55 protein-coding genes, 3 tRNA genes and 1 other RNA gene (2 of these 59 running past the window's edge) are annotated in these 57671 nt (G+C 45.1%); 34 read left to right on the forward strand and 25 right to left on the reverse strand.

The features are described 5' to 3' along the window. On the forward strand, positions 1–1254 hold the end of the coding sequence (locus SYK_RS02580) for a PEP/pyruvate-binding domain-containing protein (RefSeq protein ID WP_281762059.1). Its footprint begins 2328 nt before the window's first position; the window shows 1254 of its 3582 coding nt (coding positions 2329–3582); its start codon lies beyond the left edge, outside the window; its stop codon occupies positions 1252–1254. A 79-nt stretch (positions 1255–1333) separates the two neighbouring features. Here SYK_RS02580 and SYK_RS02585 read toward each other — a convergent pair whose 3' ends face one another. Both SYK_RS02585 and SYK_RS02590 read right to left on the reverse strand, forming a co-directional pair. Continuing rightward, on the reverse strand, positions 1334–1627 hold the full coding sequence (locus SYK_RS02585) for a hypothetical protein (RefSeq protein WP_281762060.1): 294 nt from the start codon (positions 1625–1627) through the stop codon (positions 1334–1336). Positions 1628–1769: 142 nt separating this feature from the next. Next, the gene (locus SYK_RS02590) at positions 1770–2162 is read right to left on the reverse strand and encodes a flagellar protein FlaG (protein WP_281762061.1); all 393 of its coding nucleotides are present in this window, start codon (positions 2160–2162) and stop codon (positions 1770–1772) included. 277 nt (positions 2163–2439) lie between these two features. On the opposite strand from SYK_RS02590, the gene SYK_RS02595 reads away from it, so the two are divergent. From SYK_RS02595 to SYK_RS02610, 4 genes are read left to right on the forward strand one after another with little or no spacing between them, the layout of a single operon-like run. Next, entirely contained in the window at positions 2440–3555 is a 1116-nt protein-coding gene (locus tag SYK_RS02595) for a flagellar assembly protein A (protein WP_281762062.1), read from the forward strand. Between the two features lie 3 nt (positions 3556–3558). Continuing rightward, entirely contained in the window at positions 3559–4314 is a 756-nt protein-coding gene (locus tag SYK_RS02600; RefSeq protein ID WP_281762063.1) for a motility protein A, read from the forward strand. A gap of 24 nt (positions 4315–4338) precedes the next feature. Next, complete coding sequence (locus SYK_RS02605; RefSeq protein WP_281762064.1) at positions 4339–5103, forward strand: OmpA/MotB family protein; 765 nt, start codon at positions 4339–4341, stop codon at positions 5101–5103. A gap of 3 nt (positions 5104–5106) precedes the next feature. After that, positions 5107–5856, forward strand: coding sequence for a flagellar motor protein MotB (locus SYK_RS02610; protein ID WP_281762065.1), 750 nt, complete (start codon positions 5107–5109; stop codon positions 5854–5856). A gap of 60 nt (positions 5857–5916) precedes the next feature. Here the strand turns inward: SYK_RS02610 and ssrA are convergent. From ssrA to SYK_RS02630, 4 genes are all read right to left on the reverse strand, one after another. Beyond that, positions 5917–6301: a transfer-messenger RNA gene (gene ssrA, locus SYK_RS02615) on the reverse strand. Positions 6302–6543: 242 nt separating this feature from the next. Further along, the gene (locus tag SYK_RS02620) at positions 6544–7677 is read right to left on the reverse strand and encodes an ABC transporter permease (RefSeq protein WP_281762066.1); all 1134 of its coding nucleotides are present in this window, start codon (positions 7675–7677) and stop codon (positions 6544–6546) included. Next, a complete protein-coding gene (locus tag SYK_RS02625) occupies positions 7674–8609 on the reverse strand; it encodes an ABC transporter ATP-binding protein (RefSeq protein ID WP_281762067.1) in 936 nt (311 codons plus the stop codon). Before SYK_RS02625 ends, SYK_RS02620 begins: the two co-directional genes overlap by 4 nt. A gap of 17 nt (positions 8610–8626) precedes the next feature. After that, positions 8627–9592, reverse strand: a complete 966-nt coding sequence (locus SYK_RS02630; RefSeq protein ID WP_281762068.1) for an HlyD family secretion protein — start codon at positions 9590–9592, stop codon at positions 8627–8629. A gap of 604 nt (positions 9593–10196) precedes the next feature. Here SYK_RS02630 and SYK_RS02635 point away from each other — a divergent pair. The 11 genes from SYK_RS02635 (at position 10197) to SYK_RS02685 (ending at position 17836) form a co-directional block, all read left to right on the forward strand. Beyond that, positions 10197–10805 carry a KilA-N domain-containing protein gene (locus tag SYK_RS02635; RefSeq protein WP_281762069.1) on the forward strand — a complete coding sequence of 203 codons (609 nt, stop codon included), beginning with the start codon at positions 10197–10199 and terminating at the stop codon, positions 10803–10805. A 279-nt stretch (positions 10806–11084) separates the two neighbouring features. Then, positions 11085–11432 (forward strand): KilA-N domain-containing protein, encoded by a 348-nt coding sequence (locus tag SYK_RS02640; protein WP_281762070.1) that lies wholly within the window; start codon positions 11085–11087, stop codon positions 11430–11432. 446 nt (positions 11433–11878) lie between these two features. Beyond that, positions 11879–12097, forward strand: a complete 219-nt coding sequence (locus SYK_RS02645; RefSeq protein WP_281762071.1) for a hypothetical protein — start codon at positions 11879–11881, stop codon at positions 12095–12097. Beyond that, entirely contained in the window at positions 12097–12414 is a 318-nt protein-coding gene (locus SYK_RS02650; protein WP_281762072.1) for a hypothetical protein, read from the forward strand. The genes SYK_RS02645 and SYK_RS02650 overlap by 1 nt, the downstream gene beginning before the upstream one ends. A 26-nt stretch (positions 12415–12440) precedes the next feature. Then, positions 12441–12707: a hypothetical protein gene (locus SYK_RS02655; RefSeq protein WP_281762073.1), complete on the forward strand. Its 267-nt coding sequence runs from the start codon at positions 12441–12443 to the stop codon at positions 12705–12707. 593 nt (positions 12708–13300) lie between these two features. Next, positions 13301–14140 carry a hypothetical protein gene (locus tag SYK_RS02660; protein ID WP_281762074.1) on the forward strand — a complete coding sequence of 280 codons (840 nt, stop codon included), beginning with the start codon at positions 13301–13303 and terminating at the stop codon, positions 14138–14140. Between the two features lie 108 nt (positions 14141–14248). Continuing rightward, a complete protein-coding gene (locus SYK_RS02665) occupies positions 14249–14464 on the forward strand; it encodes a hypothetical protein (protein ID WP_281762075.1) in 216 nt (71 codons plus the stop codon). Positions 14465–14521: 57 nt separating this feature from the next. Beyond that, entirely contained in the window at positions 14522–14746 is a 225-nt protein-coding gene (locus SYK_RS02670) for a hypothetical protein (protein WP_281762076.1), read from the forward strand. A 269-nt stretch (positions 14747–15015) separates the two neighbouring features. Continuing rightward, positions 15016–15870, forward strand: coding sequence for a hypothetical protein (locus tag SYK_RS02675; protein ID WP_281762077.1), 855 nt, complete (start codon positions 15016–15018; stop codon positions 15868–15870). Between the two features lie 182 nt (positions 15871–16052). Continuing rightward, positions 16053–16664, forward strand: coding sequence for a recombinase family protein (locus tag SYK_RS02680; RefSeq protein WP_281762078.1), 612 nt, complete (start codon positions 16053–16055; stop codon positions 16662–16664). A 314-nt stretch (positions 16665–16978) separates the two neighbouring features. Further along, complete coding sequence (locus SYK_RS02685; protein WP_281762079.1) at positions 16979–17836, forward strand: hypothetical protein; 858 nt, start codon at positions 16979–16981, stop codon at positions 17834–17836. Here the strand turns inward: SYK_RS02685 and SYK_RS02690 are convergent, their stop codons facing one another. From SYK_RS02690 to SYK_RS02715, 6 genes are all read right to left on the reverse strand, one after another. Next, positions 17837–20314 carry a DEAD/DEAH box helicase gene (locus SYK_RS02690; protein WP_281762080.1) on the reverse strand — a complete coding sequence of 826 codons (2478 nt, stop codon included), beginning with the start codon at positions 20312–20314 and terminating at the stop codon, positions 17837–17839. Continuing rightward, positions 20311–21198: a HamA C-terminal domain-containing protein gene (locus SYK_RS02695; protein ID WP_281762081.1), complete on the reverse strand. Its 888-nt coding sequence runs from the start codon at positions 21196–21198 to the stop codon at positions 20311–20313. The genes SYK_RS02690 and SYK_RS02695 overlap by 4 nt, the downstream gene beginning before the upstream one ends. A 615-nt stretch (positions 21199–21813) precedes the next feature. Further along, a complete protein-coding gene (locus SYK_RS02700; RefSeq protein WP_281762082.1) occupies positions 21814–22176 on the reverse strand; it encodes a hypothetical protein in 363 nt (120 codons plus the stop codon). Between the two features lie 138 nt (positions 22177–22314). Next, on the reverse strand, positions 22315–24039 hold the full coding sequence (locus SYK_RS02705) for a DUF6538 domain-containing protein (protein ID WP_281762083.1): 1725 nt from the start codon (positions 24037–24039) through the stop codon (positions 22315–22317). 133 nt (positions 24040–24172) lie between these two features. Continuing rightward, positions 24173–24249: transfer RNA gene (locus SYK_RS02710), tRNA-Met, on the reverse strand. Between the two features lie 92 nt (positions 24250–24341). After that, the gene (locus SYK_RS02715; RefSeq protein WP_281762084.1) at positions 24342–25133 is read right to left on the reverse strand and encodes an undecaprenyl-diphosphate phosphatase; all 792 of its coding nucleotides are present in this window, start codon (positions 25131–25133) and stop codon (positions 24342–24344) included. Positions 25134–25270: 137 nt separating this feature from the next. On the opposite strand from SYK_RS02715, the gene SYK_RS02720 reads away from it, so the two are divergent. From SYK_RS02720 to SYK_RS02730, 3 genes are read left to right on the forward strand one after another with little or no spacing between them, the layout of a single operon-like run. Continuing rightward, the gene (locus SYK_RS02720) at positions 25271–25453 is read left to right on the forward strand and encodes a hypothetical protein (RefSeq protein ID WP_281762085.1); all 183 of its coding nucleotides are present in this window, start codon (positions 25271–25273) and stop codon (positions 25451–25453) included. Positions 25454–25462: 9 nt separating this feature from the next. After that, positions 25463–26629, forward strand: coding sequence for an LPS export ABC transporter permease LptF (lptF, locus tag SYK_RS02725; RefSeq protein WP_281762086.1), 1167 nt, complete (start codon positions 25463–25465; stop codon positions 26627–26629). Beyond that, complete coding sequence (locus tag SYK_RS02730; protein ID WP_281762087.1) at positions 26626–27774, forward strand: LptF/LptG family permease; 1149 nt, start codon at positions 26626–26628, stop codon at positions 27772–27774. The genes lptF and SYK_RS02730 overlap by 4 nt, the downstream gene beginning before the upstream one ends. On the opposite strand, the gene yihA is transcribed toward SYK_RS02730, so the two are convergent. Then, complete coding sequence (yihA, locus tag SYK_RS02735; protein WP_281762088.1) at positions 27769–28350, reverse strand: ribosome biogenesis GTP-binding protein YihA/YsxC; 582 nt, start codon at positions 28348–28350, stop codon at positions 27769–27771. The genes SYK_RS02730 and yihA overlap by 6 nt on opposite strands. Positions 28351–28460: 110 nt before the next feature. Here yihA and SYK_RS02740 point away from each other — a divergent pair, with 110 nt between their 5' ends. The 4 genes from SYK_RS02740 (at position 28461) to lolA (ending at position 32533) form a co-directional block, all read left to right on the forward strand. After that, the gene (locus tag SYK_RS02740; protein ID WP_281762089.1) at positions 28461–28919 is read left to right on the forward strand and encodes a type II 3-dehydroquinate dehydratase; all 459 of its coding nucleotides are present in this window, start codon (positions 28461–28463) and stop codon (positions 28917–28919) included. 48 nt (positions 28920–28967) lie between these two features. Next, the gene (efp, locus tag SYK_RS02745; RefSeq protein ID WP_281762090.1) at positions 28968–29525 is read left to right on the forward strand and encodes an elongation factor P; all 558 of its coding nucleotides are present in this window, start codon (positions 28968–28970) and stop codon (positions 29523–29525) included. 88 nt (positions 29526–29613) lie between these two features. Further along, the gene (locus SYK_RS02750; protein WP_281762091.1) at positions 29614–31827 is read left to right on the forward strand and encodes a DNA translocase FtsK; all 2214 of its coding nucleotides are present in this window, start codon (positions 29614–29616) and stop codon (positions 31825–31827) included. 13 nt (positions 31828–31840) lie between these two features. Further along, positions 31841–32533, forward strand: coding sequence for an outer membrane lipoprotein periplasmic chaperone LolA (gene lolA, locus SYK_RS02755; RefSeq protein ID WP_281762092.1), 693 nt, complete (start codon positions 31841–31843; stop codon positions 32531–32533). Here the strand turns inward: lolA and SYK_RS02760 are convergent. Further along, the gene (locus tag SYK_RS02760; RefSeq protein WP_281762093.1) at positions 32530–33285 is read right to left on the reverse strand and encodes a pseudouridine synthase; all 756 of its coding nucleotides are present in this window, start codon (positions 33283–33285) and stop codon (positions 32530–32532) included. The two genes, lolA and SYK_RS02760, sit on opposite strands and share 4 nt — an antisense overlap. Before the next feature lie 9 nt (positions 33286–33294). Next, the gene (yedF, locus tag SYK_RS02765) at positions 33295–33909 is read right to left on the reverse strand and encodes a sulfurtransferase-like selenium metabolism protein YedF (RefSeq protein ID WP_281762094.1); all 615 of its coding nucleotides are present in this window, start codon (positions 33907–33909) and stop codon (positions 33295–33297) included. A gap of 163 nt (positions 33910–34072) precedes the next feature. On the opposite strand from yedF, the gene SYK_RS02770 reads away from it, so the two are divergent. Then, positions 34073–34717, forward strand: a complete 645-nt coding sequence (locus tag SYK_RS02770; protein ID WP_281762095.1) for a lysophospholipid acyltransferase family protein — start codon at positions 34073–34075, stop codon at positions 34715–34717. 34 nt (positions 34718–34751) lie between these two features. Here SYK_RS02770 and gcvT read toward each other — a convergent pair whose 3' ends face one another. Beyond that, positions 34752–35837, reverse strand: coding sequence for a glycine cleavage system aminomethyltransferase GcvT (gene gcvT, locus SYK_RS02775; RefSeq protein WP_281762096.1), 1086 nt, complete (start codon positions 35835–35837; stop codon positions 34752–34754). 18 nt (positions 35838–35855) lie between these two features. Then, the gene (locus SYK_RS02780) at positions 35856–37601 is read right to left on the reverse strand and encodes a hypothetical protein (protein ID WP_281762097.1); all 1746 of its coding nucleotides are present in this window, start codon (positions 37599–37601) and stop codon (positions 35856–35858) included. 280 nt (positions 37602–37881) lie between these two features. On the opposite strand from SYK_RS02780, the gene SYK_RS02785 reads away from it, so the two are divergent. Further along, complete coding sequence (locus SYK_RS02785) at positions 37882–38085, forward strand: DUF6485 family protein (protein WP_281762098.1); 204 nt, start codon at positions 37882–37884, stop codon at positions 38083–38085. Positions 38086–38215: 130 nt separating this feature from the next. Here SYK_RS02785 and SYK_RS02790 read toward each other — a convergent pair whose 3' ends face one another. After that, on the reverse strand, positions 38216–38755 hold the full coding sequence (locus SYK_RS02790; RefSeq protein ID WP_281762099.1) for an NUDIX hydrolase: 540 nt from the start codon (positions 38753–38755) through the stop codon (positions 38216–38218). A 97-nt stretch (positions 38756–38852) separates the two neighbouring features. Between SYK_RS02790 and rimI the strand changes: the two genes are divergently transcribed. The 8 genes from rimI to SYK_RS02830 all read left to right on the forward strand — a co-directional run bounded on the left by rimI (position 38853) and on the right by SYK_RS02830 (position 43795). Then, positions 38853–39305 (forward strand): ribosomal protein S18-alanine N-acetyltransferase, encoded by a 453-nt coding sequence (rimI, locus tag SYK_RS02795; RefSeq protein WP_281762100.1) that lies wholly within the window; start codon positions 38853–38855, stop codon positions 39303–39305. A 20-nt stretch (positions 39306–39325) separates the two neighbouring features. Beyond that, positions 39326–40528, forward strand: a complete 1203-nt coding sequence (locus tag SYK_RS02800) for a phosphoglycerate kinase (RefSeq protein ID WP_281762101.1) — start codon at positions 39326–39328, stop codon at positions 40526–40528. Beyond that, positions 40525–41280 (forward strand): triose-phosphate isomerase, encoded by a 756-nt coding sequence (gene tpiA / locus SYK_RS02805; RefSeq protein ID WP_281762102.1) that lies wholly within the window; start codon positions 40525–40527, stop codon positions 41278–41280. The genes SYK_RS02800 and tpiA overlap by 4 nt, the downstream gene beginning before the upstream one ends. A 40-nt stretch (positions 41281–41320) precedes the next feature. After that, entirely contained in the window at positions 41321–41662 is a 342-nt protein-coding gene (gene secG / locus SYK_RS02810; RefSeq protein ID WP_281762103.1) for a preprotein translocase subunit SecG, read from the forward strand. Positions 41663–41679: 17 nt separating this feature from the next. Beyond that, positions 41680–41766: transfer RNA gene (locus SYK_RS02815), tRNA-Leu, on the forward strand. 245 nt (positions 41767–42011) lie between these two features. Then, positions 42012–42587, forward strand: coding sequence for a pentapeptide repeat-containing protein (locus tag SYK_RS02820; protein WP_281762104.1), 576 nt, complete (start codon positions 42012–42014; stop codon positions 42585–42587). A gap of 116 nt (positions 42588–42703) precedes the next feature. Then, a complete protein-coding gene (locus SYK_RS02825; protein WP_281762105.1) occupies positions 42704–43540 on the forward strand; it encodes a type 2 periplasmic-binding domain-containing protein in 837 nt (278 codons plus the stop codon). A 168-nt stretch (positions 43541–43708) separates the two neighbouring features. Next, positions 43709–43795, forward strand: a tRNA-Leu gene (locus SYK_RS02830). 68 nt (positions 43796–43863) lie between these two features. Here SYK_RS02830 and SYK_RS02835 read toward each other — a convergent pair. Then, entirely contained in the window at positions 43864–46269 is a 2406-nt protein-coding gene (locus tag SYK_RS02835; protein ID WP_281762106.1) for an ATP-binding protein, read from the reverse strand. A gap of 488 nt (positions 46270–46757) precedes the next feature. Between SYK_RS02835 and SYK_RS02840 the strand changes: the two genes are divergently transcribed. Continuing rightward, positions 46758–47096 carry a NirD/YgiW/YdeI family stress tolerance protein gene (locus tag SYK_RS02840; protein WP_281762107.1) on the forward strand — a complete coding sequence of 113 codons (339 nt, stop codon included), beginning with the start codon at positions 46758–46760 and terminating at the stop codon, positions 47094–47096. 216 nt (positions 47097–47312) lie between these two features. Here SYK_RS02840 and nifJ read toward each other — a convergent pair whose 3' ends face one another. The 6 genes from nifJ to rsxE all read right to left on the reverse strand — a co-directional run. Further along, positions 47313–50912, reverse strand: a complete 3600-nt coding sequence (gene nifJ, locus SYK_RS02845; RefSeq protein WP_281762108.1) for a pyruvate:ferredoxin (flavodoxin) oxidoreductase — start codon at positions 50910–50912, stop codon at positions 47313–47315. A gap of 3 nt (positions 50913–50915) precedes the next feature. Then, positions 50916–52175 (reverse strand): acetate/propionate family kinase, encoded by a 1260-nt coding sequence (locus SYK_RS02850; protein WP_281762109.1) that lies wholly within the window; start codon positions 52173–52175, stop codon positions 50916–50918. Then, a complete protein-coding gene (gene pta, locus SYK_RS02855) occupies positions 52176–54296 on the reverse strand; it encodes a phosphate acetyltransferase (protein WP_281762110.1) in 2121 nt (706 codons plus the stop codon). A 136-nt stretch (positions 54297–54432) separates the two neighbouring features. Next, on the reverse strand, positions 54433–56541 hold the full coding sequence (locus SYK_RS02860) for an FAD-dependent oxidoreductase (protein WP_281762111.1): 2109 nt from the start codon (positions 56539–56541) through the stop codon (positions 54433–54435). A 35-nt stretch (positions 56542–56576) separates the two neighbouring features. After that, entirely contained in the window at positions 56577–57152 is a 576-nt protein-coding gene (locus SYK_RS02865) for an electron transport complex protein RnfA (protein WP_281762112.1), read from the reverse strand. Between the two features lie 14 nt (positions 57153–57166). Continuing rightward, on the reverse strand, positions 57167–57671 hold the 3' portion of the coding sequence (gene rsxE / locus SYK_RS02870) for an electron transport complex subunit RsxE (RefSeq protein WP_281762113.1). Its footprint extends 176 nt past the window's final position; only the last 505 of its 681 coding nucleotides appear in the window; the start codon falls outside the window, past its right edge; it ends in the stop codon at positions 57167–57169.

Raw genomic sequence — 57671 nt, forward strand, 5'->3', positions numbered from 1 at the left:
GTGGCTGAATATGTTGAACGGCTGAAAGATGAACCTGAATTTTGTGCTTATCTCGACAAGATTATTAGTCTGCGAGAGGAAGTAGCCCTCAAGATGGGACTTAAGTCGGAGATGGATGAAGTGGCAACTTTGCCTGATCGCATTCGTCGTCTTCTCGAAACCCGAGGCTATACCACTGGTAAGGAAAATTACATTCAGACTTTGTCTCAGGGCTTGGCTCTTTTTGCCATGGCCTTTTACGGCAGCAATATCGTTTACCGAACCACTGATTTCAAATCTAATGAATACCGGAACCTGCTTGGTGGGTTGTTGTTTGAAGCTCATGAAGACAACCCCATGATCGGATATCGTGGTGTATCACGTAATATTCATGATTGGGAACTGGAAGCCTTCAAACTTGCACGTGGCATTTATGGCAGTAAAAATCTGTCTATCATGTTCCCGTTTGTTCGTACTTTGGAAGAAGCCCGCTCCATGAAACGGTATCTCAAGCAGGTGCATAATCTGGAATCCGGTAAGGATGATCTTAAAGTTATTCTTATGGCGGAAATTCCGAGTAACGCGATATTGTGCAAGGAATTCCTCAAGGAAGTTGACGGGTTCTCCATCGGGTCAAATGATATGACACAGATGGTGCTGGCCACTGATCGTGACAATGCGAGTTTGCAGCATATCTACGACGAGGAAGATCCTGCCGTTGTCTGGGCCATCCTGTCTGCCATTTTTGCTGGACAGAAAGTTGGCAAAAAGGTCGGTTTCTGCGGTCAGGGTGTATCTAACAGCGTCATCCTGCGCGGATTGGTTGCCATTGCCGGTATTGTTTCCGCTTCGGTGGTTCCTGATACCTATCATCAAACCAAGGTTGAAATGGCCGCTATCGAGTCTGAAAATATTAAGACTCGTGACTTGGGTGCTTGGCTTAAGATGCAGCATATGAATAATCTTCAGGATTTGCTTGAAGCGAATAGCTACGGGCACATCTTGAAGAAGTATAAGTCTCCCGAAGACTTCATGGAATGGTATGAGGGCGAACTTGACCGTTTCGGTGAGCAGCTTCGAGACCACATTGAAACCCCCAAGGAAGAATTCTATCGTCAGGAGATGGAGCAATTCCGGGCCGTGTTCCATAAGCCAGTTATCTATGCCAGTTGGGATTGGCATAATACTGTCACGGATGCTATGCGTCACGCTGGTTTTGAGTCCTTTGATGAACAAGAGGCTGCTCTTGAAGAGCAGCGTAAAAAGCAGTGGTAACAGACTGTATTAAATAAAAACAGAAAAGGCCCCTGTCCGAAGACGGGGGCCTTTTTTTATCAAGTAAATTTGGTAATTGTCAGGCTATTTTGTCAGTAATGCTTCCGATCCCCGTATCCAGGGTAGAACTGATGGCTTGTTGAATATCGACATCTGTCCCGGTTGAGCTAAAATCTGTTCCGGCTCCAAAGAATTCTTCCGTTCTGGAGGCGACTTCTAATCCGGCGACGGCTTGTTCCATGGAATCCACGCCTCTCGCGTTCATGCCGGAAGCGATTATACTGCTTTCTTCGCCGACGGATTCTGGGCCTGATAGCATGTTGTCCATGGCAATGGACTGTACTGTGTCGGTTGAAATACTGATATCGGACATGGAAGCCTCCGTTGTAATGGAATTCCTTGTCCTGAGTATGCCCCAGTCATTTGGGGGTTGCAAGTTCGTTAGAAAAAGAAAACGCCATAGGCGCCCCGACCTTTCGGTGGGGCGCGAAATATTGGCTTCAGCGTTTGAAAAATTACGACACCGTGTCGAGGAATCCCTGTCCAAAATTCTTGAGCGACTGATTTAATTTAACTAAATCGTCGTCCGGGATTTTACGGATAGTTTTGCCGTCGGAATCAATGATTTCGACTTGTACAGTGTCATTCTCTTCAAGGATGTTGAATTTCAATTTGACGTCATTCGTTTCGAGATGTTTTTCAGCTTCGGCAATGAGTGCTTTGAGTTCATCCCTGGAGTGGGTGTTGGACTGCTTGTCCGCTTCGGAACTGTCGGTTCCATTAACCGCATCAATACGTACTTCAGTTTTTTCATCCTGTGCCGGCGGCTTATCCACTGCCTTCGCTGAAGTTGCGTTCTCCGAACGTAACTCCTGCTTCACATCAATACTGATTTCGGGGATATTCATGGTCTCCCTCCCTGGTGTTACACGAATCATCCCAACCTAACTTGCCTCTTACGTATGTTATCGGCAGAAACTGCGTTATCTTTAGAGAGAAAATTTCATGTCGTCCGTAAAGCGTTGTGTAGCAACAGTAAGGCAATAGCCGTTGACGCTGATACAAATTTTGAATATGGTTCCTATAAATCAAAAACCATGAAATATCAGACGGTTTGTTTAACAAATTTGTTCGTCGACTTGGTTATTTCATGAGATAACCCAAAAGTGTTACTCCAGAGTATTCATGCCGTTTTTATTGAAACACCATTTTGATCCAGATTGGGATCCCTCAAAACTTAGACCAGAAGAACAGGCTGACGGAAGCGTGGACCACCATGAATTGAACTTCGTCAACAATGTTTCGAAGGGTGATGTCATCGCCGAATGGGTTGACATAGAAGAAGGGGAGGATGTTGATCGTCGGTTTGTTTTTGATGATAAAGAGTTTCCGGCCGGGCGTGGAACCGGCCTTAGACAGAAATTCCCCGACACGTTGTTTGCAGCTGTTGATGGGTATGTCTGTTATAAAGAAGGGAAAATTCTTGTTAGAGAGACTCTGACGGTTCATTGGGACATCGATTACCATACCGGGAACGTGGATTTTGTTGGCAACATCTCTGTTGAAGGGTCCGTTCGTTCGGGGTTCACTGTGCGAGGAGTGAAGGTGACCATTGCCGGGCAGGTTGAAGGTGCTCGCATTGAGGCGACCCGTAATCTGAATTGTCATGGTGGCGTCAAAGGCGGTAAAATCGCTCATTTGGAAGCCGGACATGATTTGAAGCTCGCTTACTGTGAATACGCTACACTCATTGCAAAGAACGATATTCTTATCAAGGGAGCGCTTATGCATAGCAACGTCTATGCTGGAAAGCGTTTGGCTGTAGGTCACCGGCTTACAGGCGGAAATATCTGTGCATATGACTATATTTATGTTGGTGGGCAGCTCGGAGGCGGATTAGATACGGATACTTCTCTGGTTATGGGATATAAGCCGTCGCTATTGCATGCAGATGAAGAGTATAACAAGCGTATCAAGAGCCTTCATGATGATATAGCTTCATTTGAAAAGGCATTGAACAAAGGAAACGAATTTCGTGCCGAGTTTAAGCCCAAATTGGAGTCCGCCATCAAGGAATTGGATTTGTTGAAGGCGTTGAAGGTTAAGTTGTGGGACGGTATATACGCTACAGAGCGTCTTGATGAGTGCAAGGTTTTGGTTCCAGGGGTGGTAAAACCTGGTGTTGAGATAAGTATCGGGTCAGCATTTTTGAAAGTAGATGATTTCTTGGAAGATGTGTATTTTTATTATGATAACGATGAAGTAAAAATCGGTGCTTCCACCGAAAAAGTTAAAAGATAGTATATGGATATTGCAACTTTAATAGGCTTGGCTGGTGCGTTTGGACTTGTGGTTACAACCATTTTTATGGGTGGAAACGCAGCTGGATTCATCGATATTCCATCGGTGGTCGTTGTTCTTGGTGGGACGTTTGCCGTTACTTTTGTCATGTTTCCTCTTGGCGTTGTTATCAATGCCATTAAGGTCGGCATGAAGACGTTACTTTTCAAGTCGAATGATCCACTTGAAATTATTCGTCTTATTACGGGATTGGCAGATACGGCCCGTAAAGAGAGTATTATCGCTTTGGAGAAAGTCGCCATCGATGATCCGTTCCTCAAGAAAGGGGTTATGCTCGTCGTGGACGGTTCCAGTGAAGGGCTTGTTCGATCCGTTATGGAGATTGAATTGGAATTCATGAAACAGCGGCATAGACAGGGACAGGCTGTTTTCAAAGGTATGGGCACCATGGCTCCAGCGTTTGGCATGATCGGTACGCTGATCGGTTTGGTTAATATGCTTTCCAATCTCTCAGATCCTTCCTCCATTGGGCCTGCTATGGCCGTCGCACTTCTAACAACCTTTTATGGGGCAGTTATGGCCAACTGCATGTTCCTTCCAATGGCCACCAAGCTAGAGGAGAGATCCACCGAGGATGTTTTGTTCATGCAGATTATGATTGAAGGTGTTTCTTCCCTGCAACGCGGTGATCATCCTTCTGTGGTTAAGGAAAAACTCCAGGCCTTCCTGTCTCCCGCACTGCGTGAGGAAAGCGCGTAATTCTACGTGTGATTCGGAGGTTGTGTGGCTAAACAAGTAAAAGAATTCGTCAAGAGAAGGCCCCCGGATGATCCCCCGGTTGATGAGGGGTTACCTCCGTGGATGGCAACTTTTGCTGACATGATGACACTTCTTTTGTGTTTTTTCGTCTTGTTACTGTCCTTTGCTGAACAAAGCGAACAGAAGTACCGGGATGCTTTGGGCTCGATCAAGGGAGCCTTTGGTGCCAAAGAGATTCGCGCTGTTTCAGAGGATATGGCTCAATTCAATACGAGTAAAACAGCCAAGGACATGGCGGCCGATATATCGCATGATGAACGATTGCTTCTTGGTGTTGTCATGCGGATTAAGTCTCTTCTTGAAGATGACGATATCAAGTTGAAAGAAGGGATGGGGGTGACAGCGGACAGAAATGGTGTTGTGTTTAGTGCCAATTCCGCAGCCCTTTTTGTCCCTGGTTCTGCTGATTTGGCGGATGGTGCCAAGAAAATTCTCGATAATGTTGTGAAAGTTCTCAAGGATTACAAGTTGAATATTGTTGTGCGTGGACATACCGATGACAAACCGGTTTCTTCGCGGAGATATCCGTCGAATTGGGAATTATCAGCAGCCCGAGCAGCCATGGCTTTGAATTATATTATTGATGAGGGTGGTATTGGGATCAACAGGGCTAAAGCTGTTGGTTATGCGGATACCCGTCCGGCAGTTTCCAATGATTCTGATGAAAATCGACTGAAAAATCAACGAGTTGAATTTTATCTTCATATGCCACAACGGGATGCGTGGTAAGGTATGGCCAAACAGGAAGCAATGGAACAACAGGGTGGTGTAAAAGCTGATCCGCCCAAGCCTGATGAAGGGATTCCACCGTGGATGGCGACATTTGCCGACATGGTCACTTTGTTGCTGTGTTTTTTCGTGCTTCTTTTATCGTTTACCAATACCGATGTTACTAATTTTAAAACAATGATTGGTTCTATTCAGGAAGCCTTGGGGGTGCAGTTCGATGATGCTGGCGCCACAGCGGTTCCCTATGCTGATACGAGTTTTTCCGAACGTAAAACTGTTCGTGAAAATAGACAGATTGTCGAACTTGGTGCACGGATCAAGAAGAGTATCCGGGCAAAAGATTTGGTGCATATGGCTCGTGTCAGCAGTGATAAGTCGGGAGTTATGCTTCGTTTAAGTAATCAGGCCATGTTCAACAAAGGCTCTGCGGAACTGACAGATGAGGCCAAGAAGGGGCTCTTCGTGGTTATTAATGCCATGGAAGGGACGAATTTTAATCTTGTCATCCGAGGTCATACGGATGGAGAACGAGTAGAGTCGAAAATATACAGATCCAACTGGGAGCTGTCCGCAGCCCGAGCCGCACGATGTCTGCGGTATATTCTCGAACATTCAAAGATTCCAGCAAATCGCATGAAAGCCGTTGGTTATGCCAGCGCCAAACCCATTCTCCCGAGTACCTCTGAGGAAAACAGACGCATAAATCGCAGGGTCGAATTTTTTTACATGCCACCCGGGCGATCAAAATGGTAATATTTCCAGCAAAAAAGCCCCGCCAATTTGGCGGGGCTTTTTTGCGTCATACAAAGAAAATGGTGGAGGCGGGGAGAGTCGAACTCCCGTCCGAGAACGATCCGTGAAAGCTTCTACAGGTTTAGGTCCGGAATAATATTTCGCCTAGAGGATTGCACCGGGCCAAACAGCCCCTAGACTAGTCCTCTTATTATTTCGCGCCATAGCCAAAGAAACCCAACTATGATGCTAGCCCTATAGTTTGTCGATCCTATCCGCTCATAAGGCGTCGGCGGTAGAATCGTGACACTCTAAGGTGTCATGTAGCAATTCTGCAATTAAGCAGCCATTGCGTAGTCGTAATTGTCGTTTGCAATTATCTTGTGGTCGATTTTTACGAGGCCATCGACCAACCTCGACCTGCGGCCTTGACTTCAACTATCCCCGTCGAAACCAGTGCGCCCCCATGTCAATGAACTAACGGACACAACGTATATAAGTAGTTTGATTGGTTTGGCAACTCAAATCGGGACGTGAAAAAAGAAAAAATGATCAACGTGAAGATCTGTATTTTAAAATAGTATTATTTCAGTGGCTTATTAGTTTTTCTAAGCAATCTCTAGAGTGCGGAATAATCCTGTGAATGTCATGTAAGGAGTATTTCTTATTGAAGGTAGAAGGATGGAGGCAGAATGAGCCGTTGAATAGTTAATCGAGTGTCCGGCGGTATCTTTTCAAGCCGATGACAACAATTATTATCCAGAAAATGAGGATCGGCCAAACATGATGGATTGATTCTTCAAAGTTATTACCTTTGAGAAGGATTCCTCTGATAAGGCGAAGGTAGTGTGTTAGGGGAAGAATTGAACCGACAGCCTGTGCCCATTGAGGCATTCCCCTGAAAGGAAACATGAATCCTGAGAGCAAAAGGGATGGCAGAAAGAAAAATATGGACATTTGAACGGCTTGGAGTTGGTTCTTGACGACGGTCGAGATTGTGACCCCAACAGAAAGATTTGCTCCGATGAAGATCAGGGAGAGAGCAAACACTAATGTAACACTTCCGTGCATGGGTACATTAAATAAAAGGCGAGCCGCCAGAATAATTAATGTTATCTGAATATATCCCACCAGAATATAGGGAATGATTTTCCCAAGCATGACTTCAAGCGGGCTTACAGGGGTGGCAAGTAGGTGCTCCATGGTTCCACGTTCAGATTCTCTTGTAATAGCGAGTGACGTAATCATGACGAGCGTGAGTGTTAAAATGACGCCGATTAGCCCTGGGACAATGTTGTACTGGCTTTCCGCTTCAGGATTGTAATCATTATGGATACGAATATCGACCGGAGGCAGGCTCTGATTGAGTTTAGCAGCTGGTCCTTTGAGTTCTTTGGCGAGGGCCCGTCGGATAATTTCAGGGAATGAACCTGCGGCATTGCCGGTTGCCATCGGGTCTGTTGCATCAGCTTCAAGAAGCAGAACAGGCCTATCATTGCGGAGCAGGTCGCGCTCGAATTGTTCGGGTATCGTAACGACGAATTGGACTAGTCCTTCTCGGATGAGCCTAGTGGCTTCGGCACGAGTTTTTGGATGGTGCGTAATGTCAAAGAAGGTACTTGTTTGCATCCCGGTTATAATGGCTCGGGAGAATTGTGAATTATCCGCAGAAAGCACTGCCGTGGGCAGGTGGCGCGGATCCGAGTTGATGGCATATCCGAAAAGAACCAACTGAATGAGTGGAATACCGATCATCATGGCAAAGGTAAGTCTGTCCCTTCGCATTTGTATGAATTCTTTGCTGACCATTGCAATGAATCGTCTGAGGGAAAAGAAGGTCATTCCAGATCCCCTTTGCTTTGCTGCATCAGGTCAATGAAAACTTCTTCAAGGCTGGTATCTATCAGAGTCCAGTCATAAGGGTGTTTTTGAAATGGTTTGATATCCTTTTCAAGGAGTTCGGCATTTCTGCCACTGACATGAAGTGTGTTTCCAAAGGCAACAACCTGATCAATGTCGGGAAGTGTTTTGAGTTGTTCAGAAAGGGCGTGAAGCGCTCCCTCGCCATTTGTAAGGCTAACGTTCCATGTCGTCAGTTGTGCGTTCTTGATCATTTCTACAACAGTACCAGTCGCGAGAAGGGTGCCATACGCAATATATGCGAGTCTGTGGCATCGTTCGGCTTCATCCATGTAATGTGTGCTGATAAGGGCTGTGATGCCTTGAGAAGCAAGGGTGTGCACTTGGTCCCAGAAATCTCTGCGTGCACCTGGGTCCACGCCAGCAGTTGGCTCATCCAGAAGGAGCAACTTGGGGGAATGGAGTGTGCTGACACCGAGGGAAAGTCTTTGTTTCCAGCCTCCAGAGAGATTTCCTGCCAGTTGCTTTTCAAAGGGACCAAGTCCCATTCTTTCAATACATTCGCCTGCTTTTCGTGTTGGATTGTTTAAGCCAAATACACGAGCCGTGAATTCAATGTTTTCTCTGACAGTCAAGTCTTCGTATAAACTGAATCTTTGCGTCATGTATCCAACATGTGGTTTGATGCGGGCGGATTCATTGATAACGTCATAACCAAGACAAGTTCCAGAGCCGGAATTCGGCTTGAGGAGTCCACATAGCATGCGGATAGACGTTGTTTTCCCTGATCCGTTTGGACCGAGAAAACCGTAAATTTCACCCTTGCGGATTTTCATGTCCAGATTGTTGACAACGGTTTTTGGACCAAAGGATTTAGTCAACCCCTGCACGTCGATGATTATATCAGAGGACATACGATAAGCCGTTAGTTTTATTGAGCAAGTGCGGGGATGGTGATATCGATTGGCTGCCCTGGGTGGAGTTGAGTGGCGTCTTCTCGTGACGATTTACCCTTGAGCATAAAGACGAGTTTTGCTCGACTTTGACTGGAATAGATTACGGGTGGAGTGAATTCGGCCTCAGGCGAAATGTATGAAATTGTTACATCAATTGGCTTTTCGGCTCCGTCATATGTTACGATTGCTTTTTGGCCTTGTTGAATCTTTCCGACGATTGTTTGAGGGACATAGAATCGAACTTCAACATTTTCCGGTGGTAACAAGGATACGACCGGCTGTCCGGGAGATATCCATTCGCCGACTCTGAAAAGGGTATCAAATACGAATGCGGAACTGGGTGCTGAACGTATTTTTTGGTCAAAATTCCATTGAGCCTGATCAAGCATGGCTTGGGCTTGTAGCACTGCCGCCATGGCCGCTCTTATTTCATCACTGCGTGCGCCGAGTCGTGCCGTTGTCAAGTCTGCTGTCATCTGTTTGACCTGTTGAATTTTTTGATCATAGTCACTTTTTGATCTGTCTAGTTCTTCCTGAGAGATCGTTTTTTCGGCGATGAGTTTTACGCGGCGCAAATATTCGATTTTTGCCAAGGCCGCCGAGGCTTTTGCCTGTCTGAGTTGGGCCTGGATTGATGCGATCTCTGATGGGCGCTGTCCTTTTTCAAGGTTGGCGAGATTGTCTTGTGCGCGATGCAATCCGTGTGTGGCTTCATCTACAGCGGCTTTCTCGAAATTTCGCTCTAGAGCAAAAAGAGGGGCGTTTTGGGGGATGGTTTGCCCTCGAGAGACAGAGAGGTCATTGAGAGTCCCTCCAATTGGAGATGCGACAAGAACATATTCTCCTTCAACATACCCCTGAAAGACGTTGGTCGGTCCCTCCGAGCAAGCAGCGATGAGGAAAATAAAGCCGGTAAAGATGAAAAATGTCTTTTTTATCATGGTGTATTAGTTTTGTTGAGTGTGCAACAAAGTACGCCTGTTCGAACAAAAAAACAATCTATCAAGAGAAGAAACCATATTGGTTTTCAGTTTTGAATGTCTGAAAGGCGTGAGGGTTTGAATTGTTTTTAGTCCAACATGCCTGAGAAGGCTTTTACTCAGCGAAAAAAAGAATCCCGTAAATCATTATGATTTACGGGATTCATTTCAATCGTGGTAGCGAGGAGAGGACTTGAACCTCCGACTCTACGATGACCGTTGTAACATGTCACCAACTATCTAATATTATTGAATTTTCCTATGGTATTTCAAAAAGCCTGACTGTAAAAGAACGAATGAATATGTACCAAATGTGTACCAAAATCAGTTGTGGTGGTCAAGTCAGTACAGAATTGGAACACTTTTTTGTATCCATCCAAACCGAAGATTCCTAATTCCAGAATCCGAGAAATTCGAAATTTCAATTTCACCAATGTGGAAAATGGCTTCTCCTGACCGACGACAACGTGATTTAAGGTTTGTTCCTTAGGATACATATGATGGAGTCTCATTAGGCATAGATAATTTATTCAGAAATCCCTTCTAAGGCCTTTTTAAGGAGGATTTGAAGAACTGGTCGAACTTAAATTGTAATCCTTTAGATGGAGAATGGACCTTGTCGGCAACAACAATTCTTGAAATTTACAATGGTAGGGAAATCACGGTCACGGATGGGATGTTGAATCTCACCAGTCTTTGGAAGGCGTGTGGTGGGGAACAGAGGAATAAGCCTACAAAGTGGTTTGCCAATAGCAGCACTTGTAAATTGGTTGAGGCTGTTGGAAAGAAAAAAGGTCAGGATTCTGACCTTACAAAATTTGTTAAGGGTCGTAACGGCGGCACCTTCGCCCATCCCATTATTGGCCTTGCCTATGCCAAATATCTCAGCCCGGAGTTCCATATCTGGTGTAACAAAATCACGGTCACAGACGGGATGTTGAACCTCACCAGCATGTGGAGAGCGTGTAGGAGAAATCAAAACCGCAAACCCGCTGAGTTTTTACGCTGGGAAGGTTCTCAGCGGCTGATAGACGCGGTTGATGAAAAGTTGGGCAAAGTTGGGATATCCCAACTTATCAATATCACCAAAGGTCGCTACGGCGGAAATCAGGTCCATTCTATTATTGGCCTTGCCTACGCCAAATATCTCAGCCCGGAGTTCCATATCTGGTGAAATGAGATTTTGTTGGTAAAGAAATCATCACCACGGACGGGAAGTTGAATCTCACCAGCGTGTGGTGAGGATGTCACTCTGAAGCCCGCTGCTTGGCTTCTCCGCATGATGCTCAAAGGATGTTGGTTGCCTTGCCCTTGAGGGAAAAACTAAAGGTAAGATTATCTTACCTTTAACCAACATCAATCGCCCCCTCGAATGTCTTCGGCTTTCCAAGGTCGGGGAACTGATGAATGCACTATCGTCAAAGAAGAATCCAAAGGCGGGATAATCCCGCCTTTGACCAATATTAAAAAAGGCCGTTACGGCGGCACGTTTGCCCATCCCATTATCGTCACAGTCACGGACGGGATGTTGAATCTCACCAGTCTTTGGAAAGCGTGTGGTGGGGATAAAAGCAATCAGCCCCATGCTTTTCTCCGCTCTCCAGCAACTGAAAAGATAATGATTGCTTTAGTTAAGAAGTCTAAAGCCGTAAATATTACGGCTTTGACCAACATTAAAAAAGGTCGCTACGGTGGAAACTTTGCCCATCCCATTATTGGCCTTGCATATGCTAAATATCTCAGCCCGGAGTTCCATATTTGGTGCAATGATGTTTTGGTGACATGTAACACGCTTAAATAATGAAGTTTTTGTGTTATTCAGAAAAAAGTTTAACTTTCTTCTGAAATCTACTGAAAAATATCTATTCGATGTGACTAATAACATTATCGGAAGCACGAAACGTCAGCAATATTTTAACCGCCTTCCCCGGCATCGGAGAGACATGACCCCATCCTAAGTGAAAAAAGAGGCTAATAGCAATGTGTCATCGGCATAGACCTACATTGTTTTCGTTTTGCTTAAAAAATTAGACCATCCGCATTTTGATCGGACTTTAGTAGTCTCTGAAGTTCAAACAAACCGACATTTGAAGAAAAAAAATTGCAAGAAGGGGAAAGCATCTTGTTGTAACGGGTCTTTTTTTGCGCAAAAAAAAATGAAAAACGTCATAAGCGTCTCTGAATTGGTCAGGGACGGAAACATCAAAAAATATTAAATAAATGAGTAATGCTCATATGGAGAATTCAATGATAAAGAATATGGATTTAACGAGAAAAAATTTATGGAATTTGAAGCCATTCCCGTTGCAGCCCAGTGTATGGAAAAGAAAAAAACAGATGCGAGAATTGATTATTGAAACTAAAATTGACCTTCGCATTATTCGCCATCGGATTGAGAATCTATTGGATTATGATCCGATGGCAACGGCTCTTTGCTATGGTGGACAGACTGGGAGGGCTGCATAATGATAAATTATGAATTTTGCGAAATGATGAATGTGGCAGAGGCGCGGAATGATATACTGTATGGAATGCCTATAAGACATGCTGAGAATGTTTATGGAAAGCACTTGCAACAAGGTTTCTACGCCAAAGACATTGTAGCGATTGAATACGATGGGAATGAAGATGGTTGGATATTTGTTTTTACAAATGAAAATATTGAAGATTGTTGGGCTCTAAAAGTGATTGGAAGTGGGCCTGATGATTTTGTTGAGATTACCAATATCCCTGACGAAATCTTGAGCATTCTCAGTTATAATTATAATAATTCTGGTTCCTAATATCTAGGCTTGATGGAAAAAAGAATATGAATTTTATTTTGGCCTTTATAGATGTTGCAGAAAGAGTCCAACGAATGACTATTGCTGTTGAGTATGCCTTGTCAGAAAATAGTTCCATGGTTAGGGCAGACTCTCTCGAATACATTAATAAAATAACTGATATTATAGATATGGCTCAGCCGATAGTGGGTTGGATGGAGAGGGCGTTTGCAGAAATTGATGCGGTCAAAATTCGAATGAAAACGCTTCTGGAAAAACACTATTCTCCTAATTCGTTTTATGAAGCCGCTTAATATTAAAATATAAATTCAACTTATAACTTCTATTGGTAAAAACTACCCAGATATCCTCGTGAAGGCGATTGAGAGTTAAAGATTAATGGGGCAGCGTATTCGTTGTTTTTACGTTGCCTCATTTTTAATTTAGCAGTTCAAAATAGCCCAAAACGGAAAAAGTCAACACTTCGAAATCGTATAATACTATGAAGAGAGTAAATATCTGGTTAAACAAATCCAGAAAAAGTTTTCTTCAATAACCCAAAAAAGAATAATTCAACACTCCTGTTTCGTATAAGAGAGTAGGAAGACTATTTGTTGAACAACTCCCAAAAGAATAAATTCCAGCGAAGTTCGAACTAATGCGAGGCGCGTAGCAGCCGAGTGAGAGTTCGACTCGTAGGTGGGCGAAGGCGCAGCCGCCCAGCTACGAAACATCTTCAATATTAATCAAAACACTTCAAGATTGAGGCTCTCCGCTTCGCTCCGATCCTTTCGCCCTCCCGGCGGGGAACGAATTCTTCACGTCCAGAGCTTCGCTCTGGCCTGAATTCGTCGTGAGCTTCGCCTTACTGGGGTGTTCAGATTTAAAACTTTTAAGAAAGGAACATATGGATAAAATTGATCAAATGTTAAAGGACTTAGAATCCAAAATCTTTTCCGATAATGCCGACAGGATATTCGCCAAAAGGCAACACCAGTATTGGAACGGATTCAAAGAGAAAGACCTTTTGAAGATTGTCCAGAAACAAATCAACAGATGCAAAAAGGAACTCACTCAGACAGGAATGTTCGCCAAAGATGAAGACCTCAAAGACCTTGTTTGGGCTTGTGTCGGGCGATGTAGTCTAAAGTACGACCCAGCTAAACCGGTCAAGTTTACAACTTACCTTCATACCGCAGTTGATAACGCCATAAAGGATATGAAGAATGACATCGCCAAAAGAATGAAAGGCGGTTCCTATGGTTCTGAAGAAAAGGTTTTTGACCATGATTATCAAATTAAAATACCGGTGCCTCACGCAAGATTTATTGACTATCTGGAGAAATACACCGGCCAGTCAAAAGCTGAAATTTTGAGAAGCATAATGTGCTGGATCATGTTCTATCTACTGGAATCCACACAGAAAGCGGCTGTAGACTTTGAAGAGGAATATTCTCCCGAAATATATTCCGAAGTCCTGCATGAATTTACAGAGAAATATCAACCAGCAAAGAAGACCAACAAATCCCGTGGATTTCATTTTGATGGAATCTCCATTTTAAACAAATTGCTGCGTCAATCGAAAATTTCGCCATCGAAATTCATGACAGCGGCAATTGAATTTTATTTGAAAGGAATCCAACACACAGTCGAAAACGAAGGGTTGGAAGCGGCAAGAGATACCGCTTTAACAATGCCTTTGTTTCGAGAGGCAATGGATATTCATTTTACAAATCAACTCTCCTAACTGGTGACCTTCCGGCTCGGCTGGAAAGTCGAGCAAAACGGCATCGTGAATGCCATCCTCATTACTTCCGGGGGTGGCATTCTCGTTTTGGAGAAAAGGAAATTAAACATGACAAAAGATAAGAAAATTACATTTCGACTAGATGACAATTTACATGAATTTTTGAGTCGCATTTCAGACTTGGATGAGTGCTCACTTTCCAGCGTTGTACGGCATTTTTTGATGCACAATGTCAGAGCGATTCAGGAACTCAAAGATTCAACCAACACAGAGGTTACTGGATGGTTCCTACGCAGACAGGCAGCGATGGCGGCAGATGCTTAGGACTGTCAATTTTTCTGCTCGGACCTGCACCCCGCACCCCCATACAAGGATAAAAACATGGCACGACCAAAACACAAGTCTCTCGACACCCTTGAAGGGCTGCGAGATGAAATGCTTCGACTTTATTTGAAAGCAAAATCAGGGAAAATTGAACCGAAGGAACTCGGAAAATTGATTTACGCGTTGAACACCGTTTCCCAGCTTATCCGAGAAATCGAAGTTGTCGACCGACTCGATAAACTGGAAGAGACACAAGAGATGCTGAACGATGTCTCAGCATAATATTAAACGTCGAATCCGTGCTCTGGAGAAGGTCCAAGCCACATTGGAGAGCTTCAAAACGGCTCATCTTGGAATAGTCAAATTTATTTGTACGGAAGACGAATTATCGCAACTTGCTCATGACATTGATGTCTGGAGCTTAACGGATGCTGGGGGGTGTTTAATCCCGCCTCCGAACGATCCTACGGAACTAGTGTCCGGCCTTTTGACAGGCCGATTTTTATTATTGAACGGCATTGCCCGTGTAACCTTTAACAGAAGGAATTAAAATGAGTAAATTTGGCTTTGAATTGATGGATGAACGGACCTTTCGTATTGGTGGAAAAAAATATGATATCCCAAATGCGGAGATTGAGCTTTCCACGATCTTTAAACCGGAAGAGCAATCGTACAATCAAGTTTTTCCTCAGCACGACACAGAACCTCTTTGCGCCTATAAAGCTCTTGACCTATATTGCTTGAAGCTCAATTGGCAGTTGTCAAAGATCAAGAGAATCTTCACCGAGAACGCTGACAATCTCTATAAAATGCAGCGAGATTTGCAGGCCCCAGAAGCGGCAAAATTGCTTTCAAAAGATGTTCAAGAATACTGCCGTCTTGTAGCCGAAGCTCGTCAAATGGCGGCTGATAAGAATTCTTTTGTGGACATGGTGAAATATCGGGCGACATTGCTTCCAGAGCCTTCGAGTAAAGAAGAGATGATGGTGCGCACCATAGCGCAGCAAACAATCAGGCAGGAGCTTGCAGCGCGTTATAAGCGGCTTGGACAAAATGACATGGAACGAACATCCAGTGCGTTGCGTTCCATTACAAAGACTGGTGACCTCGTTCAAGATTTGAACTTGTTGGAAGCCGTTCGAAAAAATACTCTTTTCGAACCCTCGGAGGGAATCTTTAAGATGGCCGAAAAGAAGTTGGTTGAAGCGTATTATCCGTGGATCAGTGATCTTGAAGAGATTGCAAAAGTTGTTGAAAAGTGGACTGCAAACAGAATGACTTTTCAAGCTATGCCAGCCTTGAAAGATGCATTGCCTTTCGGCCTTACACCGGAAAGTATTAAGGAAATGACCGAGCCGAAATCGGAACCGGAAAACCTTACAGAGATGATGAAGAAAGCTGCTTAGACGCGGTCTAAGAAGGGTGAGCGGGGTGGATGTTGAAACCCCGTTCATTTTTATCAAGTGATATAATAAAACGAACGTTTTTTATTCTTGTTTTGATATATAAAATGGGTTGACTATTTTATTCCATTGAATGTATAAATAAATCTCGTTGAACGTTTTATTATATCACTGGAGAAGTGATCATGGGAAAGGCAGTCGCATATGTCCGGGTTAGCACCACGAAGCAGGATGTTGAAAGTCAGGAGAACGCAATTCTGAAATACGCCGATTCCGAAGACATCAAAATTCACCAGTGGTTCAAACTGGAAGCCAGTAGTCGGAAATCGATTAAGGAACGCCGTATTGATGAACTTCTGAATGTCTTGGGAGATGGAGACACACTGGTTGTCTCGGAACTCTCCCGCCTCGGAAGATCATTGTCCCAGATTGTTTTGACGATTGATGAGTTGCTGGGGAAGGGTGTGACCTTTGTTGCTATCAAGCAAGGAATGAAGCTTAACGGAGCCAAGGATATCACTGCAAAGGTTCAAATTGCCATGTTCGGATTACTGGCTGAAATTGAGCGTGATCTTATCTCAGAGCGCACTAAAATGGGCTTAGATGCCGCCAGAGCGAAGGGAAAGACACTTGGCCGTCCGAAAGGCAGCAAAGGCAAAAGCAAGCTGGATGGACGTGAAGATGAGATTGTTGACCTGCTCCAGAAGGGGATCAGCAGACGCGCTTTAGCATTGTATTTGAAGGTTGCTCCCCCGACATTAGTAAACTTCATTAAGAGCCGAAATTTGAGCGTCTAAAGCCCCCCCCTGTCAAAAATGGCGGCTTCGTCGTTGCGGCTTCGGCCTCTCCATATTTTCGCAAAACCCTGACGTTGTCGGAGTTGAAAAAATTCGGACTAACCCCGATTACCTCAAATTAAGTGAGTCTTCGTTGGTGTAGGGCGGGATAAATTGGTAAGTGTCATAAGCAGCATACATTTCTGGACAAAGATAACAATAATTGTTTAATATATGTCGCTGCGCAACCTTTTGTAAATACAGGTTTTTTCTGTCAGGATGCTGATTGCTTTGCTTTCCAACACGGGGAAACCATTTAAGTGGCAGGTGGATTTATGGGTAAGATGAAAAAAAGAATAACAGTTCGTTTTTTTTCAATTGATGCTGATAGTGAATTTTTTAACGACTTTATCGCAATCCATCAAGCAAACCAAGTGAGCGGCAAGCCCGTTCGAGTCTTTAATGTTAGAGACAAAAAACATTTTATTAAAATACATGACGAATTTGAATATAGAGATTCGACTGTTTTCTTTTTGTCTGTCGTGAGAGAGCGCTATACGTGGCAAGCAAAAGCTCTTTCTGATGGAACAATATCGGGAATCTCTTTAAACCAAGGCATTATTGGCGATCCTTATTATTATTTCTTTCTACCTGATCGTAAGATTTTGATGGGGTTCACGACTGGGCCAAGTGCCAGCGTTCGAAGTGTGGCAAACACTGTCTTGCAGCAGTTCAAAAAGGATAGGACAGCAAAGGTGTTTGTTGAGCCTATTTCGAAGGAACAAGAATATGCAAGGATCAAAGACCTTGTAGAATTCTCAGAGGTTCGTTTTAGTGTGAATCCTGCTTCTCTTACTGCTGGTGGTGATGAATTGCCTAGCATCTTTAAAGGGTTGCGATCTTCGCCATTTATGGCAAACAGCTCAAGGCTTGAGCTTACTATTTCTGACTTTGGTGATGACGGATTCTCTCAAGAAAACCTGCTCGATGCGGTTGACTATCTCTCCGATAATGAGTGCTGTACCACTTTGATAGTGAGAGGGCTTGATGCTGAAGGCGAAAGCCACCAACTCAATTTAAATAGAGCGTATTTGAGTTACAGCACTAGTATTAAAATCCGAGACAAATTTGTAGGTGAAAAAGTAGCTAAAAAGATCATTCAGGATGCTTTTTCTTCGCTTAATGGGCTATGACTATAGCAACAGCCTTTCTATCTCTTTCTTCGTGATAGGATGTAGAGTAGACAGACTGTCCTCATCGTAAAGCGACCGAAGTGTTTCAAAATTGGGAATCGGAATATCTGGCTGTAGCTTGCTATTAATTTCGACAGCCGTTTCTCTAGATAAACCGATGTTCACCAGTTGAATGAATCGCTTATCACATCCACCAGCTTCAATAAATCCGTGCAACTTAACGCTTTCGACTTCCTCGTTTCGACTTTGTGTTATGTTAGTGAATAACAGTTGATAACAGCGTAATGCGGAAGCCATTTTAAATCTGATGTCGGAGTTTATGGTGGCAATAACCTCTCGAACATTCGTATTGCACTTTTTTCTCGGCCAATGATTCATTTGTTCCAGTATTATAGAGTGTAACGACTCCCCTTGAATCCATTTTCTGGCAATTACACAAGCAAAGGGAACGGAGCTTTTTGTCGGGAGAAAAATTCCAAATTGATTCAATTCCGAGCAAATTTTTTCAAGCTGAGTATAGAGCCTTGTAGACATGGGGTGTGGAAGCGCCCATTCTGATAAATCGCCGCGCATACGGAGAAAATCATATAATGAGTTTTGTTGAAGGTAGCCGACAGTTGGATTTGCTTCTAATGTAAATGAGTCAACAATCAACTCATCAAATGACCGTTCAACCTGACTTATTAAGTCTATTTTGACTTGCGGTTGGAGAGTAATTTCATTTGCATCAAGTGTTTGTGAAAGGGTGTCATTCTCAAATTCTTTAAGCAACTTGTTGGCAATCGCATAATAGGTATATTGTCCATCAGTTGAGTGATCGTATGTACCTTGCAACGCTTGCTTAACTCCATTTACGTTGTCATTTAGAATTTGGTAGTATGTTGGTATTTTGTCTGCTTCATCTTCTTTTTCTTCAAAATAGTCCTGAAATCTCCAACTTGGCAAATCAACTAAAAAAATATTCCCAGAAAAGTGCTTAAGCATACGCCCAGCTCTTCCTGTGATGTTGTCAATTTTTACGTCTTCAATTTGCTCTGGATTGCCAAATTGAACAACCTGAAGAGGGTTTTGGAGAAATAAATTTTTCGCGGGAAGATTTACCCCTTCTGCCAAAGTGCTTGTACAAGCGATGAAGTCAATTTCGCCATCTCGCGCAAGAGACTCAACCATTCTTCTCACAACACCGGGAAGGGGTCCATAATGAAAGGCAACTCCCTTTTTTAAGTTTTCGGCCAGAGTAAAATCTTGATGCAGGAACGTAGCAACATAATCGGCAGCCTCTTGAAGCCTTGGGCTGTCCTTTTCCTTTGTTATCATGTCAGAAATTGCTTTGGCACTATCTTCGCAGTTGTTCGTTTTGTTGCGGTATACGATATTGCTTTCGCCGCTTCCAAGACGATAAGCTATACTACCGAGCTTGTCCCCTGCAAAATTCTTGGGAATGACTACTTGGCTTTCTGATTTGTAGTGCGATAGGATTATATCTCGATTAACCAACTTTGTATTAATTAAGATTTTGGCAACAGGTGAGCGCTTTGTTGTTCTCTCAGAGAATTCTATTTCATCAAAAATGGAATTAAAAGCCTTCAAGTAACGCTGTGACGGCATGCTTATGATAATCTGAGGCTCCCCACCCTCAAGAACCTTTTGCAACGTCATGTGCAATAGAACGCCACGGCTTTTGTCTGAGATGTTGTGTGCTTCATCAACAAACAAAAAATCAAAATATAAGATGTCTGCTTGAAGTGTCTCAAACAGCCTTTCTTGGGTCATAACAAAAATAGTTTTGCTGTTGTACGCTTCTTCTTTTGGGAAAGTGCAAATTTCAATATCATTTTCGAAGCCGCCTTTTTTGGCAATCTCATAAACCGTATTCGATACTTCGGATATTAAAGCACGAGTTGGTACAACAATGGCTGCGAAGGCTCCGCCGCTCTGAGCAACTTCCCGAACCAAATATTGCAATATAATATGCGTCTTGCCTGTTGAAGTCGGAGCAGCGGTGATAACATCTTCGCCTTCTTCAAGGTCTTCCCATAAACTCCTTTGGTAGTCGGTCAAAGGATGATCTATAGCTTCCACGGTGTTCAAGGCTTCTCTGAGGTCTTTTCTGACCTCGTCGAACATGCTGATTTTGAAATTGATATTCGGGAATTTTTCCCTGAGCAACGTGATGTTGGGAAAGTCACCAGCTTCGTTGAAGACGTGATCTGCAATAACGACAAGCTCATTTACCTCCTCTCCGCAGACATATAAAAGCATCGAAAGGAGTTCGGCTCCTTTTTTTCTGATGGACTCATCATCAGATTGATAAAAGTATTGCAGTGAGGTTGTGAGCTTTTTAACGACCTCTCTTTCAATTTGATGCTCTTCCCCAGCAATTTTTTTGACATAATTTTCAAAAAGCTCATTTGACGCTGCGCCATATCCTTCGCTGGATAGAATCGTATTTGATAACTTGGTGTAAAATGCACTCATTTTTCGATACCCATCTGCTCTTTGAATCCATCCACAACGTCATCAAGTGAAGAAAATGGAAGCATCAGCAAGGTCGTTTTGTCCCACTGACCGTCATTGTTGAGAAGCTTTGTATAAAAGTCAGAAATGTACTCTTCCGCTTTCTCTTTATAGCTGTCGATAAACGTGGCTTCATCTTCAAAACATGATGGCTCTGAAAACCCTATAAAACACGGAGAGTAAATGGACTCCGCTTGAATATTTTCATTGGAAAATGGATTTAACACCGACAGAATTTCATTTTCGATTTCAGCGTTTATTTCTGGAAAATTGATATAGGTTTCAATCAAGTCAAACTCATTCTCATATGTATCAAGGGCATTTCCCATCGACTCTGTTGCCTGAGAGGCTGCGCTTTTGAATGACTGATACATTTTCGACTCGCCAAGATATAGACGAAGCGCTCCATCAACATACTGTGCATGCACTGCATCAGCCCCATGAACAGGTACTCTGCGAGACGTCTTCGTTGACACCTTGCTTAAAAGTTTTGGAGCTTCAAGGTACACATCAAGAAGTGTGAATAATATTAACTCACCAAGTTCTCCCTTCGCAGTGTGCTGACTAAGCTTGCGAACTGCTCTTCTGAACAACACTTTTGCTGATTCTGGATTTTTAATATCCAGTTTTTTCTCAATATGATCGTGGGAATATACGAATTTAGTCAAAAGGCAATTTTCGATCAATTCAAAGAATGTCGATGTATCACACTTCCCGTCAGCGCAGGGAAGATAGATCATTCGAGCGTCAACCGGCTGTTTGTTTATAGTCCAGTTAACACCAACCTCTTGGAGTACAGCACGGATCTCTTCGGCGTTATCAAGTTGAGTCTTGAGTTGTGGCATTTTTCAACCCTGTCAATTGTTGTTTCAATTATTGAGTGCTCCTCTTACATATCAAATATTTAACATGAAATCACGAATATAATAGTCCGTCCAATTAGGTCGGGAATTTTCACAAGCGGTTATAAAAGGACTGTCCAAAGTTGGAAAGCCCTTTGATTTGTGTTTGAAGTGACAGGACGGGACTTTTCACCCCAGCCTTATGAGATTGTTAGTTGCCGGGGCCATTCCTTTTGATGTTAGGGAATGGCCTCATAATTTTGCGTTTATGTGGTAGTAGAAAGGAAGTCACCAATTATGCGGAGTCATTTGGTTGTCTGTATAATTTTACTGAACTCCAAATTGCGTTCAGTACCGAAGTCGTCCTTCAGATTGCTCAGAGTACCCATGTAAGGCTTCGTAGTGTTTCGTATGGACGGAGGCGCAAGATATTGAATGGCATCCTTCCGGTCCGATCATGCGTCATCCGTTTTGTGCGAGTCGCTTGAAGGGAATTTTTGCCGGATAAAGGAAAAAGGGTCTCCACAGTGTGAATCCCCTTTGCTATTAAATTTTAGGCTCTAAAGTCTTTGTAGAAGCGGGGTTGTGGTTTTAGACCGCAGCCCCGCTTTTTGTGATTTAGTCGTCTTCGTCCATCAGGTTTTGTAATCTGATTTTATAATTAACGCATTCTTCACAATAAAGGCCACCTAGTTCAAATTTCTGATTGTAGGCTTCTGGCAAATCAATCATTTGGATTTTCCCATTGCCAAGACACTCATCACTATCGCATTCCGGTGTTAAGTGTGGGTCAATGTATTTATTAAAGACATTAATTTGTTTGTCAGAGAGGTTGTCAATGCTTTCATCATCTAAGATTTTCTTTGAGATACCTAACGATATCTCATTATCAATTTCTTCATTTTCGATGACTGCTTTTAATGCATTGATAAAAACATCCTGTTCTTCCTGTTCTTCCATCCATCGCTTGATTAAAGACATATTTGCTCCTTAGTATTTCAACTGTGACTAAAGCGTTAAAAAAGTTGATAACCTATATGCCTTGCTGGAGTCCGTGTCTACAAGTGAGGGGATTTGTAAGATAAGTTTTAATGAAGTATGCCGCTATAAGTTCCTTTCTTATTTGACAACATACTTTGACCGCCGCAAATGTCCCATTCCCTCCACAACAAAATTTAAGGGCTTAATTACGTCTTCATATCGCGCTTTGATGGCGTGGTAATCAGCATAATAATCCTTAGACATAGACATTTGTCTTGTGCCTGTAGAATCGGAATGTCCGACAGTTTCTTCCAGTTTGCGAGTGCTTGCGCCGTTTTGTTTGGCGGCGTTGATCAAACAGCTACGGAATGAGTGGAAAACCTTTTTGCGGCCTTCCTCGGCTGGACTGATGTTGATCTTGGGTGTGAAGGTTTTTGTCCACCAGTCAGAGATTCTTTGCCCGTCCCGGTCATTTTTGGGTTTTATCTGGAAGATGGTTTCATGCCCTTTGGCTTTTTGTTGTTGCACGAAAGCCGGGAAGTTCAATTCCTTAATAATGAAATCATGTAAGGGAATGTCGCGTTTGCCTGACGGAGTCTTATCCTTTCGGATGTGAAGATACCAAATTTCGTCCTCAGTTTGCCTCAGATCGTCGCAATGCAGCGCGGCTAGGGCTGACTGCCTTGCTCCAGTGTAAAGAGCCAGCAGGGGAGTCCAGAAGTGCCAATGCTTATTATGAGTGTCATTCACATAGCGTTTGTCGGTGAAAATATTTGTCAGGTCTTGAGTTGAAAAACGCTGGTAGATGGCTGTTGTTGATTTGGCTCCACGGATTCCCTTGCCTTTAGCAAAGTTAGTTTCCATGTAGCCTTCTAAAATTGCCCATTTGAAAAATGAGCTAATGGTCATGATTTTGTTGGTGACTGTTCTTGCACTTAGTCTGTCTTTCTTCGGAATATCTGTCTCTAGCAATTCAGCAATGGATTTTTCCCTGTAAAGTGGGCTTTTGTTTTTTGCTTTGGGCAACTGCTTTAAAGCGTTTCGAAATTCCCGCATTGTGTCGTGTCCGATTTCCCCAATAGAGATGTCCCCGATAATTTCCATGAAATTTTGCAGGTCTTCGTTGTATTTAGTTTTCGTTGTGACTGCGAAATCACCACTATCTATGAAATCGGGAATAAGTTCCGACAGCGGAAAAGCCTTCACCGAATCAACATCAACGCTGATTTTTTTCTGTGCCGGAGGTTTGGTAATCGCCTGAACAAAGTCACCACCCAACACATCACCGGCATCACGCCGTTGAGAGAGGGTGTTCAGTCGGATGTGGGTTTCAATTATTCCCCGTGCAATTTGGTTGTATTCCAATGTCCCTTGAGGGTAGGCGTAGCCGTTCCGGCGCATGAAAATTTCTATTTCATCTTGGATCAAAGAAAAATCATTGTTGGTCAGACAAGATTGCAGTTCCGACAACCATAGCGACTTGCTGGTTTGATTGAGTTCATGGGCTGATTGTCCCGGCACAGTCGTTAAATTTGGGAATTTAGCGGGGGCTTTTGGTTCAGCGCGTTTTAGTTTGTCGTCGGCTTGGAGTCGGTCCAGATGGGTGTGAAGATCGTATTCAAGGACGGCAGGGTCGATAGCTTTGGTTTTGCTTGTCCGAAGGTCCACAAATTTAGCTTTCCATTGCAGTGCAAGTGACCCAGCAAATTTACTGGCTTTGCGTTTGTCGCCAGTGTTGAGATTCTTCATGATAACCGTTTTATTCTTCCCCGTGTTTTTGTTTGGGAAGAACGGCTGTAAATCGGTTGGAATGTTGAGTCGGAAGTAGTAGACGGTCCCTTTTTGGACAATATTCTTGCACATAAAAACGAGCCTCCTTCTGGTACATAATAGGCATAATATGTACCAAATGTGTACCAAAACATGTTGTTTTCAGGCCGTTTCAGGAGCTTTAAAACGAAAAAACTCCTGTTTTCACAGGAGTTTATTCTAATCGTGGTAGCGAGGAGAGGACTTGAACCTCCGACTCTACGGATATGAGCCGTATGCTCTAACCAACTGAGCTACCTCGCCACATTTGTTTCGCCCAAGCGAGGACAGCTTATAGAACGTCTTTTTGTGCTTGGCAAGAGGAAAATTGAAATATTTCGTTTTTTTGGAACATATTACAAATACAGGAGAATCAAAGGAGCGAGTGCCAACCGGTAAATAGCGAATGGGCGCAAGGTTAATTTACCAAGAAGATAGATGAATCCTTTGATTGCCAACCAAGCAGAAATGAAAGAAACAAAGAATCCGATAAAGAGGAAAAGGAAGTCTCCTCCATGGAAAAGTTGGTAATTTTTCGATAGGTCGTAGCCCGTTGCTGCGAACATGATCGGAACGGCTGCGATGAATGAATATTCTGCAGCTACGGTGCGACGTGCACCAAGCAGCATGCCGCCCATGATGGTCGCGGCAGATCGTGAAAAGCCGGGCCAGAGGGCCAAGCATTGGAATAAGCCGATGCCCAGAGCGAGTTTAGGTGTTATTTCATCGAGGGAGATTGTTTTTTCTGATTTGTTCATTCCTTCGACTATAAAAATAAGAACTGCGCCGACAGCCAAGGCTATTGCCACAGTGGTAGGGCTGAACAAATATTGTTTGATATAACTGTGTGTGAGCAATCCAAGTATGGATGCCGGAAGGGATGTCAGGAAGAGGAGCCATAAGCCGTAGATTCCAGAAAATTTCTGATTTGAATTTGGCCGCAGTAGGCCGAGGAAGCGATCCCAATACAAAACGACAACGGCCAGAATGGCACCGAGTTGAATGACGATTTCAAACGTTTCGGCCTTGGGGCCGGTAAAGTCGAGTAAGTGCCCGGTTATGATGAGATGTCCGGTGCTCGATATGGGTAGAAACTCGGTCAGTCCTTCAACTATTCCGAGAATGACCGCGATATACCATGGTGCCATGTGAGCCTCATGTGAAGAAAAATGTTGATATTTAGGCTTGAACGTTGGGCCTAGCCCAACTAAGAGTCTCTTGCAAGCCCTTGAATGCTGGTGTATTTGATTAAGTTGAACCTTTGACCATTTTTCAGGAGTCATTCATGACAACCATTATGCCGCAGAGCGAACTGATGCGCAAAGCTGTTGCTTGGATCAGTGGAAAAATAAAAAATAATCCAGACAGCAAATTTGTTGCATTGGTTGAAAAAGCCGCAGTACGCTTCAATCTCTCGCCCAAAGATGTCGAGTTCCTTCAGCGTTTTTTTAAAAAAAATCAGGACTAGAATCCGCCTGTGCAAATTCTTCACCGACAAATATTTCGTGAACTACTCAAGCTGTTTGGCTTGACTGTTTCCTGTCTTTTGGGGCTTATTCTGATTGGCAGAATGTTACAGTTGCGTTCTTTGTTTTTATCTCAGGACATTGGTTTTTTTAATATATTGCAGCTTTTCTTCTACCTAACGCCATTTTTTTTGTTGCTTATCACGCCTATCGCCACCATGCTGAGCGTGTTTTTGACGTTTTTACGTATGAGTACGGACAATGAATTGACCGCACTCAAGGCGAATGGGGTCAGTCTTTACAAGATGTTACCTGCACCATTGGCGTTTTGTACCCTGTGTACTTTATTTACCTTATTTATTTCATCCTGGGGGCTTGCATGGGGAATGGACATGTTCAAGACCAAACTTTATCAGTTTGCCAGGACACATTCTAAATTTGCATTGCAGCCGGGGGTTTTTAACAAGGAATTCCCTGGTATTACTTTTTATGCGCATCAAGTGGACAATGAGAAAGGCGAATTGAAGTTTGCTTTTGTTCGTGACGAGTCTATTAAGGGGACTTCTGTTGTGGTCGTAGCCCCTGAAGCACAGATTGAATCTACAGCCGCGACAGCGGAAATTCGAATTACGTTTAAGAACGGAAATATCTTTCGAAAGAGTGGAGAAGAACTGAATATCCTCAAATTTGGTACATATGCCATCAGACTTGATCTTGGTAAGTTGCTCATGGGATTTAATTTTAATGAAGACAAGGCCAAGGATATGCCGTTGTCTCGGTTGAGTGCCATCCGTAGTGATCACAACGAAGCGCCGGGTCGTGGCGATCGGTTTTATCGAAAAGTGAACACCGAATATTTCAAGCGTATTACATTGCCGATTGGATGCCTTGTGCTTGGTATGTTTGCTATTCCCATTGCTTCTGCCTTTCGTGGGTTGAAGCAGCAATATGGTCTGCTTTTGTCCATGGGGCTGTTTCTTGTCTATTACACGATGTTTTCTGTTGGTGTGAGTATGGGAGAGTCTGGGGCTATCCCTCCGGCATATGGCTTGTGGGCGCCTAATTTCGTTTACATATTTGTGGCCTTGATAGGCATGCGCTACGCCAACAAAGAACGGATGCCTACTTTTGTTCATTGGCTTATGCATTTACGATTCAATAAGAGGGCGAGCGCATGAAGAATATCTTCGGCGTAGGCGTTCTCAGTCGGTATCTCATTCGGCAGAATCTTTATTTGATGGCTATCTGTCTGGCTGCGGGTACTGGTATTTATCTTTTGTCAGATGTTTTTGATCGTTTGGATGATTTTATTCAGGCGGGCTTAGGTGTCGAGACGATTCTTTTCTATTTTGTAGTCAAGATTCCACTCATCGTGTCTCAGTTGATGCCGGCGATTTTTTTGCTCGCCATGGTTATTCAACTTGGTGTGTTGACCCGATCTCGAGAGATGCTTGCTTTGCGAGCCGGTGGTGTTTCGCTCGCGTGGTTTATCCGTTTTTTTGTCATCTATGCGATGATATGGAGCGTCGGCCAGTTGGTTTTTTCTCAATTCCTTGGAGTTTTTGGAGAATATGAGGCTAATAGAATTTGGAAAGAGGACGTTCGGAAGAAGCAACTAGATGAAATGACGATCAAGAATTTATGGTTTCGCGATGGTCCTTTCATTGTGCTGGCGGAAAAGGCCTATCCCGGCAAAAGCAAAGCAAGTGGTATTACTGTTTATGAATTCACCACGGACAGTCAGGATCTCATCAGAATTTTGAGTGCCAAAAAAGCACTTATTGATGATCACGGATGGGGATTATTGGATGTGCACGAACTTGATACCCGAACGTTTATCGGGGTCAGTCGACTATCTCAATTTCTGTCAGTCAGGCAAAATCTCAAGGCGTATGCCGCCGTGGAGCTCAAGGGAGACAAAGCTCAGTTGCCCTTGTTAGAGCTTTCGCGAGCGATCAAGAAGCTTGAGGAGTCTGGATCTAATGTGGAGATTCTACGAACCGTCTGGCATGGTAAACTTTCCTATGCGTTTTCCATGGTGCTTATGGCATTGTTTGCCATGGCGTTGATGACGTTCTCTGAGAATCTCTATGCCAACATCGGGCTGGCATTGATCCTGATTTTTATCCAATACGGGGTCCACGTTGTAGGAGCCACGGCAGGCGAAAAGGGTGTTTTACCACCCATTATGGCGGCCTGGCTTGGCAACGCCATAATGGGATCCCTGGCATCTCTACGATTGGCTTGGGTAGCTTTACCGAGGTTCCAGATCACAGTCAGGGAATGGATTGGTGGATTGCGGCTAAACCGCAGTCGATCATAATTTCGCGTATTCGCCCAACACATCCCAGAGGTTGTCTTCACCTTTGCCCGTTTTGCTGGAGAACAGCAGGGGATTGTTCTTTTGTTGCAGGATATCTTTCCATTGACTCTGGAGTTTGGCCAGTTCCCGCTGTTTTGGCTTATCGGCCTTTGTCAAAACTGGGATGACAGGTATGCCGAGGCTTTTTAGATAGGAAGTTAATTCCATATCAATTTTTTGTGGTGTGAGGCGTGAATCGAGTAGGACAGCAACCGCTTTGAGTTGCGGATTACTGGTCATATAGGCCTCAATGAGTTTGGCCCATTTGGCCCGTTCCGTTTTTGAGCATTTGGCATAGCCATAGCCCGGCAAGTCAACAAGGAAGTAACCGTCTGGATTGACTTTATAATAATTGAGACTTCGGGTTTTTCCTGGCTTGGAACTGATTTTCGCCAATTTTTTTCGTCCCGCCAAGCGGTTGACCAGTGAAGATTTTCCAACGTTGGAACGTCCTGCCAAGGCTATCTGGGCCTCGTCGAAGTTCTCAAGTTGCTTGATTTCGTATATTGTTTTGACTAACTCAATGGTTCGGTTCATAAAGAAATACCGCTCTTGCTTATGGTTTTCATCAAGCCCCACCTTTCGTCATTTTTAGGGGGAGAGTCAAGGCAAGGAAGCGAAAAATTTTGGAATAGAGGGAAATGGGCATGGCCAAACTCAATATTTTGATACTGAATGGTCCGAATTTGGGACATATAGGCAAGCGGCAACCGGAAATTTATGGTTCGCAAACCATAGATGATATGCCCGTCTTGTTGGAAAAGACCATGGGCAAGGCTGCTGAAGATATTGCCCTCACACATTTTCAATCTAATTCCGAAGGCGCTCTTATTGATCGTCTGGAATTGGCCAGAGAAGAAGGTATTGACGGTATTGTGTTTAATGCTGGGGCATATACTCACACAAGCCTTGCCATTTCCGATTGTCTGGCCTGGATAGATATTCCGTGCGTGGAAGTGCATATAAGCAACATCTGGGCGCGGACGGATCAGCCTCTTAGACAGCAATCACTCATGGGTGACTGCTGTGTGGGTGTCATTGCCGGATTTGGTATTCTGGGGTATGTCCTTGGTGTTCAGGCGTTGTACGAACGTCTGGCTAGGTAAAATTCTTGAAAATAACCGGACTGACCGGGTAAACGTTTTGGAGTAGATATGATTTCAACCAAAGATTTCAGGACCGGCCTGAAGATTGAAATAGACGGAAAACCTTTTGAAATCGTCGAATTTCAACATTTCAAACCAGGTAAGGGCGGTGCCATGATGCGCACCAAACTTCGTCATATGAGAACCGGTCAGGTTTTGGATAAGACTTTCCGTTCCGGCGAGAAGGTCAAAAAGCCGGATATGGTCGTCGTCGGTATGCAGTTTATTTATAAAGACGGTACTGATTATGTTTTCATGGACCTTGAGACCTACGAACAAATGAATGTTCCTGCCGAAAATGTCGGTGAGAAGGGTGGGTATATCAAGGAAGGCGACACCGTGAAGGTTCTGTTGTATAATGGTGAGCTTATTGGCGTTGATTTGCCTGCCAATGTCAACCTGACTGTTTCCCAGACCGACCCGGGTGTGCAGGGTGATCGTGTCAGTAATGCGACCAAGCCCGCCACCCTTGAAACCGGCCTTAAGATCAATGTACCGCTCTTCATTAACGAAGGCGAGACGATTAAGGTTGACACCCGCAACGGAGACTATCTGGGACGCGAATAAAGCGGACTTGCAACTCGTTGTGAAAATTGCGTAAAAAGGGTCGTGGACAGCGTACTGTCCAGGACCTTTTTTTACAAAGCGAGACCACATGGCAAAAAAACGGAAAACAACAGTACAGCATGGCAAAAAAGGACGCGGACCGGAATTTATCGGATTGTTTTTTTTGTTTTTGTCAGCCTTCCTGTTTCTGAGCCTTTTATCATTTAGCCCTGGCGATCCGAGTTTCAATCAGTCTGTGACCTCTGGTGCGCTTGTGCAGAATGTAGTTGGATATGCAGGGGCATACTGTGCCGGATTTCTTGTTACAATTTTTGGTATCGGAGCACTGTTCTGGCCGATCTATTTTTTGTATCTTGGGCTGACCAAGTTTGTGTCCAAGCTAAAACTTTCGATTACCCGCTGGTTGGGACTTGCTGGATTGTTTATCGCATTCGAGGCATGGGCCATGCATCCGTGGTTTTCCACGGTGCCACATGACGCCTATGGTCTTATTGGGAGTGGATATTTCGGGCGTGACATCATTACTCGATTTACTATGCCGTACTTGCGGCCTGTCGGGACATTTCTCCTATGGCTTTTTGTGACTATTATTTCTTTTCAGGGTGTCCTTGGTTTCACCTGGGTTTCTGTGTGGAATTCTTTGGTCCAATGGTGGGACGCCTACAGCGAGGGAGCGCTTAAACGGCAGGAAGTACGGAAAGCTCGTAAGTCGACAAAGGCTTCGGCAAAGAATGAAACAAAGAATGCATCCAATGAAGATATGGGTTTGCAGTTTGTTGATCTTGAGTCGGAAACACCAGCAAAACCAAAACCACGATCCAAGCCGAAACCCAAGCCGATAGCCAAGTCTACGGCTCACGTCGTTTCCGGCAATGGTGATCTTCCTACCACGGAATTGTTGACTCCTCCTGTTGATCGCAAAACCAGTCAGACACAGGAGGTTTTGCAACCGTTGGCAGATAGACTCAAGGAATGCCTGAATAATTTCAATGTGCAGGGTGAAATTCAACAGGTTGTCCCCGGTCCGGTCGTGACCATGTTTGAATTCAAGCCCGCGCCGGGTATTAAGGTCAGTAAAATTGAAAATCTGACAGATGATATTGCATTGGCACTGCGTGCTGAATCCGTTCGTATTGAAGCTCCGATTCCAGGTAAAGACAGTGTTGGTATTGAAATTCCCAATATTGATCGTGAAATGGTCTTTTTACGTGAAGTGCTTGAATCTGAAGAGTTTACACGTTCAAAGTCGCCGTTAACTTTAGCGCTTGGTAAAGACATTCATGGAGCAACCAAAGTTGCTGATCTGGCTAAAATGCCACACCTTTTGGTCGCAGGTGCGACTGGTGCGGGTAAGTCTGTTGGTATCAATGGCTTTTTGTTGAGTCTGCTATATAAGGCTGGCCCTGAAGACGTTAAACTTCTGCTGGTCGACCCTAAGCGTATTGAGTTGGCGCCGTATGCGGAGTTGCCTCATCTGGTACATCCGGTTGTCACGGATATGAATCTTGCCAAGAGCGCATTAGAATGGGCCGTGTTCGAGATGGACTGCCGATACAAGAAAATGGCTCAACTCGGTGTGCGTAATATTGAAGGATACAATCAAAAGCTGGCTTCCATGGGTGAGAATCTCCCCGAAGAATTTCAGCATATGAAACCCATGCCATACTTGGTCATAATTATTGATGAGTTGGCTGATTTGATGATGACGGCTGCCAAGGACGTGGAACAATGTATTGTTCGTTTGGCTCAGTTGGCCCGTGCTGCCGGAATCCATATGATTCTGGCGACACAGCGTCCGAGTGTGGATGTTGTCACCGGTATCATCAAGGCTAACTTTCCCACACGTATATCTTTTTTCGTGACTTCAAAGTTCGATTCTCGGACTATTTTGGACGGTGTGGGCGCAGAACGGTTACTAGGCAAGGGGGACATGCTTTTCAAGCCCAGCGGCGGTAAGCTCAAGCGTATGCACGGAGCGTACGTGGATGAGACGGAAATTGCGCATGTCGTTAAGTTCTGGAAGGAATCTATACCGCAGGAATTTGAACTTGATTTTACTGATTGGAAGCAGAAATCAGGTGATGGCGGTGGTTCTGGCCCTGCCGGGCAGTCTGATGACCCTGTGTATGATGAGGCGGTACAGTTCGTGCTTACTCAAGGCAAGGCGTCTATTTCCTTGTTGCAACGGCGTTTTAGAATTGGTTTTAACCGTGCAGCACGTTTTATCGAACAAATGGAAACAGAAGGTATTCTTGGCCCACAGGAAGGCAGCAAGCCGCGTAAGGTTCTCAAGTCTGAATAATTGGAGAAAATAAATGTCTAGATTGTATATTTCGTGTGTGGCGGTTTTTTGTGCTTTGTTGATTCCTTTAGGCGCGATGGCTTCTGAACCTGTGGCACCAGAAGATCTGCCTGATCTTATCCAGCAACGTTATGAAACTTTGAAGACTTTTCAAGCTGATTTTGTTCAGGAGTTAACAAATGTTGCCAGTGGCGAAGTGGAAACTCGTGAGGGGAAGATATGGTTTCGTCAACCGTCACAAGTTCGGTGGGAAACCACCAAGCCGGAAAATGAATTGCTCGTTGTCGGTCCAGAATTTGCCTGGAATTACATTGAGGACGAAGAGCTTGCTATCAAATACAGTGTGGCAAGTCTTTTGGATTCCAAGACCATTTTACGCTTTATATCCGGTCAGGCCAACATCAAGGAAGACTTTGTAGTCAAGACGGAGTGGCAGGGCGCCGATGCCGTCCGTGAGCGGTGGGGCAAGGGTTTTACCGTATTGCAGCTCGTTCCCAAGGAAGCTGAGCCGGGTATGGTTCTGGCCTTCGTAGGCGTAGAATCAGACACCGGCCTGCTTCGACAGGTCATGATCGTTGATTTTTATGGAAACGGCAATGAACTTAGATTGTCCAATGTTGAGTTGGATGTCAATTTGACACCTGATATGTTTAGTTTTGTTCCGCCGCAAGGAACGCAGGTGGAAGACAATACTCAGGGGTTTTAAGTAAGCTTTACGGCTTTTTTCAGAGCCTGAAGTTCACTCTTTGTGAGCTCGCGCCACGTGCCACGCTTGAGGTTGCCCAAGTTTACAGGACCTTGTTGGACCCGTCTAAGGTGAAGAATGGTCAGTCCTAAAAGGTCGCACATTCGGCGAATCTGTCGATTTATGCCTTGAATAAGTGTGATTTCGACTTGTTGCGTACCTGCTACAGGTTTTTTCAGCTCTACTTTGGCCGGGGCCAGCGAGTCTCCTTCAGGGAGAGTCATACCTTGTCGCATAGTCTTGATCGCTGATTCCGGCACGGTGCCACGTACTGTCACCTGATAGACTTTGGGTAGATGGTATTTGGGATGGGTGAGGCGATAACACAGGTCTCCATCCGTGGTCAGCAGGAGCAGTCCTTCGGAAAAATAGTCCAATCGTCCTACAGGGAATGGCCGTAATCTCCTAATTTCATTGGGAAGAAAGTCCAGAACGGTTTGCCGTCCCTGGGGATCATTGACCGTTGTGACTGTTTCTATGGGTTTGTGCAGAATCAGCGTCATGTTTCCGGCTTTACCGGGGAGGCTGATGGATCTGCCATTGACAGCGACGGCGTCAACATCTGGATCAACTTTGATTCCGGGAGAATCAGCAGTTGTATCGTTGACGGTTACTTGACCACTGAAGACCATGTCGTCTGCGCCGCGACGGGAGGTTACCCCGCACTGGGCGATAAATTTATTCAGTCGGATTTGTTTTTTTTCATTGGACATTCGTTGTTCTTAGACACGAATTGTCTTTGTGGCAAGCTGGAAACTGGTCACGATGTCGAGCATATTGGTCACATCGCCTACGTCTTTTTGTGCAGTCAGTCCGAAAAATTCGAGACAAGTTCCACAGACTAGGATGGAAACACCATTTTTTTCGAGCTCTTGAAGCGCTTTGAGACATCGACTGTCCTCGACGGCAAGCTTAACGGCTCCGTTGACCATGACAATGCGCCACAAATCGTTTCCAAGCTCTTTGAGTGTGCTCAGGAAGTTGAACATAAGGCTGGAGCCAAGTTCGTCATCTCCGGAACCCATGACGTCCGAAGCAATGAAAATCAATATTTTTTGATTATCGAGATCTTCGATTTCTTGGCTGGACATGACTTTGCACACTTCACATTCATTGTTTGCCAATTTGCAGGCGGTCACTATAAAATCCGCCCCGGCTATTTCTGTAGATGTTTCATATCCTTGTACCGTCAGAAAACGAGAGACATTTTCTTGAGCAGCTTCATTGTCTACAGTGATGTTTAGGCGTTCAGGAGCCTGTTTTTCCAGTGCCTCTTTGGCTTTGAGAACAGGTTGAGGGCAGGGCAGACCTTTGCAGTCGAGTGAGATATCAATCATGTTTTCTCCTTAAAAAAATAAATCACCACAGGTCTCATGGTAGGTCAAATAGATAAAATACATCGACTATACGGAATGGAAAGATTTTTTAGATAGGATATCTTCACTTGTCCTCAATGTGTTGAGTCGATATGTAATCAAAATAAAAAGTGATTATTAAAAAATGAAAATACCATTTGATCCATTGCGCTTGGTCCCACTTGTTTCCGCCATATTTAATGGTTGGGGCAAAACTTTACGTTTTGAAGAACATGGCGACTTTGGAGCTATCGTTGAAGAGGGCCGACAAGGTAAGCCATATATTTTTGCGTTGTGGCATGGGGAACTATTCCCTTTAGCCGCTTATGCAAAACGGTTTGATTGCCGATTTGCGATCATTGTCAGTCAAAGCAAAGATGGAGAGCTTATTGCCAGATTTCTCGAGCGTAATGGGCATGTTGCTGTTCGTGGGTCAAGTTCTCGGGGCGGAGTGAAAGCCCTTATCCAAACTAAGCGTTTAATATTAAAAGAAAAATTAATTGGTGGAATCACGGTTGATGGCCCTCGAGGACCTCGGCATAAGGCCAAAGATGGCGTTATTCTGCTTGCTCAAAGGACTGGGGCACAAATTGTACCTTTGCGGGCGTCTGTTTCGCGGAAAAAAGTGTTCAATTCCTGGGATAAATTTGTGGTTCCGTATCCGTTTTCAAAATGTCATTTCCATGTTGGAGAACCTATGGATGTGACAACAGATAAATTGGATAAGGATGTTTTGAGACGAGAGAGAGAGCGTTTGGAAAAACGATTGCTTGCACTCGGATCAGCATAAAAAAGGGGACGCTAAGGCGTCCCCTTTTTTATGCTTAGTCGACTTTTTTTCTTGCCGTGCCATCCTTGAAGAAGGGGAGGGCTGCTTTTTGTGCTTTTAGTTCTACACGGGCTGTCTTTACGATAAATTCATCGCCATCGGCATCCTCTGCTCGAACATATGCCAGCGCGATGCAGTGTCCCAAACTTGGAGCGAATGAACCACTGGTGATTACACCGGTTTTTTCTCCGCTGGGCAACAAGACTTCGTCGTAATGACGAGCTGTACGGCGTCCGTCGATGCTCAGGGCAATCAAAGATTCTTTTACTTCAGCCAAGCCGGATTTGCCAATATACTCGGTTTCTTTTTTTAGAAAGAAACCAGCTCCAGCCTCTTTAGGTGTGTGGTCTTCATCCAGATCCTGACCATAAAGCGGATAACCGATTTCTAGCCGCAAGGTATCTCTGGCTCCAAGTCCAATCGGTTCCACTCGTTCATCCGCTGCCAGCTTTTCCCATATTTTCAGTGCATTGGTGGACGGAAGATACAGTTCATATCCGAGTTCGCCTGTATAGCCTGTGCGACTGACGATCATGGGGAATCCGGCAACATCGGTTTCTTCGAAGTTGAAATATTTTAGATGATTCCAATTGGAATCCAACAGAGCATTGAGGACTTCCAGACTTTCGGGGCCTTGTACGTCGATTTTTGCCGTTTCATCACTGACGTCGGTCAGGACCAAGGCTGCAGGGAGATTTGCCCGGATGTGGTCAAAGTCTTTCTGTCGGCATGCGCCGTTGACAACCAGCATGTATTCGTCTTCGGCTGTGCAGTAGATGATGAGATCATCATTGATGCCACCGGATTCATTGAGCAAAAAACCGTAGCGGCATTTACCTGAAGCCAGGGTTTCCAGATCGTGGCTGACGATTTTATTGAGTCCATCTTTTGCTCCGGCACCGGAGAGTTTGAATTCACCCATATGGCAAATGTCGAAGATACCGGCCTTAGTGCGGGTATGCTTGTGTTCGACAATGATACCTTTATATTGCACTGGCATGTCAAATCCGGCAAACGGGGCCATTTTAGCACCGTTTTTCCGATGCCACTCAGTGAGCGGTGTTGTGGCGAGAGATTCCAATGTAAACTCCTTTTTGAATTACTTGAATTGGCCGGAGGGGGGATTGCTCGCGACCCGGGATTTCCTGATGGAACGGAATTCATCAAGTAACATAACCAGTTGTTGGTACAATTTTTTGATTTCTCGTCCATAGGGTGAAAGTTTTTTTTCGTCGATATTCACATATTTTCTGCGGAGATAGGCGTCGGAAATAACATCGTTGCCTATGATCAGCACTTTAACAACCAACTTATCGAAATAATTTACGATTTCGAATTTTAGTTCGTTGAGGATATCCGTCATTAATACCAGCATTTGGTGATAGGAAACAGGTTCTCCCTTGTACTTTCTATAGCGGAGATCCTCAAGTATGCGAACCTTACGCGCTTGCTGAATCTGTCCATATCTGGCCCAGACTTCCTGATGGAGAGCGTAGTTCTCATTAAAAACTTCGTAATTGTCCGGGGCCAACAGGTATCCGTCGAGCACGCGGACTATTTGTGAGTAGTAGTCGTCCGAGTAATCCACGATGCGGTGCATATGTTTGGAAAGCCACATGTAGAGTACTTTGAGTCGTTTTTCATGGGTGTCGGTATCCGAAATGACTTCACTTCGTTTGTAGTTCACAGGGATGCGATATTCTCCTCGTACAATGTCGTTGAGGCGAAGGATCATGTTGCGGACATTCTGAATGATATTCAGACTGTCATTTACCCGTCCCGTAATGGGATGAATGATTTCCTGCTTGAGAACCGACAGAGCGCGAGCTTCCCGGACGTTTTTGGGACTGTAGTCATGCTGTTGGTATGTGACGCGCAAAATGACAACACGTTTTTTGTCATCAACAAAGAATCCCTGATCTTTGAGTAACTCAATAAGATCCTTTTGATTCTCATGGATTTGAACAAGGGCTGTTTTTTCAATTCTCGGATATTTTAGAAGTTTTTTGGGCGTACCTGGAGGCGGAGACATCATCGTCGTGATGGTCCTGTCACTTTGGCCGAGCACGCGCACTATGAAACGTTCATTTTGGCGCAGGAGGCGAATGGCAAACATGGCCGAAGAAGTACGGCGTTCTGAAACAATGGGGAATCCGTGAAGCTCCATCATGAATTGATAAACGAATAAGCGGTTGCATTCGTACATCAAGTTGTTGCCGGGTTTGAATTTGCCGATTCTCAGGCCGAATTGTTTAAGTTCGCTATCTAGGTTGGACGGTAAAGATGCATACATTCCTTGCAGAGTGAATTTTCCGGAACTATCATGAGCTATTACATGGGCGCGTTCCAACTCAAGCAAGAGTGGGAGCATTTTTGAATAGGCATCAATGGAACAAATGTCTTTTCCATCGAATTCTTCAAGAAATTCATGATGGTATCGTTTGGGCAGACGACTTTGAAATGTACGGATGTTATTTGCGATGACATTTTCTTCTATGGCGCAATTGTCTTGAAGTTGCATTTCTTCCCAATCAGACAGGGAGTGCAGTGCGTCATACTGGAATATTTCTTGAAATGAATTGAGCTGGCGTTCGAAGGCAACCATGGAAAATCCGGGGAGGGCCTTGTACTCGTAAAGGTCGAGTTCAAATGACGGAAGAAGTTCTCGGGCCTGGACGAGTGGGTAGTCCTTGACTTCAAAATATGGCTTGAGAAGGCAATACTTAATGTGCTTGAAGTCGATGAATTGCTTCAATTCTTCAAGTGTTTTCAGCGTGTGCTGATCGTTTTTTTCTTCACCGGATTCCTGAAAATCAGGTGCTTTGCTAAAGGCTTTTTCCCACATCAAGAGTTGTCCCGGAATCAATAATTTATTACAAGTATATCCTGTTCAAATAATTATCTCTTGTTCATATACATATATGAGCCGAAATACAATGATTTAGGGGTATGGTTTCAGCTCTTTCAGGGATTTGTGTCATGCGGGCTATATTGAATTGTTTTTATTTGATATCGGCGAAACAATTGTCCTGAATAATTGACATTCTCTGTGTATTTTGTTATTGTCTCGCGGCTTTTGAGGGGGTCTGAATGGGGTCGGACTTAGTGAAGAAACGAGGCGAGTAATGAAAAAGAAAGATCAGTGTCCTAGGGCAAAAATTAACGAAAAGTATTGCACCTGTACGGCTGCATGCGACAAGCATGGGCTTTGTTGTGAGTGTTTGCATTATCACAGGCAACGCGGTGAACTTCCTGCTTGTTATTTCACAGTTGAAGAAGAGCGGACGTTTAATAGGTCTGTGGAATTCTTTATTCAGCGAAGGACATAATTGTACCGGTAGTCGTTTGAAGGGAATAGGGCGGAGGTGCTCCGCTCTTTTTTTTGAGGGGAGAATCGTTCCTCCACACTGACGTCCAATTGCTGAATTCATGAGGAACTCAGTGATTTTTCGGGCAGGATTAAATGTTGGTCATGAGTCCTGTTTCCCAGAGGATGACAAGGTTGGGTGTCAGTAGTTCTTTGAATTCTTTGACAAGGCAAGTCATTTCTTCCTGAGAGTAATAAAATCCTTCAGAGACTTCATCTGTGTTGGGGATGACTGGCTGTGTGTTTTTGGGAACGGTGTAGAGGGTTATATGTTCAAATCCGGTTTCCGGTCCGGCTGGAATTTCCATCCAAAAATGAAGATGGTCGACTTCCAGATTCAATTCATCTTTGAGTGCACGTAGTCCTGCCTCATAGGTTGATTCTCCTGCTCGAGGGTGGGTGCGGGCAGAAATATCCCAACGACCGGGAAAGAATGGCTTATTGTTGTCCCGTTTCTGAAGAAATATTTTTCCATCAGGGTTCAATACGATGACTTGGACCGAACGATGTTTCAGTAATTGTCGGTGTACTGTCGTTTTGGAGAGGACGGCCAAAGGACGGTTGTGTTCGTCGACAACTTCAATCGGTTGGTTGTCCTGGGTCGGTTCCAGTGGTTTTTTGTTGAAAATCATATCGTTGGTTCCAATATTCTTTGATTTGCCATTCAACTCCGTATACACTTAATATTTCAATTATTCCAGTGTTCAAAAAAGGCTGATGAGGTAAGGAATGTGTGAAGACGTAGTCGTACTGGGCAAAGATGATGTTCAGGACCTTATTGATCTGGAGGCTCAGTGTTTCGAATATCACTGGACTCGTGAACAATTCCTTTTGGGTTTGTCAAGAAAGGCCTTTAAGGTGCTTGGCATACGGCACGAGGACGTTCTAGCTGGCTACATTGCTTTTTCATTGATTGAGGATGAAATGGAGATTCTTAATCTGGCCGTTCGTCCCGAGTTCAGAAGACATGGACTGGCTGCGCGATTGTTGGCTGATAGTTTTGAGGTCTGTGGTGAGAACAACATCAAAAAGAGTTTTTTGGATGTCAAGGTGTCCAATGAGGCGGCCTTGTCACTTTATAGGAAATTCGGATATAAAAAGATCGGTGTAAGAAAAAAATATTATCCTGACACCAAGGAAGATGCTTTGCTTTTCAGGTATGATTTCCCAAACAAAGACTGACCGGATAAACGAGGATAGAGATGCTTTTTATTGATCAAGTTGATATCATAGGGAAAAAACTACTCTTTCGCGTCGACTTCAATGTCCCTCTTGAAAGTGGCGTAATTACTGACGATAATCGCATTCAAGCGGCCATTCCAACCCTCAAATATGCCTTGGACAAAGGGGCTTCGATCATCCTTTGTGCGCATTTGGGTAAACCTAAGGGTAAGGTTGTGCCGGAGTTGTCTCTGGCTCCTGTGGCAAAGCGTACGAGTGAACTGCTTGGAGTGGACGTTGAGCTTGTACCCGGCCTGTTGAGTGAGCTGGCAGGGGAAAAGGCGGCTGCGCTCAAGCCTGGGCAGGCGATCATGCTGGACAATCTTCGTTACAATCCCGAAGAAACCGGAAAGACGGCAGCGGAGCGCGGCGATTTTGGCCACAGACTTGCTGCTCTTGCAGATATATATGTTAATGATGCTTTTGGCGTTGCCCATCGTGAAAATGCTTCCGTTGTGGATATTCCCAAGTTTGCTCCAGTGAGTTGTGGCGGATTCCTTTTGAAAAAGGAACAGGAATTTCTTGGTGATGCTTTGAAGAATCCAAAGCGTCCATATGTCTGTGTTTCCGGTGGAGCCAAAGTGTCCACCAAACTGGGGATATTGACCAATTTGCTTGGTAAGGTTGACGACATCATTATTGGTGGTGCCATGGCCAACACTTTTATGCTGGCCAAGGGCTATGAAGTTGGTAATTCCCTTGTTGAAAAGGATTTGGTTGAGGATGCCAGGTCGATTATGGATAAGGCTGAATCTATGGGGTCAAAGCTTCATTTGCCTGTTGATTACATCTATGCAGCTTCGCATGACGCAGTCGAGGCCGGTGGTATTTGTGCGGCTGATGAAATTCCTTCTGATTCTATGGTGTTGGATATCGGGCCGGAAACCGTTAAGTCCTTTGTCACTGTTCTTGGCCGATCTAAGACTATTGTTTGGAACGGTCCCATGGGACTGTTTGAAACTTCTGCCTTTGCCAAGGGGTCTTTGGCTGTTTGTGAAGCCATAGCCAACCTTGATGATGCGCTCAGCATTGTAGGGGGTGGTGATACGGATGCCGTTGTTCATTTGATGAACCTTGCTGACAAATTTAGTTTTATTTCAACCGGAGGCGGATCGTTCCTTGAATTTCTTGAAGGTAAGGAACTGCCTGCTTTTACAGCATTAAAGGAGGGCTTGAACTCATGAAGAAACTCATGGCTGCCAATTGGAAGATGTACAAGACCTGTGATGAAGCCAGATCTACGGCAGAGGAGTTGGTCAAATTGACGGCTACGAATCTTCCGGCTGATCGGGAGGTGCTTGTTTTTCCGCCCTTTACTGCTTTGAAAGGTGTGGCAGATGCTTTGGCTTGGCAAGAAGGCTTCTTTGCTGGTGGGCAAGACTACTATATAGAAGAAGAGGGTGCTTTTACCGGAGAAATTTCTCCGAAGATGTTATTGGATGCTGGGGCTGTATATGGTCTTACTGGTCATTCTGAGCGTCGGCATATTTTGGGTGAGGGTGATGAGTATATCGGTAAAAAGACAGCCTACGGGCTTGCCCGTGGCCTCAAGGTCATTTTGTGCGTCGGAGAGAAGATCGACGAACGAAAGGGTGGAGAAGTAGAAGAGGTTCTTGAGCGACAAATTCGTGTTGGACTGAAAGATGTTCCGACAGATGTTGCTCCGGATCGATTGAGTATAGCCTATGAACCCGTGTGGGCGATCGGCACAGGAGAAGTGGCAGGACCTGAAGAAATTTCAGCAGCCCACGGATTTGTTCGGAAAATACTTATTTCGATCTTTGGAAATAATGCTAATGAAATGAGGGTTTTATATGGAGGGAGTGTCAAGCCAGGCAATTGTGCCGAGATTATTGCGCTTGACAATGTCGACGGAGTGTTGGTAGGAGGCGCGAGCTTAGAGGGCGAAAGCTTCAGTCAGATTGTTTTGGCCTGATTTAGCGCTTGTTAATGTGGAATAAGAGAAGGATATAATTGTGGATACCTTGGTCATAGTCATTCATGTTTTGGCTTGCATCTTTTTGATCGGTGCAGTAATGCTGCAGTCCGGCCACGAGGGGATGGGAGTCATCTTCGGCGGCGGAAGCAGTTCAATGTTCGGTAGCTCCGGTGCAGGCGGACTCCTGGTGAAAGTTACCGCGGGCCTGGCAACGGTTTTCTTGATTACCTCTCTTGGGTATAATATCCTGAGCGGTAACAAAGTAGCCGATCAAGACTCCATCATGTTGCAGAGCAACACGGTAGAGACAACTGCTCCGGCAGAGCCGGCCAAGCCGGGTATTACATTCCAGGATTCTGGAGACGCCAAGAGCGAATAGCTCAAAGCATATATAGTGCCGAGGTGGTGGAATTGGTAGACACGCTGTCTTGAGGGGGCAGTGGAAGAAATTCCGTGGGGGTTCGAATCCCCCCCTCGGCACCACGATATTAAAAGGGTTGTAGCTAATAAGCTGCAACCCTTCCTCTTTTGGTTTTATTGGTTCAATAAATATATCTTGTTTTTGTTGATCAAATACTTCGTCGTGAGTTTTTATCTCATCTTTACCTTAAAGGTAACATCTATTACTTTCATCTATCTCTGGATTGAGTCATTTGCTTTTGGGGAGCAAATTAACGGTTTGAAATTGATGATTTTATGTAGTTTTAATAAGTTGCAGGTGTGACACCATGGTTTCCTTTGAAGATGGCAGTTACGAGAACGAAACTTTTGAAGAGTTTGTCTGGAACGAAGATCTTGAAGATATTGAATTTTACAATTGCACTTTTAAAAATTCGTCTTTTCAATCCAGCCGTTTTATAGAATGTAGTTTTGATAGCTGTGAATTTATTCGATGTAATCTGTCTCTCATTGAGATTAAGTACACATCTTTTTTAGATGTCAAATTTACCGATTGTAAGATGTTGGGAGTGAGTTGGGGAGGAGCAGGCGGCTTTCTTTCTGCGTCATACGATGGTTGTCTTATGAATAATAATATTTTTGCCGACATGAACCTCACGCGATTCAAATTTTCATCTTGTTTTTTAGTCGAAGCATCGTTTTCCAATGTGAAAATGAGACATTCGGTATTTGATGATTGTGATTTACGTCAGTGTCAGTTTCATCAAGCTGATTTGAGCTTCGCAGATTTTACAACATCCCGTAACTATTACATGAACGCTACGAGCAACACACTTCAAAAGACATTATTTTCATTGCCTGAAGCTGTTTCGTTGCTCGCCAATCTCGATGTTGTCCTCAAGTAGAATATGAAGACCTTTTTATTGTCCTTCTGTTAGCCACTGAGGGCGTTTGGGGTACAACAACGTGTTATGTGCTTCTACATCCCTTTAAGCGTTTTGGGCCCCGTTCTGCGTAGATTATGCACGACGGGCTTTTCTTCGTCTTTCACATCTCAATTTTACTTGAAGTGACCATTTTATGTGTCGACAAAAAAGGTATAATTGAGATTTTCCCTGAGATTATGTTACAGATTGGGCAGATCGAAGGAGAAGGTATGAGGGCGTTCATTACGAGTTTATTGGTTTTACTATTGTCGATGAGCCTTTGTTCTACAGTTTTAGCTGGTGAAGTTTGGCGAATCACATCGCTTGATTGGCCGCCATACTCCGACAGTAAGGTTTTAACTCAGGGGAAGTCGATCCAAAAACTTAAGAAATTGCTTGAAAAAGAAAGTATTGAACTTGTTGTAGAATTTTATCCGTGGGCGCGAGCCCGTGATATTGCTCTCCAAACAGAATACATAGGGTATTTCCCTGCTTGGCCAGAGGAAGTGGAGGAGGGCTTTATAGCATCATCTCCCGTTGATTGGTCGGAAATTGCCGTAATGACTTATGCTGGATCCGGTCTTGAGTGGACTGATATGGACGCTCTTTTCCAGGTCAAGGTTGGTCTTGTGAAAAATTATGAATATCCAGAAATTGTCGCCTCTCTTGCTCGTAAATGGTCAAAAAATGTCGATGCGACACCCGACGAGATGGCTCTTTTGCGAAAGCTCGCAGATGAACGAATTAAGGTTGCCATTACGAGTCCGTCCGTTATGTTGTATCTCGCAAGACAGTTGGACATTGATAATATCCGTGTTTTGAAAAGAATCTGTAGAAATCCACTTGTTATGGCATTCAAGGATACTCCGGAAAATATGAAAAGACTGCGTTTGTTGGACAGGATGATTCAGAATACGCCGAGAGAGGACTGACGATTCGACAAAGGGTGAAGAATCAGTCTGTTATCTTTTATATATCAAAAATCGTTGTTGAGTCGGTTTTTTTGAGAAAATGGTATAAAAAATGAAAAAATCGTCTTAATTCCCATTTTTTAGTTGACTTTTTCGGTAGATAGGTCAAAAGACTCTTCCGGATGAAGTGCCGAGGTGGTGGAATTGGTAGACACGCTGTCTTGAGGGGGCAGTGGAAGAAATTTCGTGGGGGTTCGAATCCCCCCCTCGGCACCACGATATCAAAAAGGGTTGCAACCTACAGGTTGCAACCCTTCCTCTTTTTTCTGTTGAAATTTACAGAGTTAATTTGTTGCCTGCACGATGTCGGTTATCGCTTTGTACAATGTCTCGATATTTACGGGTTTTGCTTGATAGGCATTCATTCCGGCTGCAAGGAATGTGTCTACATCTCCTGTCATGGCATATGCCGTCAGGGCGATGATTGGAATGGCTCTGTTGGTATTACCTGCTCTTCCTTTCCGAATGGCTTTTGTTGCTTCTACTCCATCCATTATCGGCATTTGGATGTCCATGAGGACTAGATCGAATGAAGATTGGCGAAGAGCTTTTAATGCCTCATTACCATTTTCTACCACCACGACATCCGCACCGTTTTTTGCCAAGAGTCGAGATGCAGCAAGACTGTTGATATGTTCATCTTCAGCCATGAGTATCCGCAGGTCTTTCAATGTCTGGGCATCCTGTATCACAACACTCCCAGGTTGTTTGAGAGGATGGACTGTTTCGTCTGTTTTGGAGATGTCCAAGAAACAGGTGAAGTAAATCGTTGTTCCTTTCCCTACAACGCTTTCCACGGCAATGTTACCTCCCATGAGGGTAACAAGGCGTTTCGTTATGACCAATCCTAGTCCTGCACCCTGATGATCTCGTCGATATCCTTTGCTGACTTGTGAAAATGGTTGAAAGAGAGTGCTGAGTTTGTCATCGGGGATACCGACGCCGGTATCGGCAATGATGAAAAGGATTTTACACTTGTCAGGATCAGTGGTTGTCAGAGGGGAAAGTGTTATGGAGACTCCCCCCGACTTGGTGAATTTCAAGGCATTGCCGACCAGATTTACTAACACTTGTAGAATTCTGGTTTCATCTCCCAACAATTGATGCGGTAAAGAAGAAGAGATGGAGTGGCGTATGGTCAACCCTGATTGTTTGAGAGTAGGGTAAAACAATTCTTTGATATTATTAAGTATATTTTCAAGATTGATTGGGGAATTCCTGATGAGCATCTTGCCTGCTTCGACTCGTGAAAGATCAAGGATATCAGAGAGCAGGTGCGAAAGGCGTTGAGGTATGCCGTTGAGCGGAGTCCGTACCTCGTGACTCATGTTTGCAAGAAATTCTGATTTGGCCTTGTTAGCTGCCTCAGCTTCATTTTTGGCAGAGAGAAGTTTTTTTGGGAGAATATGTCGATGCAATCCGATAGCAAAAATATCTGCCAACGATTGAACATCTTTAAGAATTTCATCCGTATATTCTTGGTCTGCATTAGCGAGCGATATTTGTCCAAATATTTTGTCGCCGTATATTACAGGAATGGACATGAAGTTGTACAATGGCAGATGTTCGTCTGGCAGTCCTGTTGCCGCAGGATGCGTCTTTGGCGAGTTTGTGTAAAAGGCTTTTCGAGTGTTAAGACTATGTCCCCACAAACCTTCATATCCATTAGGCTCTTTGGATAATATTATGGGAGTATCTGGTGATATGGGGGCAGCAACATCGTCGGCCATGTTGGAGCCTGTATGAATTATGTTTGCTTGACTGGTCGGGTCAATGGAACTGACATACCCTTTACTGCTATTACTTATTATAAGAGATTTATGATAAACTTTTTGAGCAATATCGTTGATATTGGCACTGTCTTGGAAAAAGACTCGGACGATTTGAGCCTTTGCGTCGTTTAAGATGGATTCGTGGACTGTTTCTTTTTGGGCCTGCTCTCTTGCCTTTTGCGAGCGGCGTAATGAACGACCACCAAGGGCGAGGAAATCCACTCCTAGAGCCCAAATTGCTGGAATGCCAGTATATATCATCATCCGCTGACTGGCTGTGAAGATCAATATGTTTGTTAATGGGACTTTGACGCTGACGCCTTCACGAATATCACCGATTTTGTAGCCTTGGTGCGCATGGCATTTTAAACATCCTTCTTCTGTTAGCATCGGTTTCATGAGCCGAAGGTAGGATGTCCCATTTTCCTTTATAATTTCGCCGATCTCATTTTTCCATTTTTCGAATTCAAAGAGAGCGTGCTGTTCCCATGGATCGGCCTTGTTTCCTGGCCGCAACGGATTCAGGCTTGTGATATGGCCAACTATGCCGAAAAGTTGGGAGTAATGTTCATTGAGTTGGCGAATCATATACGCCGGATTCATGAGCGTCAGGTACTTTCCAGATTGGGTCGAAATGTCCCGTTCTGGAAGATGAGATAAGTACGGATTGGGGGGTGTTTCTTTTGTCGCAGGAACATATATTCCGCCGTGAATTGTGGCCCAGAGCCTGAAGGTTTGATCTTTATTGAAAGCTTCCCGACCTTTTACGAAGGCGAGATTGGTTGTCGTTTCTTTGAGTAAAACATCACCCATGAGACCAAATATGAGATTGGCAAATGTCCAGAATACGATAAGCACAAGAGCTTGATTCCATATACTTTTTCGCCAAGATCGTAAAATGGACTTTGTTATGGGCATCTCTATTCTCTTTGATTGTGCAAGCTGTTGTTTGAAAAATATCGATCATGCAAATCATATGGCGTTGTGACTATAATTTTAATGTTTATATATTGGTTTGCATTAAATCTGATCAATGCTTTGCGAGTTTAAGAGTGAAGCAGTTTTTGCCGTGTTTGTGGTATTGTTAAATAGATTTTGAGAATTTTATGAGTATAAAAATGAAGGCTGACAATTTATCATTAGTGTTTTGGGAGGAGGATTCTGAGGACAAAAAGAGGGGATTGGAATTAAAATTTAATTGATGATTATCATACTGAACACCCCATCAAAGTATGTAAAAAATTGATTGGTCAATCAGTTAATTTAAATATTTTTTAAAATATATAAATTTTACAAATGCTTAAGTGAATACTTTTTTCTAGCCTTTTAGTCTTATTGTGATATCGTGCACTCGTTTTCAAGGCAGATAATTTTGAATATATAATTTTCAAGCTAAGGACAGTATCATGAAACGTATGAGTATTTTTTTAGTTTTCCTTATGGTGATAGGTTTAAATTTTAGCACAACCAGTGATCTTCAGGCTGCCGGACCGCACATAGTTACAACCGTAGCTGAAGCTAAGGCTTCTGGTATTGATGCAGAGGTTGAACTGAGTGGGCGTATTGTCAAAATGATTCAGGATGATAAATTCTTGTTTTCTGACGGAACAGGGGAACTGTTGGTTCTTATTGATGGCAAGATGCAGGATTTGAATTATGAGAATGCCAAGGTTGTCGTTTCTGGCCTGATCGCTCAGAATTTTATGTATACAGAAGTGAAAGCCGATTCTATCGCGGTTCGTTAAAAAAAATATACCAAATCGAAAAGGGGAGCCTCATCTGGAGGCTCCCCTTTTTTTATGAGAATGGCCCTTTCGTTTTGATACGAAAGGGCCAACAAGAGGCTTGCAGGTCCGAAAGGACTGACTTTAGACGATGTGGATTGCGGTCACATTTACTTCAAACCTCGTGTTTTTTTATTGCGTCAGCACGGTGAGAGGGGCGTGCTGACGTTTTCCTGTTTATCTCCCATCATCGCAGGCATTGCCTCCGTCTGGACGGGAGTGTTCAGCTGTGTTCGTTGATTCACAGACATCTGATTCATCTTCAGGAATTTGGAATTCTGCTGCTGCCATGTATTGAAGTTGGGAGTAGCGTTCCATGTAGTCTTTTTCGATGTTTTTGCGCAGATCGAGTGAGGCTTCCGGGTGAAGTTTTTCGAGAAGAGCGTATCTGTTCTCGCCGGACAGGAAATCCTGCAATGTGCCGTCGGGCGCCTTCGATTCGAGCATGAAAGGATTTTTGCCTTCCTTAATCAAATTCGGATTATAACGGTACAGCGGCCAATAGCCTGAACTTACAGCGAGCTTCTGCTCCTGTTGGGTTTTCCCCATACCTTTTTTGATCCCCTGATTGATGCAGGGAGCATAACAGATGATTAAAGACGGCCCGTCGTATGCTTCGGCTTCAGTGAAGGCCTTGAGCATTTGCTGTTTGTCCGCGCCCATGGCGACCTGAGCAACATAAACGTAGCCGTATGTCATTGCCATGCGGCCAAGGTCTTTTTTCCCGGTGCGTTTACCTGCTGCGGCAAACTTAGCGATGGAGCCAAGCGGTGTTGCCTTGGAGGATTGCCCGCCTGTGTTCGAGTAAACTTCTGTGTCCATGACTAGAATGTTGATGTCCTCACCGGATGCCAACACATGATCGACGCCGCCGTACCCGATGTCATATGCCCAGCCGTCACCACCGAAAATCCAGACGGATTTTTTGGTGAGGAGGTCTGCCATTCCCGCAATTTCAGTGAGAGTTTCATCGGTTTCATTTTTGATAGTTTCAAGGATCTTATTGCCCCATTTAGCTGATTCAGCAGGATTATTTCTGTTCACCAGCCAACCAGCCATGGCAATTTTTGCCTCGCTGTTGACGTTATTCATAATGGCTTTTCGCATGAGGATTCCCAATAGGTCGCGTCGGTGGGAAACAGCCATGTCGATTCCGAAACCGAATTCGGCAGCGTCTTCAAATAGTGAGTTGCCCCAGGCTGGACCATGACCATTTGCATTGGTGCAGTATGGTGTGGTCGGAGCACTTGCACCCCAGATAGAGGAACAACCCGTTGCGTTGGCAATGACCATTCGTTCGCCGAAAAGCTGAGTTAACACTTTGACGTAGGGAGTCTCACCACATCCTGAACATGCCCCAGAGAATTCCATGAGAGATTGGCGGAACTGGCTTCCTTTCACTGTTTGTCGCTTGAAGGCGTCTTTATAAATCACAGTTTCAGAGAAGTTGAAGTTGTCCACCTGCGTGCCCGTTTGGGTTGCAATGGGTTTCATGACGAGTGCTTTATCCTTGGCCGGACAGATATCGGCGCAGTTGCCGCAACCAAGACAGTCGAGAGTGTTGACTTGTAAGCGAAAGTGTAATCCTTTGATATTTTTACCTTTGCCATCAAGAGTCTCAAATGTGTCAGGTGCTGATTTCATCTCTTCATCGGATGCGATGACCGAACGTAGGGCAGAGTGGGGGCAGACAAATGCGCATTGGTTACATTGGATGCAGTTGTCAGCAATCCATTCTGGAACCATAATCGCCACGCCGCGTTTTTCATATTTTGATGTGGCGACAGGCATGGTGCCGTCAATGGAGAAAGCGGAAACCGGCAGTGTATCGCCTTCTTGACGGAGAACGGGGCGCATGACGTTTGTGATGTATTTGGGTTCTTCAATGGGTGTTGTCTGTGTTTCAGGCAGCTCCAGCCATGCGTCGGGCACATCGATTTTGACGATGGCATTCACGGCATTGTCGACAGCCGCGTTGTTCATGTTAACAATCTTTTCGCCTTTTTTACCGTATGCTGTTTGGATGCCTTGTTTGAGCAGAGTGACTGCCTGATCAAAGGGAATAACGTCTGCCAGTTTGAAGAACGCGGTCTGCATAATCATGTTGATACGGCCACCAAGTCCAACTTCTCCGGCAATTTTAACAGCGTCAACGGTGTAGAATTGCAGTTTTTTTCGTGCGATTGTGCGAAGCATCTCGGCCGGGATTTTTTCGACCATTTCATCGTTGGTCCAAGCGCAGTTGAGTACGAAGGTGCCACCATCCTTGATGCCTTCTAATACGTTATATTGGTTAACGTAGCTCGGATTATGACAGGCAATATAGTCAGCCGCAGTGATGAGATATGTTGACTGGATCGGTTTTTCACCAAAACGGAGGTGGGAGATGGTGATGCCTCCTGACTTTTTGGAGTCGTAGGCAAAATAACCCTGCGCGTACATGTCCGTGTTATCACCAATGATTTTGATAGCCTGTTTATTGGCACCGACTGTTCCGTCTGAGCCTAGTCCCCAGAATTTGCACTGTACGGTGCCGTCGGGTGTGGAGTCCTTGATGGCGACCGTGGGCAGGGATGTGTTGGTGACATCATCTTCAATGCCCAACGTGTAGTGTGTTTTCGGTTTAGGCAGAGTCATATTGTCGTATGCGGCTTTAACCATACCTGGAGTGAATTCTTTAGAGCCGAGACCATAACGACCAGCGAGTACGTTCAAGGTACTGCCTTGCTCACTGAGAACCGTACGAATGTCTTGATATAGCGGATCGCCCAATGCGCCGGGTTCCTTGGTCCTGTCGAGTACTGTAAGTGTCTTGGTCGTGGTCGGAAGTATTGACAGGAAGTGCTTTGCGGAAAATGGACGATACAGACGGACTTTAATCAAACCGACTTTTTTACCGTCACCAGTAAGTTTATTGACGACTTCCTCAATGGCTTCACATGATGATCCCATGGCAACGATGATATTTTTTGCGTCTGGTGCTCCAACGTAATCAAAGGGTTTGTATGCTCTTCCAGTGAGTGTCGTGACCTTGTTCATGTACTCTTCAACGATACCGGGAATTTTATCATAATATGAGTTTGATGCTTCGCGACCCTGGAAGTAGATATCCGGGTTTTGTGCTGTTCCGCGAATTTCCGGGTGTTCGGGGTTCATGGAACGAGCTCGGAAAGCTTGAACTTTTTTCATATTTACCAGTGGTTTCATGTCGTCATAGTCGATGACTTCAATTTTCTGGATTTCATGGGATGTTCTGAAACCATCAAAGAAGCTTATAAAGGGCATACTGCCTTCGATGGAAGCCAGATGTGCCACAAGCGAAAGGTCCATGACTTCCTGAACACTGGCCGCGGCGAGCATGGCAAAACCAGTTTGTCGTGAGGCCATTACGTCCTGATGGTCACCGAAGATGGACAGGGCGTGCGCTGCAATGGCTCGTGCTGACACATGGAAAACACAGGGAAGCAGTTCTCCAGCAATTTTGTACATATTCGGGATCATGAGCAACAGCCCCTGAGATGCCGTGAAAGTTGTGGTCAACGCACCTCCGGCCAGACTGCCGTGGACTGAACCTGCAGCACCGGCTTCGGACTGGAGCTGTCGAATCTTCACCTTTTGGCCAAATATATTTTGTCGTCCTTGTGCAGTCCATTCATCGGCTATTTCACCCATGGTGGATGAAGGGGTGATCGGGTAAATGGCTGCAGTCTCGCTCATCGCATAGGCGACATGAGCAGCAGCGGTGTTGCCATCCATCGTTTTCATCTTTTTCGACATGATTTACTCCGTTGATTTCTGTAAAGGTCTGTTTCTTTTTATTATATGTAAACGCTCGCTGTAGACCGTTTTTTGGGTCGCAAGTGCTATTTCCAATTCCTCATTGGTCGGAACAATCAAGATGTCTATGGCACTTCCTTGGGCATGAATCTTTCGAGTGCCGTTCTTTCTTTTGTCGTTTTTCGTGTTGTCCAGTGAGATTCCCAGATGATCGAGGCCGTCACAGACCGCTGCTCGTGTATAGGCGTCATTTTCTCCGATTCCAGCGGTGAAGACGATGGCATCAACAGAACCAAGGATGGCAAGATAGGAGCCGATTGTTTTTTTGACCCGATAGGTGAACATTTCAAATGCGAGTTCTGCATCCGTATTACCAGATTCACGTGCCGTGTGGATGTCGCGCATGTCGCTTTGACCGCAAATGCCGACTAAACCGCTTTGAGTGTTAAGCATGGTATTGATTTCGTTCACGCCAAGCCCTCTGTTTTTGGCGAGAAAGGCGTAAATGGCAGGGTCAATATCGCCGCAACGTGTCCCCATCATTAAACCGGCAAGAGGTGTCAGCCCCATGGTTGTATCTACGCATTTACCATTCTTGACCGCCGCCATGGAGCATCCGTTACCAAGGTGGATCGTAATCAGGCTGGTGTTATCAACGGTTTTGTCGAGGTGGTCAGCTGCCGCTTTGGTGACATATTTATGTGATGTCCCATGAAATCCGTATCTGCGAATCTTGAGAGACGTGTATAGCTCCATGGGGAGTGGATACATAAACGCTTTGGGAGGCATGGTCTGATGAAATTCCGTATCAAACACAGCCACCGCAGGTGTGTCTGGGAATAGTTCCATCGCAGTTTCGATGCCGGTCAGGTGGGCCGGATTGTGAAGTGGCGCCAGCGGAACTAAATTTCGAATTGATTTGATAACGTCTTTTGTTATCAACACCGGCTGGGAAAATTCGTCAGCGCCTTGAACAATTCGATGACCCAAGGCGTCAATCTCATTGAGAGAATCGATAACACCCCATTCATTTCCGGTGAGCTTTTTGACCATGATGCGCATGGCTGCTTTGTGGCTGAGGATTGGAATATCTTCAGTGTCTTTCGCATCAGGCCATTTTTGCGGATTGGAGATTTGGGTTACGGTACCCATTCTTTCGCCGATACGTTCGATGACACCGGTAGCGAGGACGCATTCCGTATTCATGTCCAGCAGTTGATATTTTAATGAAGAACTGCCGCAGTTGATGACGAGAATTTTCATTTATACATCCCTCTCTGCCTGAGCCTGAATAGCTGTGATAGCCACTGTATTAACGATGTCACGGATGTGGCATCCTCGACTCAGGTCATTGACCGGTTTGTTGAGTCCTTGCAGAACAGGACCGATTGCCATGGAATCCGGGACGGATCGTTGTACGGCTTTGTAAGTGTTGTTGCCTGTATTTAGGTCAGGGAAAATGAAGACTGTTGCCCGTCCGGCAACGTTGCTTTCAGGCATTTTTGTGCGGGCGACATCCATATCGACTGCGGCATCATATTGAAGAGGGCCTTCAATTGGGAGGTCCAGTCCTCTTTCTGCAGCCAGTTCACGGGCAATCCGGGTCGCTTCGATAACTTTTTGAACGTCTTCGCCTGAACCTGATTTTCCGGTGGAGTAAGATAACATGGCAACATAGGGATCAACTCCGAATAGACGAGCTGTTTCTGCGGAACTTAATGCTATTTCAGCTAATTGTTGCGCATTGGGGTTGGGATTAACCGCGCAGTCACCAAAGACCTGTACTCGGTCTCCCACACACATCAGGAATATGCTTGAAACAATGGAAGCGTCCGGTTTGGTTTTGATAAATTCGAAAGCGGGGCGGATGGTTTGGGCGGTGGTGGTCACCGAGCCTGACACCATGCCGTCAGCGTCGCCGGCCTTGACCATCATGGTCCCGAAATAGGTGGGATCACTCATGCGGTCTCGAGCATCCTCCATACGGATGCCTTTATGCTTTCTGATTTCGAAATAACGGTTGGCGTAGTCTTCGAAATAGTCGGATTTGGCAGGATCAATGCATTGGGCACCATTGAGGTTGACTCCGAGCGTGGAGGCCTGTTGGTGGATAATGTTAGGGTCGCCGAGCAGGGTAATATCTACAACATTGCGGCGTTGTAATATCTCTGTTGCTTGAAGAACGCGGTCACTTGTTCCTTCAGGCAGGACAATGTGTTGGCGGGTTGTCTTCGCTTTTTCGATGAGGTTGTACTCGAACATGAAAGGCGTGACCTTGTGTGATTGGGTCGTGCCCAGTCTTTTTCGCAATTCTTCGGTGTCAACGCATGACTCGAATAGGCCGATTGCTGAGGCAATCTTGGCTGGATGCTCCGGGTCGATGGTGCCATGAAGTCCTTGTACTATTTGTGTTGTTTTGTATGTGTGGTCTTTGACGCTCAGTATAGGCAGGGGAACACCGGTCCAGCCTTCAATCAATCTGTGGATTGTCTCTGACGGTTGTAGATCGCCCGTCAGTACAATGCCGGCAATATCGCCATAGGATGACGATTGGCGTGAAGTGATGCTCGCAAGGATAATGTCAGACCTATCGCCTGGAGTGATGATCAGACTGCCGTCCTCAACATATTTGAGGAAATTGCTGATATGCATGGCCGCAGTGACAAAGTTGTCCACCTGGGTTTCCAACCTGCCATGTCCGTAGAGGACTTTGGCGTCGAGCCATTTGATGACATCATGTATGGTGGGATTTCCAAGCCGTTTGTCGTCCGGGATAATATACGCTAGCAAAGGATGTGTGGCATGCGTTTTGGAGGTGATTTCATCAAGGATACTCTTGGGAATATCTGGGTCAGCACGGTTGATGACCAGTCCCAAGACTTCCAATCCTTTGGCTTCGAAACTTTCAATAGTCCGTTGAGCCGCGCCGGTAATTTCTTGTGCTGTGGTGTTTAATCCATTGACAACCAGTAGAACCGGGCAACCGAGGTTGGACACGATTGATCCGTTGACCTCGTATTCAAAAGTTTCATTGCCCCCGATGTAATCAGTGCCTTCACACAGAACAAAGTCATACTCTTTTTCCAATTCCTTAAATTTGTTCAGCGTATTTTCCAATAACAGGGAGCGTTGGCCTTCATTGAGCAGACGACGAGCTTCACTTAGTGTGTAGGCGTAAGTCTGATCATATTCCATATCCAGTTTGAAGTGCCTGAGAATCAGATCAATATCGTGGTCCCGGCCATTTTTGACAGGGTCGTTGATGATAGGGCGGAATATGGCCACGCGTTGCACATTGGCACGTAGTAGTTGCATTATGCCGAGAAGAATGGCGGATTTTCCGCTTCGCGCTTCGGTTGCTGCAATATAGAGACTCTTTGACATAACTTTTCTCCATGAAAGGCCGGGTGGGAGGAGGAGGGTATCTGCGTTTATGCAGACACCCTTCCTGAATCATGCACCGAGTAGGTCTTGGGGTGATAGGGCGTCATGATGTCCTCCAGAGCCAGGGTATGGTGTTCTACCTTTTGAATGCGTCGCCAATGAGGGATCGATCATCAAAGGTATTGTTTTTGTCGTAGCAAATCAGTCCGCACTGTAGGCATCGGTTGGATTCGGCAAGAGCTTCTTCTTGACTGAGTGCACCTTCAACTTCATTGAATGAGCAGTTCCTGTCATCGCCGTGGCAGAGATGTGGCATTATGGCCCGATTTTGGCGTTCAACTTGGTCGATTTCTTTGAATAAGGTGTACGGAATCATTTCAGTCTGCATGGTTTCCGGTATGGGGATGTCGCCTTGCTGCATGAAGTAATGCATGGAGCGGGCGGCCTTTCTTCCATCACCAATGGCCGAGATTACGAGATCTGGGCCTGTATAGACATCGCCAGCGGTGAAAACTCCCGGAATGATGGTTTCAAAGGTTTTTTCATCTGCCACGATGGTTTGCCAACGGGTGGTTTCGAATTGACAGGTTTTTTCATCGCCATCTTCATAAAGACAGCTGAGGTCAGGTTTTTGTCCGATGGCAGGAATGATTAGGTCTGCGGACATAAGAGCTTCTGAACCTTCTTTTTTGATTGGACGACGTCTGCCTGAGTCATCAGGTTCGCCCAGTTCCATTTCATAGTATTCAAGGTGTGTTGCTCTGTCGTTTTCGTCGCCGACGACACGGGCTGGAGCGGCCAGAAATTTGAAATCAACGCCTTCTTCTTCGGCACCAATGATTTCTTCCATGTTGGCGGGCATTTCCGCTCTGGTGCGTCGATACATGAGTGTGACTTTCGCTCCCAGACGGATGCAAGTTCTGGCTGCGTCAATGGCGGTGTTTCCGCCGCCGACAACGATGACGTGTTTGCCGACTTCTGGTTTTTGGCCCAGAGCATGAGCTGTGAGAAATTCGATACCGCCCATGACACCTCCAAGGTCTTCGCCTTCGGCGTACATGCCGCTGGCCTGCCATGCGCCGATACCAAGGAAGAATGTTTCGTATCCTTCTTTTTTGAGTGATTCGATGGTAAAATCCACGCCAAATTTGGTGTTGAGCTTAGCTGTGACACCGAGGTCCAAAATTCCCTGTATTTCCCAATCCAGATCAGCCTTGGGCAACCGATATTCTGGAATACCGTATCTGATCTGTCCGCCGAGTTTCGGCATGGCTTCAAATATAGTTGGGCTGTGCCCCAGTCTGCGGAGGAAGTAGGCACAGGACAAACCGGCAGGTCCGCCACCGATGATAGCGACTTTTCTACCGGTGTCCTGAGCACATGGTATGGTCAGGTGTTTGCCGGAACGGAGTTCCCGATCAGCAACAAACCGTTTGAGCATGTTGATACCGACTGGATCGTCCACAAATTGTCTGCGACATTCGGTTTCACAAGGACGAGGACATACGCGACCACAGGTGATAAGAAGGGGGTTTCTTTCCTTGATGGTCATGACGGCGCCGTCGAAGTCGCCTTCTTTTATTTGTTGAATATATTTGGGGATATTAATTTGTCCGGGACATTTCTGTCGGCACGGGGCCAGACAATCCGTTGTCTGGTTCAGGTGTAACAGGTGGGCTGACATGCCGGAAACCGTGATGACGCCGCGCGGACATGCATCAACACAATTGCCACAGGCCTTACATTCTTCCGGGTCAATGACAGGGAGTCCGTCAGGGCTCATATGAATGGCATTAAAGGGACAAGCACGAACACAGGACCCGAGGCCAAGACAGCCTTCGGGGCATGTCTTTGACCCGCCGTAAAGTTGGTGGGCGGCCCGGCAATCAAGAGCGCCTTCATAGTGAAAGCTGTTTTCTGCGCGAATGCCACCTGTGCAGTCCCGGATAGCGAGCTCTGGTTCACGTTCGATGACTTTTTGTCCCATGATACCTGCGACGGCTTTGCTTGTATCAGCATCGGCTACGATACAAACGGACGCCGGAGCTTTGCCTGCAACAATGGCCGCTGCTGCGCCTGAGCATCCCGGGAATCCGCAACCGCCACAATTGGCGCCGGGTAGATTATCTTCAATGAGGCTTATACGTGGGTCTTCTTTGACGTAGAGCAGCTTGGAGGCAATACCCAGAATCCCTGCCGCCCCAAGTCCGATGCCGAAAAGAGTCAATCCTGATGTCACTATCATGTCAGTATTTCCTGTCTTTATTATTTGCGGCTTTTTTAGATCATGCCTTTGAATGCGAAGAATGCGAGCGACATCAGTCCGGCCATCACCAGTCCGATAGGTGTGCCGCGCATGGCGATTGGGAGCCTGCGTACTGCCAGTCGTTCACGAATTCCGGCCAGAAGAACAAGTGCGACCAGAAAACCCATGCCTGAAGCAAAAGCGAACATGACAGACTTCATCAGGCCGAATTCCTCACGTTGACATATGAGGGCAATACCCATGACTGCGCAGTTGGTTGTGATGAGGGGAAGAAAAATTCCCAGAGATTTGTACAGTGGCGGGACCATCTTTTTGAGGAACATCTCAACAAACTGAACAAGTGATGCAATGACCAAAATGAAGGCTAATGTTTGAAGGTAGCCCAGTCCGAAGGGGATGAGAACGTGCCGTTGTACCAGCCATGTAATGGCTGTCGCCATGACGGCGACGAAGACCACAGCTCCACCCATACCTATGGCAACGCCGGATTCCTTGGAAGTTCCAATGAAAGGGCAGTTACCGAGATATTGTGCCAGTACGATGTTGTTGACGAACATCGCACCTATGAAAAGAAGGAAGAATTCCTGCATGATAGTATCCCTCGTTATGAACAATTAGAAGCACTGCCGCATCCGCCGCAGGAACCACAGTCGTGAGTGGGGGCTTCGACCGCTTTCAAGCCTTTGCGCCGCCGTTGAACATTTTCCACAAAGGTCATCAGGGCGAGCAGAACGCCAAGGCTGACAAAAGCTCCTGGTGCTTCGACCATGAAGCCAAAAGGTTCAAAACCTTGCCATGTGACATCCGTTCCAAAGAGTTGCCCCTTGCCGAGGACTTCACGCAATGCGCCGAGAAATGTCAGGGATATGCCGAAACCCATTCCCATGCCGAGTCCGTCAGCCGCAGACAGTAGGGGCGGGTTCTTGGAGGCAAAAGCTTCAGCTCGGCCAAGGATGATACAGTTGACCACGATGAGTGGGACAAAGATGCCAAGCTGTTGATAGAGCGGGTATGCAAAGGCCTGCATGAGCAGTTCAACGGCAACGACCAGTGAAGCCGAGATAGCGATAAAACAGGCAATTCTGACTTTGGCTGGAATGAGTTTTCTG

Origin of the sequence: Pseudodesulfovibrio nedwellii (genome assembly GCF_027923765.1) — a bacterium.
GTDB lineage: Bacteria > Desulfobacterota > Desulfovibrionia > Desulfovibrionales > Desulfovibrionaceae > Pseudodesulfovibrio > Pseudodesulfovibrio nedwellii.

Excerpts from the sequence above, each read along its gene's own strand:
- SYK_RS02700 (WP_281762082.1), bottom strand. The coding sequence starts at position 22,176 with ATGTCTTTAATCAAGCGATGGATGGAAGAACAGGAAGAACAGGATGTT.
- SYK_RS02705 (WP_281762083.1), bottom strand. The coding sequence starts at position 24,039 with ATGTGCAAGAATATTGTCCAAAAAGGGACCGTCTACTACTTCCGACTC.
- SYK_RS02780 (WP_281762097.1), bottom strand. The coding sequence starts at position 37,601 with ATGTGGGAAAAAGCCTTTAGCAAAGCACCTGATTTTCAGGAATCCGGT.
- SYK_RS02680 (WP_281762078.1), top strand. The coding sequence starts at position 16,053 with ATGGGAAAGGCAGTCGCATATGTCCGGGTTAGCACCACGAAGCAGGAT.
- SYK_RS02600 (WP_281762063.1), top strand. The coding sequence starts at position 3,559 with ATGGATATTGCAACTTTAATAGGCTTGGCTGGTGCGTTTGGACTTGTG.
- SYK_RS02665 (WP_281762075.1), top strand. The coding sequence starts at position 14,249 with ATGACAAAAGATAAGAAAATTACATTTCGACTAGATGACAATTTACAT.
- SYK_RS02675 (WP_281762077.1), top strand. The coding sequence starts at position 15,016 with ATGAGTAAATTTGGCTTTGAATTGATGGATGAACGGACCTTTCGTATT.
- SYK_RS02685 (WP_281762079.1), top strand. The coding sequence starts at position 16,979 with ATGGGTAAGATGAAAAAAAGAATAACAGTTCGTTTTTTTTCAATTGAT.
- SYK_RS02790 (WP_281762099.1), bottom strand. The coding sequence starts at position 38,755 with ATGATTTTCAACAAAAAACCACTGGAACCGACCCAGGACAACCAACCG.
- SYK_RS02655 (WP_281762073.1), top strand. The coding sequence starts at position 12,441 with ATGAATTTTATTTTGGCCTTTATAGATGTTGCAGAAAGAGTCCAACGA.
- SYK_RS02695 (WP_281762081.1), bottom strand. The coding sequence starts at position 21,198 with ATGCCACAACTCAAGACTCAACTTGATAACGCCGAAGAGATCCGTGCT.
- nifJ (WP_281762108.1), bottom strand. The coding sequence starts at position 50,912 with ATGTCGAAAAAGATGAAAACGATGGATGGCAACACCGCTGCTGCTCAT.
- efp (WP_281762090.1), top strand. The coding sequence starts at position 28,968 with ATGATTTCAACCAAAGATTTCAGGACCGGCCTGAAGATTGAAATAGAC.
- SYK_RS02820 (WP_281762104.1), top strand. The coding sequence starts at position 42,012 with ATGGTTTCCTTTGAAGATGGCAGTTACGAGAACGAAACTTTTGAAGAG.
- tpiA (WP_281762102.1), top strand. The coding sequence starts at position 40,525 with ATGAAGAAACTCATGGCTGCCAATTGGAAGATGTACAAGACCTGTGAT.
- SYK_RS02840 (WP_281762107.1), top strand. The coding sequence starts at position 46,758 with ATGAAACGTATGAGTATTTTTTTAGTTTTCCTTATGGTGATAGGTTTA.
- SYK_RS02715 (WP_281762084.1), bottom strand. The coding sequence starts at position 25,133 with ATGGCACCATGGTATATCGCGGTCATTCTCGGAATAGTTGAAGGACTG.
- SYK_RS02785 (WP_281762098.1), top strand. The coding sequence starts at position 37,882 with ATGAAAAAGAAAGATCAGTGTCCTAGGGCAAAAATTAACGAAAAGTAT.
- SYK_RS02860 (WP_281762111.1), bottom strand. The coding sequence starts at position 56,541 with ATGATAGTGACATCAGGATTGACTCTTTTCGGCATCGGACTTGGGGCG.
- SYK_RS02770 (WP_281762095.1), top strand. The coding sequence starts at position 34,073 with ATGAAAATACCATTTGATCCATTGCGCTTGGTCCCACTTGTTTCCGCC.
- SYK_RS02720 (WP_281762085.1), top strand. The coding sequence starts at position 25,271 with ATGACAACCATTATGCCGCAGAGCGAACTGATGCGCAAAGCTGTTGCT.
- SYK_RS02660 (WP_281762074.1), top strand. The coding sequence starts at position 13,301 with ATGGATAAAATTGATCAAATGTTAAAGGACTTAGAATCCAAAATCTTT.
- SYK_RS02865 (WP_281762112.1), bottom strand. The coding sequence starts at position 57,152 with ATGCAGGAATTCTTCCTTCTTTTCATAGGTGCGATGTTCGTCAACAAC.
- SYK_RS02800 (WP_281762101.1), top strand. The coding sequence starts at position 39,326 with ATGCTTTTTATTGATCAAGTTGATATCATAGGGAAAAAACTACTCTTT.
- SYK_RS02590 (WP_281762061.1), bottom strand. The coding sequence starts at position 2,162 with ATGAATATCCCCGAAATCAGTATTGATGTGAAGCAGGAGTTACGTTCG.
- SYK_RS02750 (WP_281762091.1), top strand. The coding sequence starts at position 29,614 with ATGGCAAAAAAACGGAAAACAACAGTACAGCATGGCAAAAAAGGACGC.
- SYK_RS02630 (WP_281762068.1), bottom strand. The coding sequence starts at position 9,592 with ATGATAAAAAAGACATTTTTCATCTTTACCGGCTTTATTTTCCTCATC.
- SYK_RS02625 (WP_281762067.1), bottom strand. The coding sequence starts at position 8,609 with ATGTCCTCTGATATAATCATCGACGTGCAGGGGTTGACTAAATCCTTT.
- SYK_RS02730 (WP_281762087.1), top strand. The coding sequence starts at position 26,626 with ATGAAGAATATCTTCGGCGTAGGCGTTCTCAGTCGGTATCTCATTCGG.
- SYK_RS02825 (WP_281762105.1), top strand. The coding sequence starts at position 42,704 with ATGCACGACGGGCTTTTCTTCGTCTTTCACATCTCAATTTTACTTGAA.
- lolA (WP_281762092.1), top strand. The coding sequence starts at position 31,841 with ATGTCTAGATTGTATATTTCGTGTGTGGCGGTTTTTTGTGCTTTGTTG.
- SYK_RS02835 (WP_281762106.1), bottom strand. The coding sequence starts at position 46,269 with ATGCCCATAACAAAGTCCATTTTACGATCTTGGCGAAAAAGTATATGG.
- SYK_RS02760 (WP_281762093.1), bottom strand. The coding sequence starts at position 33,285 with ATGTCCAATGAAAAAAAACAAATCCGACTGAATAAATTTATCGCCCAG.
- SYK_RS02850 (WP_281762109.1), bottom strand. The coding sequence starts at position 52,175 with ATGAAAATTCTCGTCATCAACTGCGGCAGTTCTTCATTAAAATATCAA.
- yedF (WP_281762094.1), bottom strand. The coding sequence starts at position 33,909 with ATGATTGATATCTCACTCGACTGCAAAGGTCTGCCCTGCCCTCAACCT.
- SYK_RS02670 (WP_281762076.1), top strand. The coding sequence starts at position 14,522 with ATGGCACGACCAAAACACAAGTCTCTCGACACCCTTGAAGGGCTGCGA.
- SYK_RS02650 (WP_281762072.1), top strand. The coding sequence starts at position 12,097 with ATGATAAATTATGAATTTTGCGAAATGATGAATGTGGCAGAGGCGCGG.
- SYK_RS02645 (WP_281762071.1), top strand. The coding sequence starts at position 11,879 with ATGATAAAGAATATGGATTTAACGAGAAAAAATTTATGGAATTTGAAG.
- SYK_RS02585 (WP_281762060.1), bottom strand. The coding sequence starts at position 1,627 with ATGTCCGATATCAGTATTTCAACCGACACAGTACAGTCCATTGCCATG.
- SYK_RS02595 (WP_281762062.1), top strand. The coding sequence starts at position 2,440 with ATGCCGTTTTTATTGAAACACCATTTTGATCCAGATTGGGATCCCTCA.
- yihA (WP_281762088.1), bottom strand. The coding sequence starts at position 28,350 with ATGAACCGAACCATTGAGTTAGTCAAAACAATATACGAAATCAAGCAA.
- SYK_RS02690 (WP_281762080.1), bottom strand. The coding sequence starts at position 20,314 with ATGAGTGCATTTTACACCAAGTTATCAAATACGATTCTATCCAGCGAA.
- SYK_RS02740 (WP_281762089.1), top strand. The coding sequence starts at position 28,461 with ATGGCCAAACTCAATATTTTGATACTGAATGGTCCGAATTTGGGACAT.
- pta (WP_281762110.1), bottom strand. The coding sequence starts at position 54,296 with ATGTCAAAGAGTCTCTATATTGCAGCAACCGAAGCGCGAAGCGGAAAA.
- rimI (WP_281762100.1), top strand. The coding sequence starts at position 38,853 with ATGTGTGAAGACGTAGTCGTACTGGGCAAAGATGATGTTCAGGACCTT.
- SYK_RS02620 (WP_281762066.1), bottom strand. The coding sequence starts at position 7,677 with ATGACCTTCTTTTCCCTCAGACGATTCATTGCAATGGTCAGCAAAGAA.
- SYK_RS02610 (WP_281762065.1), top strand. The coding sequence starts at position 5,107 with ATGGCCAAACAGGAAGCAATGGAACAACAGGGTGGTGTAAAAGCTGAT.